Here is a 57,671-nt window from a genome sequence, read left to right as displayed (position 1 = left end):
TGGTCTCGAGCGCCCCACTGCTGGTCAAATCCTCTATCGTGGTGAGGATATTGCTGCGTGCTCGCTGAGCGAGATGCGAAAGTTGCGTCGCAATTTTCAACTCATGTTCCAGGACCCATATGCATCCCTGGATCCTCGAATGAGGATTGGCCCGGCGCTGCTCGAGCCCGTAAAGGTGCAACATATTGGCGATGCAGCGCTACAGGAAGCACGAATGTATACCTTGTTAGACGAGGTAGGGCTGCGGCGCAACGCCGTTGAACGTTATCCACACGAGTTCTCCGGTGGTCAGCGTCAGCGAGTGGGTTTTGCACGGGCGCTGATGCTCGAGCCTGGGTTGGTCGTCGCCGATGAGCCGGTCTCGGCACTCGATGTCTCCATCCGGAGCCAGGTGCTGAATATGATGCGGCGTCTACAGGCGCGGTATGGACTGACCTATGCACTGATATCCCATGACCTCTCGGTGGTCAGTTACTTGGCGGATAGGATTGGCGTGATGTACCTTGGGGAGGTCGTTGAGCTCGCCGCTGCATCGGATATCTTTGCGAGTCCGGCACACCCCTACACACGCGGGCTCCTGCGTTCGGTTCCCATTCCCGATCCAGCGATTGAGCGAGAAAAAGCGAGAGTGGGCCAGATTGTGGGTGAGCTGCCTTCTCCACTCTCTCCACCCAGTGGCTGCCGTTTCCATCCGCGGTGTCCCTATGCAACGCAAGAGTGTTCCATCGATCATCCACAGTTGCGCGTCATAGCTTCAGGCCACACCGTCGCCTGCCACCACGCAGAACGGGTTTTGGAGGATGCTTGGGAACTCGAAGAGCTTGTCAATGCGGTGGATCGGTAGTAGCTCTTTACGGTGACCGAGCGGAGCTGCTACGCGTGAGGTGTTCCTCGCCAACGCGATCCACGTTGCCCATCGGTTGAGCAACAGCTGACGATCCTCGGTCAAAGGGCTCGGCCGAGTGCGCTGATTACGGTCTACGAAGCGGGCTTCTTGAGCGATAGCGATACGATTGCACGGCCCAATGACCATGTCAGTCTCGCGCGGTAGTACCGGCCTCGTAGTACCGCTGGAATCCGAGGTGGATCAATAATACGCGTCAAAAGACGCATGCAGGCCATCAAGAAGACGACGTAGGTCCAGTACTGTTGCCGCGGTGAGCGTTTACGTAGAACTAGACCAACTTTAGGTAGGCCTTGCCATCACGCTGAGCCCGAATGAGCTCTCCTATGGCACTTGGCACTATGGTCACAAACGGGAAGAGTTCATCTTCTCGGATCGACCGTTGGCGTAGAGAGTTGTTGCAGGCAACAAACGAAATACCCCGAGCCGCAAGGTTGTTGAGCTCGATTGAGAGGTGGGTGGTGTCACGTCGAATAAGGTCGGTTCCCCTGCCAGAGCAGACCACCTCGACGGAGGCAGAATCATCTTCAGCTAGCAGGTTCTCTATCTGACGGAGTACCTGTTGCCAGCCTTCCTGATCTGGGGTGTCGAGCTGTATTACTACTTCGAGTTTGGTGTCGCTTGATTGGTTCGTGTTCATGTGTGTGAGCCTACTGGCTGAACCTTGGAAGACTTTGAGAGCCTGATTAAGCCAACGTCACAAGTTCCAAGAGTTCTTCGTTCCAGTAATCCTCAACACCGTCGGGCAACATCAGGACGCGCTCGGGCTGGAGAGCCTCGACGGCTCCAGGGTCGTGGGTCACCAGTATGATAGCGCCTGTGTAGCTACGGAGCGCTGCAAGGACACGATCACGGCTGGCCGGGTCAAGGTTGTTGGTCGGTTCGTCGAGCAGCAGTAGGTTAGCACGTTGCGACACAAGCGTTGCAAGGGCAAGACGAGTTTTCTCGCCACCCGATAGGGTCCCGCTCGGCTGGTTGAACATTTCAGATGTAAACATGAATGAGCCGAGGATCTGCCGTAAGTCGGTGTCGGTCACATCAGCTGGCGCGCTCTTACGGAGGTTTTCAAGCGGAGTAAGGTTAGGGCTGAGCATCTCATGCTCTTGGGCATAGTAACCGATGACGAGACCCTTTCCGGGATGGATTTCACCAGCATCGGGAGTCTCCACGTTTGCCAGCAACCTAAGGAGTGTTGTCTTGCCCGCTCCATTAAGGCCGAGAATGACGACCCGTGACTGCCGATCGATAGCGAGGTCGATACCGCTGATGACCTCCAATGAACCATAGGACTTGGCAAGTCCATTGGCTTGAATTGGGGTCTTGGTGCAGGGCAGAGGTTGGGGAAAGCGGATATTGGCGACCTTGTCGGAGGCGCGAACATCGTCGACGTTATCGAGTATGCGTGTTGCCCGTCGGTCAAGAACTTTGGCTTTGCGAGCACGCTTTGCTGTGGAGCCACGCATCTTATCGGCCTGGCGTTTGAGTTGGGTCGCCTTGGTTGTCTCCACCTCGTAGAGGTGCCGTCGGCGGGCCTCGTCCTCGGCGCGAGCGACGAGATAGGCGCGATAGTGGAGGGTATACAGATCAAGCGTCGAACGTTGCGGGTCAAGGAAGGCAACTCGATTGACGACGGATTCGAGTAACCTCGCGTCGTGGGAGATGACGATCAGCCCGCCACTAAAGTTCTTCAAAAAGTCCGTCAACCAGTTGATGGAGTCAGCATCCAGGTGATTGGTAGGCTCATCCAACAACAAGAGGTCTGCTTCGGAGAAGAGGATACGCGCAAGCTCTATCCGTCGTCGTTGTCCACCGCTGAGTACCCCAATTGGCTGCGATAGAACGTGAGCTTCGATACCGAGGGAGTTCGCGAGCACGGTGGCATCGGATTCAGCGCGGTATCCGTCTCGACTGGCAAAGAGCGTCTCCACGTGACCATACTCCTTGGTAGCGCTTTCTCGGACGGAGGCATCTGTCTCCGTCATAAGCTGCTGGAGCTCGGTGAGTCTGGCGAAAAGATCATCAAGTTGACGTCCCGACAGAATCCGCGAGAGTGCAGTGAGCTTTGGATCGGCGGCGAGAGGGTCCTGTGGTAAATAGCCGACGCTGCCCACTCGCTCAAGGACCCCTTTGGCTTCGAGCTCGCCGGCGAGAATCTTCATCAAGGTGGTCTTGCCAGCGCCGTTGCGACCGACGAGACCGACACGATCTCCCTTGTCGACCAGCAAGTTGAGGTCATCAAAGAGAACTCGGGCACCGTATTCGAACTGTAGTGACTTGGCATGAACAAGCATGGGGCTCATTTCCGAGAGATGGTGACCTCGTTAGAGTCTACTAGGGATGCCTGATAGAGGCTTCTTCCTTCTGGCGTCATGAAATAGTAGAAGGGGAGAAGTGCTGTGGTGACCGTGCCTGTTCAGGCTTGGGAAAGACGGAAACATCAGCATCCTGGGTCGGTACCGGTTAGGATGGTCTGGCGCAAAATTTTCCTCTTTATTCTTCCCACATCATCGGAGTACAACAATATGTCAGATAGATCAGACGGCCCTCAGCAGTTTGGCGAGTCGGGTTCGTCGGATCGACCCGATCGCCCCCGCAGCCAAGACGGTGATCGTCCACGATACTCCCGACCACGAGATAGCGATCGTGACCGCGGAGGTTTCCGTTCTGGTCCACGACCTGATCGCCAGGATCGACCCGATCGTGACCGCGGAGTCGATCAACGGGCAGAGCCTGGTTTGGATTGGGTAGAGGCCGAGGCGGTGGCCTCCGAGTCTGTGCCAAGTGAGCCATCAAGTCTTCCATCGCTTCGTTTTCATGCATCGCGCTGGTTGCAAAAAGAGTCAGGCGATGCGCCCTCGAGGGCGCGGATCCGTGATGCGAGTCAAGAGACTTCCAAGGTACGTTCCCAACGTCCATCAATGCGAGGCAAGAGTCGCTCAGCTATGCAACAGTTGCTTGCACGAGCCACAGAAGCCTATGAGCGTGACCGCTTCGAGGAGACGCTGCGCATTACGCGCCGAATCGATTCGATGGACCCGGATGAACCGGAAGTGTTGGAGCTCATGGGTCTGAGCCTCTATCGCCTCGCTCGCTACGATGCAGCGCTTCGTGTGTTGCGTAAGGTTCATAAGGCGACAGACAATTTCGATCAACTGCCTGTGCTGATGGACTGCGCACGGGCCCTTGGTCGGACGAGCGAGTTGGAGCGATGGTGGTTGCGTCTGCGTGAAGCGTCTCCAGCCAAGGAAGTTGTTGTTGAGGGACGCATTGTCTATGCTGGTGCCTTGGCGGACCAGGGGAAGCTTGCTGAGGCTATCGCGTTGATGGAACAAGGTCTAGCTAAAGAGCGCCGTGGGACCGCATTGACAAATATTCGGCAACGATATCTCCTGGCTCAACTTTTCGAGCGTGCTGGTGATGCCTCTGGAGCTCGAGAGATTTACCTACAGTTGTTTAAAGAAGACAAGAATCTCTATGACGTTGCCGAACGTCTTGCCGTCTTGAGTTAGTGTCAGTTACGGTGAAGGCAGTGGTCTCCGCCGAACTGACAACACTCATGGCTTGTGGTGATTGGCACTTCTGTGAGAGCAAGAGGGTAAGCCGCCGTTAGGCCTGATGGAACAGATGTTCCTGAGCTTGTGTACGCTTCACTGCGCCTTCATGTCATGACTTTTCTGCCAAGCCCCAGCCAAGATCGTTGTCGATGGCGTTAGTGCAACATTGGCAGGAAAGCACAGCGCCCGGTCCCTTGAGGCAGCGATTTCGCGCAGAGCTGCAAAGTTGGGATACCATGTGATCTTTCCCTCTGTTTGAGTCCACGCCATCGAGGGATGCGCTAGAACCGGCTTGTCCATGTCCCGGGGAGACCGGTTTGTCATGCCAAATGTGATCTCTTGTTCTTGGGTGTGGTAGCAGGCAACCCTGTCAGTGATCGCTTGTGCATCCTGACTTGTGGATAGCGAGAGAAGCCAGTTTTTGGCTCTTGCGGTCGCATCTTGACTTGGTTCAACTGTCACTGCTGGTCGCAAGCATGTGGCGGCGACCTCGAGCGATGTGATGAAAACGGGGGCGAGATCGACCGGCGCCCCTCCAGGGCGCTCAAGTATTGTGAGCGCCGGTTGATCAATGAGGATCGCGGCGATCACTCTGTCAAGGGCCGGTCCGTCGTAGTGTTCGAGACGGTGAATGATGCCGTTGTTGTCGGCTACATTGCCAAGGTAGCCACCTTGGTTAGCCAAGATAGCGTCGAGATCGTGCGTATCAATGGCGATCCATAGTGGCGGGTTTGTTCCAAGATGTGGCAAGCCGACGACGAGACCTCGAATACGCAGCCGTTCCTCAGTCCTCGTGGTGGCAATGGTGTAGCGATAGTACGAGGGCACATCTTCATGGATCAGGTTTGGCGATAACCGAGTACCTGGTATCGCATCGTCGAATCCTTCCACACCTGCGGCCTCGGCGTCTAGGTGGATGAGCGAGATTGGCTCCACCCTAGGTACGTTCGTTGGGCATAGCATGGTGGCCGGGTAGCCTGGGGTGGTGTTGAGATTTCTCATTTGAGACGTAAGGTTAATGCGTAGGACGGAGTGAAGTATGCAGTGGTTGCTCGATCTAGACGGGGTGGTGTGGACACTCGATACCCCGATTGGAGGTTCAGTCCAGGCGATCACGCGGCTGAAAGAACTTGGTCACCAAGTTCGCTTTGTGACGAATAATTCCTCCCTCTCACGGACCCAGTACATCGACAAATTAGCGCGGTTCGGGGTGACGGCCAGTCATCAGGAAATTCTCACCTCGGCGATGGCGGCTGCGACGCTGGTGAAGGAAGGGGAACGCGTGCTCGCGATTGGCGAGCTGGGATTGATTGAGGAGCTTGAGAACGTTGGAGCCGATCTTGTAGTGCCAAAGCGACTGGAGGATGCCGAAGGGCTTGACACAGTTGTCTTGGGTTGGTACCGCCAGTTTGGTTATGCTGACATGTCGAATGCTTGTGTGGCGATCCGATCAGGTGCCCGATTCCTTGCGACAAATGCCGATCCGTCGTACCCGCTTGAGCGGCTTGTCGTTCCCGGAACGGGAGCGTTGGTCGCTGCGGTAGTAACCGCCACGGGTGCCCAACCAATTTTTGCTGGCAAACCTGAGGATCCTATGGTGCAGTTGGTCCGACCGCTATTGGCGGATGAGACCATTATGGTTGGGGATCGCTTAAGTACTGACGGTCGTTTCGCAGCGCGCCTTGGTGTTGAGTTTGGGCTAGTGCATTCCGGGGTACGCGAAGAGCATGACCCCGACATCCCGGTGAGTTTGCAAGCTGGCAGTTTGGCGGCAATAGTAGCAATGAAGGTAGGTTGACATGGTGCGGATGTTGGTATTGGCACGGCGACCGGTTGGTGTCCCGACGATGGACGACTTCGATGAAGTGGTGCAAGAAGAACCTCTTCTCGGCGACAACGATGTGCGTATCGAGCCGATGGTGTTCTCCGTCGATCCGTACCTTCGAGGTCGCATGTCGGACGCTCGTTCCTACGTTGCCCCTTTCGAACTAGGAGGAGCGATTCGTTCAGCGGCGATTGGTAAAATCGTGGAGTCCAATGTCGAGGGCTATCGCGTGGGTGAACTAGTCCGGGGAGAGTTTCCCTGGGCCACTTCCGTTGTCGCCAATGCGGCAACGTTATGGAAACTTCCGGCAGAAGAAGGCGTCGCACCGTCGGCATATCTTGGTGTCCTTGGCATGACTGGGTTGACGGCCTATGTGGGTTTGGTCGTATTGGGCAAGGTAACTTCTGAGGATGAAGTTTTGGTGACAGGCGCAGCAGGAGCGGTCGGTTCGGTCGTTGGCCAACTCGGAAAGATACATGGTGCTCGTGTCGTCGGTTCCGCTGGCGGAACGACGAAGGTGGAAGAGCTGGCCAAGCTTGGTTTTAGTGCGGGAATTGATTATCGCGCCAGCGAGGACTTTGGGCAAATGTTGCGTGCCGCGTTGCCTGATGGTATCAGTCTGTTCTTTGACAACGTGGGCGGCTCCCAGTTTGAAGCGGGACTATACCGTATGAAAGATTTTGGACGTATTCTGCTGTGTGGGGCGATATCTCAGTACAATGACACCGAGCCTCCATCTGGCCCGCGAGGTTTCGAGGGGCTGGTGGTGCGTCGACGCCTGCAAGTGCAAGGTTTCATCGTTTCAGATCATTTGCAACTCTATCGCGAGTACCTGTCACTGGCTACCCAATGGGTGCGCTCGGGGCAGTTGCGGTCTCTTGAGACGGTCGTTGATGGCTTTGAAAGTCTTCCAAATGCCTTCTTGTCCCTGTTCACTGGGGTGAATATCGGCAAAATGCTCGTACGGGTCTCGACCGAGTAACCGCTCGCGTACCCACGTTTGCTCAGCAAGATTGAGGATCGCTTCGCGCGACCACAGCGGGGTAGTCCGTCGGGTACGGAGTCTTCCGCGAGGGTTGTCCGAGGCGTATTCTGAAGATTTGAGAAGCTCCCGTAACGAAATGTTCGCAAACTGTTCATATGGCTGTTGCTCCTTGATATAGTTAAGCGGTACACAAGATGGTGCGTTGCAAGACAAGGGGGGTGTCGAGATTGGGGGATCGTCCAACGATCTATGCGGTTGCTGCACGCTGTGGTGTCTCTACAACGACCGTGTCTCGCGTCATGCAGGATGAGACTTTTGGCTCGGAACGCACTCGTCAGCGCGTTCTCGCTACCGCCTTGGAGCTAGGTTGGGTGCCAAACGGCGCCGCACGAGGTCTTGCATCTCGTCGGGCGGGCATTGTCGGGCTCCTGTTCCCCGATCTCGGAGAACCGGACGTGGGCCAGGAGGAATCACCTCTCTATGTCGATCAGGTCATCCGTGGAGCAGAGCGTGTAGCTACGCATGCTGGTCAAGCTGTGCTGATCGCTGCGCTGAAAGCATCTGGCGGGAAGAATCTTGCGTATTCTGTTGCGAGTAAGGTCGATGGGCTTGTCATCATGTCACGAAGCCTTGCTGATAAGGATGTTGCGGCGATCGCCAGAATGGTGCCGGTCGTATTGCTAGCGCATCGACCTGGGCGACGTTCGCTGGACCATGTTGCAGTAGACAACCGTACTGGTGCGCGCGACATCACAGCCCACCTTCTTGCGGCGCACGGATATGAGAATATCGTCTTTGTCGGGGGCCCTGAAGGTTCGCCGGACTCGAGTGAGCGGTTTGCGGGGTTTTGTGAAGCGCTTGCGCAAGCTGGACGAACCTTACCGCTGCATCCAGCCGCCGAGGGTGGATTCACTGAGCTTGGGGGACGTACGGCCATGGAGCGACTACTTGCTGGGGGTCGGCCGCCGAGAGCGATTGTTTTTGGAAACGATGAGATGGCTATTGGGGCCATGAGTGTCTTGCGAACGGCGGGTATCAACGTGCCCGGTGATATAGCGATTACGGGGTTCGATAATATCTCTGTTTCGCGACATGTCACCCCGCCGTTGACCACCGTACGGCAGCCGATGCGTGAGTTGGGTGAGGCAGCGATCGAGCTGTTGCTCGCTCGGATACGCCAGCCGGACGCGACTAGGAAGACACTCTATCTCTCCACTGAGTTGATACTGCGTGAGAGCTGCGGTTGTGTAAGCAGCTTGTCGGCGACTAGTGAACGAGAGGAACTGCGAGATGACCGATAGCATCGACGCCCGTAAGGATTGGGAGGAGCGCATCTATGATCGTTCGGATTCCCAGCGGGCAGACTCCTACCTACCGCCGCCGATGGGCGTGGTGGCGACCTCCGACGTTGGTTGCATTGGACTGAGCTGGGACAAGGTGGATGGAGCAGTCGGTTATGTGATCGAGTGTACCGGAAAGGACGGGGAACCATCTCTGTTGCGGCATGGCGGTAGCGATGTGGCAGCCGTCGCGGGGCCATCTTTTGTGGTGACGGGACTCGATGATGGGATCGATTATCTGTTCAGGATCGCTGCCGTGAGCACTGCGGAAGCGAGGTCAGGCAATTGGTCCCAAGAGGTAAGTGCCGCCACGCTTCCAGGTGCTGCGGTGCCGTTGCGGGTTGCGGTCGGCGCCTCAACGGTGGTAGGTCCACTCCATCCGGTGTGGAACATGGTCGGTTCCGAAAGGCTATCGCAACTGCTTATGGGTCAAGACGCCTACGGGAATGATATCGGGCGTGAGTTTCACGAGGCATTGCGGATCGCCCATGACGAATTGGGAGTGCGATGGGTGAGGGCTCATGCAATCTTTCATGATGATCTACGGGTAGTTCGACGTGGAGCCACTGGGACGCTTGACTTTGATTTTGGGGTTATCGATACTCTTTACGATCAAATCCTTGAGATTGGGCTACGACCGGTTGTCGAACTCTCCTTTATGCCAGAGGCATTGGCAAGTGATCCGTCGAAGACGGTCTTTACCTACCGCGGCATCGTGTCTCCGCCGACTGACTGGTCCGAGTGGAGATTGCTGGTGAGGTCGTTCGCGGAGCATCTGGTAGAACGTTACGGTCTTGAAGAGGTCGCACAGTGGCCGTTTGAAGTGTGGAATGAGCCCAACCTGGAGGTCTTCTGGTCTGGGAGTCGAGAGGATTATTTCCGACTCTATGACGAGTCAGCATTCGCACTCAAGGAGGTCGATCCAAGTTTGCAGGTCGGTGGTCCTTCGAGTGCAGCAAGCGAATGGGTTGAAGCGTTGGCGCGACATACTCGTGAGGTGGATGGACCTCTGGATTTTGTGAGTACGCATACCTACGGTAATCTGCCACTAGATTTTCGCCCAGTTCTCGACAGCATTGGCTATCAAGACCTCCCTATCTATTGGACGGAGTGGGGGGTTGGGAGCACCCATTTCGGCCCAGTACATGATGCGGTGGCAGGTGCACCCTTTATCCTTGCTGGCTATCGAGCGACGGCGGGCCGACTTGACGCCTTGGCCTACTGGGTGGTGAGTGATCACTTTGAAGAGTTGGGTCGGCCGCCGAGGCTCTTCCATGATGGCTTTGGCCTATTGAGCGTTGGTAACCTACGTAAACCTCGGTACTGGGCTGTCTATTTGGCGGCGAATCAAGGACCGCAAGAGGTAGAGAGCAGAATATCTGCCTCACGGGCGACGGTTGATGTGCAGGCATCTCGGCATTCAGATGGGACAATTGACATTCTCTTGTGGAATGGAACCATCAACACTGAGGTAATGCGTGGCGATCCACGACTGGATCGGGAAGTGGATTTGATTGTCGATCAGCTCCCTGCCTCCCAGTACAGCATCGCGATCGCTAGGGTCGATGAGCTTCACTCCAACATCGTGGCGCACCTGTCGGACGACATCGACTGGCCTGATGGGCGCCAGTGGGATGAGCTACGCCGGTGCGACCAGCTTTATCACGAAGATCCCCAGATGATCTCTGCGATCGAGGGGCGGGCCAACCTGCATCTAACGCTGCCACATCCGGGGGTCGCTCGGCTACGCCTTCGACCGATTGAGGAGGCGTTGTGAGGCTTATGTCAGTGACGATGGATCGCGCACATGGCGCAATGTCGTGAGCGGACTGGTACGGCGCGCTGCAAGTAGTGAGATCCGTTTGGGTATGTTGTGAGGAGAAGGGGGTCAACAAGGGAGTGGTAATTGGGGATCAAGAGAGCTAGCGATGTTCTGCGTTGAGGCAGATATACGCAAGGCGAGTTGTGGACGACAAGCCGGACAATGTGCTGGCAGGCATTCGGTTGGTGATGCCCAGAAGCGATCGGGTTCGTAGATGGGCGATTGCAATATGTTGGGAGAAGAATTTATGAATGGGAAGATGAATATGTATCGAAAGAGTTGGTCGAAGAGTGGTCACCAAGGTTCGCGGCTAGCGTTGATGGCCAAATTAGGAGTAATGACCGGAGTTCTGTCACTGACGCTTGCCGCATGTGGTGCTTCGAATTCATCGAGTGCCAGTTCGGCCACGACATCCCCTGCGGGTTCGACGACCAGCCAACTCACAATTGAGGGGACCACTGCACCAGTTACCGTGAACAATTTGAATCCATACAACGGCAACTTTGGTGTTGATTTGATGTACAACTCGCTGATGTTGGTAGACCCTATCAATGGTACGTTGTCTCCAGAGTTGGCGACATCCTTTAAAGCGGTGAATGCAACGACTTTGGAGTTCACGTTACGCAAGGGTGTGAAGTGGAGCAATGGCACGAACTTCACTCCTGCAGACGTGGTTTTCACCTTTGATATGTTAAAGAAGTATCCAGCACTCGACGGTGGCGGCGTCTGGGATCAGCTATCCTCGGTCACCGCTTCTGGCGACACGATTATCTTTAAACTCAGTGTCCCTGATGTGCCATTGAATCTCTCGTTAGCATCGGTACCGATCGTCTCACAAGCCGTGTGGTCGAAGGTCGCCAACCCTGTCACCTACACAGCTACCTCACCGGTGGTCACTGGCCCGTATACCTTCGATAGTTACGCACCAACAAAGTCGGTCTTCAAGAAAAATCCCCTCTCCTTCGAGGCAAGCGACGTGAAGCCGGAGACCGTCGCGTTCCTCGTTGGTTCCTCTAGCCAATCTACGAACGAGCTGTTGGTTGCCAATGATACGTATGACTTCTCGTACAACTATTTCCCCGACGTGCAGACGACGTATGTGGCACGGAATCCGAAATACAACAAGTATTGGTTTCCGGCCGGAGGTGTGGTGGCGCTGTTCATGAACCTGACCGAGGCGCCGTTTAATAACCCTGATTTCCGTCGCGGCATCTCCTACGCTATTAACCGGCAAGCGGTCGAGAACAAAGCGGTCTTTGGTGTGGAGGCGGTCGCTCCGCAAACGGGTCTGATTCTCCCTGGTGAGCAAGCCTGGACGGATCCATCCATTCCTAACGATGGACTTATTACACAAAATGATGCCACCGCGTTAAAGTACTTCAAGTTGGCTGGCTACACCGAGAAGGGCGGGAAGTTGGTCAATGGATCTGGGCAACAAGTGAGTTTCTCGATTATGGAGCCCAATAACTACAGTGACTGGGTGGGAGCCGCTCAACAGATAGCCACCGATTTAGGGAAGGTAGGCATGAATGTCACGTTGAACGAACCGACATCAGCTGTCTATACGACTGATACGGAGGCGGGTCAATTCCAGGCTGCGATGGGAAGTTTTGGTGGTAGCGGTAGTGCCTATAGCACGTTTAACCCCATTCTGAACAGCTCCTTTGCCGCGCCTATCAAGTCAGCTGCAGTGAGTAACTGGGAGCGCTTCAAGAGTACCCAAGTGGATTCCGAGCTAGCAAATCTTGCGGCAGCAACCACTACCTCAGCGATGATCAAGGCAACATATCCACTGCAACGGCTGATGTACACGCAGGCACCGATTGTTGACCTCTATTACGGGGGCATGTGGGGTATGTTCACCACCAAGCATTGGGTTGGTTGGCCATCGGCGAGTAATCCCTACACGTTGCCTGCCACCTGGGATGATGATCTGCTCGCTATTCTGATGCACGTGCGTCCCTCGTAAGTAGTTCCCTAGTGCGTTGGTGAGCCAGCAGAAAGGAGGAATGCGATGCGGTATTTCGCCCGAAAGGGAGCGATGTTTTTGCTCACACTTTGGGCAGCGGTCACGTTGAATTTTGTCATTCCTCGATTGATGCCTGGTTCACCGGTGCAGGCGACACTGGCCCGTTTGGCGGCGGGTGGTCAGACGGTCACTGAAGCCACCAAACGGGCCATCGAGATCCAGTTGGGGTTACCGCATTCCAGCCTATGGGTCCAATATCGCGATTATCTAGTCAACATCTCACAGCTGCGATTCGGGATGACCTACTCGATCACCGACGAGTCGGTAGCTCACGCTATTTTGTCAGCTGCTCCGTGGACGTTGGTGTTGGTTGGAACGAGCACAGTGATCGCGTTTGTTATCGGAACCTTGCTCGGTGTCTATGCAGGTTGGCGACGGCAGTCGCGCGTCGACAGCGTAGTCACCGTAGGCTCCACCTTTTTTTCGGCTTTCCCGCCATTCTTTCTCGGTCTCCTATTGCTTTACTTCCTGGGCTTCAAGTACCATCTCTTTCCTTTGACTGGGGGGTATACACCTGGTGCAGCTCCACAGTTGACCTTCTCTTTCTTGGGAGATGCGGTTTACCATAGTATTCTTCCGGCGGTTACGTTGGTGGTCACATCTCTCGCGGGGTGGGTGCTGGGGATGCGCAATAACATGATCAACACACTTGGTGAGGATTATGTACTTTTCGCTGAGGCGAATGGGTTGCGTGACAGGACGATTGCCTTGCTGTACGTCGCTCGTAATGCGCTGCTTCCCAATGTCACGGGTTTCGGCTTAGCGTTGGGGGCGGTGATTGGGGGATCAGTGCTAGTCGAGAGCATTTTTGGGTATCCGGGGATTGGGAGCCTTCTGCTCCTCGCGGTTGACAACCGTGATTATCCTCTCATGCAGGCCATCTTCCTCCTCATCACCGTGAGCATGTTGGTCACGATTTTCCTGGTGGACCTACTCTATGGATGGCTCGACCCTCGGGTGCGTGAGGTATGAGATGTACCGTGAAGCTACCGGTGCGATGGACGGTCGAAGGGAGCGCTTCATGGCGATAGTTCCTCCAGCTACTCCGATGCAGAACGACGTCGATGAGGGCCCTACAATCGGGGGGCGGCTCCGTGAAACTCCGAGGCGATTGCGGTTTGTCACACGGGCACTTGTCACACTCTGGTCGAACCGTAAGGCTCGAGTGGGTTTGATCATTCTTGGTTTCTTCATTGTTGTGGCAATCCTCGCTCCGTGGCTGGCTCCGCATTCACCGACGGCTACGAACTTTCGACCCTATCAAAACCCGAACGCGGTGAATTGGTTGGGCACTACTGGCAACGGCCAAGATGTGCTCTCGCAGATGATCTATGGCACTCGGGTCTCGTTACTGGTGGGGTTGGGGGCGGGCCTTCTTGCCACGTTCTTGGCGCTGTTGGTTGGATTGATTGCCGGCTTCCGTCCTGGCATTATCGATGAAGTCTTGAGTTTTACCACGAATTTAGCCCTGGTACTACCTGGGTTGCCGCTCATGATAGTGATCGCCGCTTACCTGCGAAGTAACTCAACTTGGATGATACTGCTAGTGATTGGGTTCACTGGATGGGCGACTGGCGCGCGCGTGATGCGGAGTCAGACGGCAACGTTACGTACGCGAGATTTCGTAACTGCTGCGGTGTTCTCGGGTGAGCGGCTTTTTCGTATTGCCTTTCGTGAGATTCTCCCTAATATGATCTCCTTGGCAGCCGCGAGTTTTTTTGGGGCCGCCACCGCTGCGGTGATTGCAGCGGCAAGTCTCGAGTTCCTTGGGCTCGGAAATCCTAATACTGTGAGTTGGGGTTCCATTCTGTATTGGGCTGAGAACGATAACGCGCTGCTCACGGGTCAATGGGTGCTCGTCTTTGTACCCGGGCTTGCGATCGTCTTGTTGGCACTTTCCTTCATTCTTATCAATTTCGGCATTGATGCCCTATCGAATCCACGACTGCGCGAGCGTTAAATGGTACTTCTTGAAGCCAAGGGTGTGAACGTTGTCTATCAACCAGGGCGCGGCGAGCGTATTTGGGCAGTTCGCGACGTGGATATCTCCTTGAATGAAGGCGAGTTTGTCGGCGTGGTGGGGGAGTCCGGGTGTGGAAAGTCTACGTTAGGTTTCGCTCTTACGCAGATGTTACAGCCACCGGCGTTCCTCGAGAGTGGCGTGATCGAGTTTCGCGGAGTCGACATCGCAGGGTTGAGTGGTGAAGAACTGCGACAGCAGCGCCGCAGGGGGTTTGCTGTTGTCCTTCAGAGCGGCATGAATGCGCTCAATCCGGTTCGGACCATTCAGCATCAGATTGGTGACGTGCTGCGAGCGCACAAAAAGGAAGGAGAGGATTGGTCCAAGGGTGTAGTTCACGAAAGAGGGGCGGAGTTGCTCAAGATGGTGGGACTCGATGCGGGGTCGCTCAGTCGCTTTCCTCATGAGCTCTCTGGTGGCATGCGTCAACGGGCTGCGATCGCCTTGGCGTTGGCACTCGAGCCCGAGCTCATCGTTTTTGATGAGCCAACGACGGCACTCGACGTGATTGTTCAAGCTGCGCTGATGGAGACCATCAAAGAGCTGCAGCGCAGTCGAGGATTCACAGCACTCTTAATCAGCCATGATATGTCAGTGGTCCTTGATGCGACCGACCGAGTCATCGTGATGTATGCGGGGAGGATAGTCGAAGATCAAGCATCGCAACAGATGCTTCGCACGGGTTTGCACCATCCTTATACCGAAGCCCTGTTTCACTGTTACGCCGATCCTCGGGCCGACGAAGTTGTCCTGCAGGATATTCCTGGTTCTCCCCCAGATCTTTCAATGCCCGACCTGGCGTGCGCCTTTGCTCCACGATGCACGATAGCCGTGGATGGCTGTTGGCGTGAACGTCCATTGCTAGCCGAGGTTGAGGGCGGTGGAAGGATCGCCTGTCTTCGAAGGAGGTTTGCCGCCGAAGAGAAGGGAGGAGGGTTGCATAAATGATGCGAGATCAGGAGTTGTCGAAGCAGTTATCAGGGTTTGCTGATGGAGTTCCGTCACTCACTGTCGAGCACCTGTCAAAGGGTTATCGCCGGCGGCGTGGCAAGGGGGTTGTCCTCGCCGTTGATGATGTCTCCTTTGTGATCCCATCTGGCGTGGCCGTTGGCTTAGTTGGGGCGAGCGGGAGCGGAAAGTCGACGATAGCGAAGTTGATTACCGGAACTGAACGGCCGGACGCTGGTGATATTCGGTTTGGTCCCTTTTCCATGGCGCACTTGCCGCGTCGGTCTCTACGGGAGCTGCACCGAAGGGTTCAGATGGTGTTTCAGGACCCATATGGAGCGCTCAACCCCGTACATACTGTTGGGTACGCAGTGTCGAGGCCGTGTGTCAACTATCTCAACATGTCTACGGCAGAGGCGGGCAATCGCACAGAGGAGTTGTTAGAGCGGGTCGGATTGGCTCCGTCGAAGCAATTTGTGGAGAAGCTACCGCATCAGCTCTCTGGCGGACAGCGCCAGCGCGTGGTCATTGCCCGAGCACTTGCTTGCGAGCCACTACTGCTCGTCGCCGATGAGCCTGTATCGATGCTCGATGTATCGCTCCGAGCGGGCATTCTCAAGTTGTTAGCCGATCTGCAGCGCGACCGTGGGTTGAGCTTGCTCTACATCACTCATGATCTGTTGAGTGCCAGGGTCCTGACCGATCACATCCTGGTGTTAAACAAGGGCAGAATTGTCGAGGAAGGGGTGACCAAAGAGGTGCTGCAACATCCCAAAGATCCCTACACCAAGGAGCTGCTGGATGCCCTCGCGACACCGGAGGCGATCATTCACCCGGGCACCGCGTAGTGCACTGGCTCGATGTGCGGCCGACACTGGACCAACAGCGGGGCTATGTGCACCACCGCGTAGAGCTGAGCGAAGTCGTCTGTCGCGCAAACTCTTGGCGGGTCTTCTCGGCGACACAACCTCGTGGGTGCGCATGAGTCGATAGAACTGGAGTAGTGAGGCCCCGGTGATCGACCGCTCACGTGGAAAGAATGGCAACTCATTGCGACCAGCGCAATAGTCTGCTGGGACCGGGGGATTTATCAGTGTAGTTCATCACACCAGGCGCCACAGGCGGACTGGCGCCCAACACCGGGCAAGCCATCGCATGACCAACCCGAGGCGCTGGTTGGAGTTGGAGGTCCACAATTGGCCAAGTGGAGAAGGAGCCGAAAGGTCCAACGGCCCCTTTGCTGAGGAACACCGTGACTGAGTCCGTGATCAAGGGGCAAGTCGGAGGGCTGGGCGACCTGGAAGGGTCTTACCGGGTGATGAATTGATCACTATCACCGTGCGCTCACCAGTGAGGCTACCGCGTTCAGTGCACGGCCCCTTCTTGCATAGAATCCGGACTTGCACGCGTTCATCAGTCCGGGTGCGGCGGCTGAAGGGGTGGTCGCTGGGAGAGATCGGGGCGCGGCCGAACAGTACGTTGCAGGGCTTCCCGAGCAAGCGTCACGGCTTGCTCCAACTGGGGATCGTGCCCTTGCCCATAGTCTTCGGGTGTGATCGGTACCTCGTAGTCGGGGTTCACGCCATGGTTCTCAACCCCAAATCCGACATCATCAAACCAGAACGCGGTCTCGGGTTGCGTAGTGACGGTTCCGTCCACCAGTTGAATCGACGGCGAAATGCCGACTACACCGCCCCAGGTTCTGGTCCCAACGACAGGACCAAGCGCGAGCTGTTGAAATGCATGAGCAAATATATCGCCATCAGAGCCAGCCCACTCGTCAGCGATTGCCACCAATGGTCCCGTTGGAGAGGACTCCGGATACCCCTCCGGTGCCTCCCAGCGAGAGATGGCCTCCCCAAGGCGCCGCATCGCCAAGCGTGGAATGAGCAGACCGGATACGTGTCCACCACCATTGTGGCGAATATCGATGACCAGCGCGTCTCGCTCTGCTTCGCGCCCATAGGCTCGGAAGAACTCTGAAAAACCAGGTGCGCCCATATCGGGAACGTGCACATAGCCAACACGCCCACCGCTCGATTCATGTACATACGTGCGATTTCGGCTGACCCACTCTCGATAGCGCGCCCGTCGCTCATCGGCGAGTGGCCGAACCACCACTCGACGCAGTTCGCCTCCTAAACCGAGGATGGTAAGCTCGGTGTCGATCCCGGCGCGGTTCACCAGGCGTTGGGCGGGTGACACTGCTGGACCAACCGCCAGTCCGGCTATCTCGACGATCCCTTCTCCCTCGACAACTCCAACCCCAACCGCCGCAAGCGGACTGCCGTCCTCAGGACTCCACACGTCCCCCTTGACCACATGGCGGACACGCCATACCTTCTCCTCGTCAAGTGCAAGATCTGCACCAAGACGACCAGTGGTCCACATTGGCGGCCTGCGATGGTCACCACCGATCTCGTACGCATGGCTCGTACCAAGTTCGCCTTGGAGTTCCCAAAGTACATCCGATAGGTCAGCCCTACTCGCTATCCTGCCGACAAGCGGTAGGTAGCGGTCGAGGACCGTCTGCCAGTCGACCCCTGAGAGATCTTCGACCCAGAAATGATCCCGCTGGAGTCGCCATGCCTCTTGCATCATTTGGCGCCACTCGGAGGGGGGATCCACTTCGACCCGAACTCTCTTGAGGTCGATCCAGCCGGATGCTCGGCCCGGCTCATCACCTCCACCTTCCGAGGGCTTGGCACCAGCGGCCATCGCGCGCAGTCGTGTGCCAAACTTCGCGACCAGCGTGCTGTGATCTGCCGACACCACGAACGACTTCACACCTTTGGCCAACACTTCGTGCATGCCGGTCGCAAGATCAAATGCCTCTAGGGTACCCTCGGAGGTGTCAGACAGAAGGTTGGCGTTGCGGGCGCCACGGACGGGGCGATTGTGAAGCAAAAGCTTCGTTCCGACTGCGGCTAGCGCGTCATAGCGTCCCTCTGGCACCTCGATGGCAAGGATTCGATCGGTGAGTCCCTCGGCATCGAGTTCCACCGGTGACTGCCCCGGATCGGGTGCCGTGTCGTCGGAGCTAGCCGCACTTCGTTCGGCAGGCTTTGCCTCCCCCATGCCTCGTGGTTCTGGATGCAACGGTGAGGGAGTGCTAGCGGCAAGCGTCAGAAGATACGGCCGTACCGCGAGTGGAAAGCCATAATCAAAAATAGCCATGTCGGGAACGGGGTCAAAGCTTCGACGGGAAAGAAAGGCAAGCCATTTCCCCGAGGGATCAAAGACTGGCCGATTGTCGGCAAATTCGCCCGTTGTCGCTACAATCGGGGGACCACCCGCTACTTTGGAAAGGCGGATTTGCGTCGTATGGGTTCCTACCGGTACCACATAGGCGACCAATGAGGAGTCTGCAGACCAGGCAAGGTCGCGAATCCACCCGTCGGTTGCCTCGTCAACCAAACGCCACTCACCTGAGGCCACTTCAATCAACAGGAGCCGACGATCAAGGGTGGCGACGGCAACCAGGTGCCCGTCTGGTGACGCTGCAAGATCGATCAGGCCAGACATCCCTGGAATCGCCAAGGGGCGGGTGGCACTGCTATCGGTCGGTAAGACAACGAGAGTGTCTTCACCTCCCTCATCACTGAGTGCGACGAGCCCTGAACCGTCCCCAAGCCAAGCGACCAGGCGGTAGCGGACTCCTTGGGGATTGCCATGCTGGCGAGCTGCCCCGTCGAAGAGTGGGAGCGTAAAGGGCTTGCCCCGGACAACTACACCAAGCGTGTGCCCCGCAGGGTGTAGCGCATATTCACCAAGGTTATTAGTTGGGTTGACAAAGCGGGTCTGACGTTGTGCCCGAGCTCCGGGTAACCTGACTGGGATGGGTTCGGGCGCCCCACTCTCGGGTGCAAAGACATAGAGTTCCCCTCCTGCAGCGTAGACGACGACGCGACCATCGCTTTTTGCATCTCTCGCGTAGAAGTCATCATGAGTGCTATGACGGATGAGGTCTTCTCCGTTCGGATCAACCGAATAGAGGTTGCCTATCCCTTCGTGGTCGGAGAGAAAGTAGACGCGATCGCCGATCCACATTGGACAGGCCAGATTGCCACCAAGTTGCTTCAGAATTTGGACAAACCGAGGGGTTCCGCTGTTCGGATTGGTACCGTCGCTCGCCGGAGGTCGTACCCAAAGCTGGCCTGCGGTGCCACCACGATAACGTTTCCACCATGCCGGCTCTCCGGCGTACCTGCCCAGCACTACTCCACCGGTGCTCTTTGTGTCGGGAGACGCAAAGGCAAGACCACTGACTGGCCCAAAGGCAAGTCGCTCTGGCTCCTTGTTGCCCGGATTCTCTACGTCAATCGCGTACGCCCAGGTGTGATCGCCCCCATGGCGGCCCCGCGGGCGATAGAACGGCTCACCGGCGGCGCTTGAGAAGATGAGACGTCTCTCGGCATCGAACCCGAGTAGTGACTCGACCCCCAATGAGGTAAGACGCTCACTTGGACCGCCACTCGTAGGGAGATACCAAGCCTCTGGCTCCCCAGTATCGCGACCGATGTAGGCGAGCCAGCTCCCATCGGGTGCAAGCAGCGGATCACTTGGCTCTCCAGCACTCTGGCTGCGGCGCTCGGCGATTCCACCGGCGAGGTCGGCGACCCAGATGTCATCCTCGGCGACAAAGGCGATCAAATCACCAGCAACCGTGGGTTGACGAAGGTAAGCCCGCTGGTCCTTGGAATCACTAGCTTGGTGACGAGAGTTTGACATGAGTACAGCCTATCCTTCTCCCTCTCGCGCGGCGTCTACAGATGCCGCTGCGAGAGCATCAGACCTAGTCGGCTGGCACGTCCTCCACCGCTCCAACAACCGCTCTCGCACTGACTCTGGAGCCCTGAGGGGCCGACGCTTAGCGTCTGTCGAATGCTCATTCCCGCCAGCTATCAACCTGGACGAGTGTAGGTCGTGATTGGGCCGGACTGTCAATGTTGAAGCCATTCATAGGGCAACTACCGCATCAGTTCTCTGACGGTTCACACCAACGAATGCTCATTATCCAAGCGCTCGCATGTGAGGCACAACTGCTCGTTGCCGATGAGGCTGGCTCGATGCGCGATGGAACACTACGAGCGGGTGTTCGTACATTGTGAGCCGATCTGCAATGCGATCGTGGGCTGGGCCAGTTCGTTAGCCCCGTGATCTATTGAGCGCTAGGGTCCTGACCGATCATATTCTCGTGCTAAACAAGGGCAGGATTGTCGAGGAAGGGGTGCCACGCGATCCCAGGGGTCTCGATATCGAGAAGGTGCTCGATGGTGCTACGATCTCGGAGGCGAGCACTCCTGAGACGCCGACGTAACTCGGCAGCCCTTGCACAGGACTAGTGCATCGTGATGGTGATCGACGGCAGGACGTACGGGATTGGTTGGTCGTACCACACCGCAGTAGATGCGCTGTGTGAGGGTGTTGTGGGATCCTGGGCGCGATGTGCGCGGTCTGGTCTACCGCACCAAAGCACTTGCAAGCGTTGGTGTACGCAGAAGTCGTTCGTTGGCGTGACGTGGCAAAGCTTCTGATGGGTGTGGCGGCCCGTGGGTAGCGGCCCAGCGTACGACCCTCCCTCTCTGCACCTAGTTCGGGATTCTGTTGGCCCATCTGCGGGGCGACTCATATCCACAGAACGTTTCCCGATGGTGCCTCCATCCGGAGTCACTATGTGGCGGGTAGGGCTGGAAGACCAGTGGGATTATCCACCGTCACGGTGCTCAACGTGGTCCAGGAGCTTGCTACTGGCGTGAGGAAGTAGGGAGGGGAGAGATAGGCGAGTCGAGGATCGTAACTGTAGTTCGTCGCGTAGCCGTTGGTGATGGTTGTTCCCTGGAAGGTGCCTTCGATATCGGCATAGTTGCCGGCGAGGGCCCCATGCAGATAGATTGTTCCTTCGAAGGGGAGTTTCCAGAAGTCTTGCACTGCGAACGAGTGCTGGAGCGTCAGGATCGCCGCCATGATAACGGGATCATTCGATGGATAGGAGTAACAAGTATCGGGCGTGGAGTTCGTGCGCGTAAAGTCTTTGCTTACTTGAACGAAGTTGTCGGCGATCAGGCCCAGGAGACTCGAGGTGCCGTTCGCTCCACAACCGGCGTACTCAAGGTTGCCGGTAATCGTGATGTTGTTCTCTGATGCGGCAGTGAGCTGTCCATTGAGGGTGCCCTGGATGTCAAGGTTCCCCTCTTGACATGGGGCGTCCTGCTGATCGATGTTGATGGTTCCAGAGGCACAGGTTTGACTGTTAGCCTCTGCCAGGCTAGCGACGTACATCACGCCATTTGCGGGAAGCGGGATATCGTTGCCGACGCAGTTGGTGTTCTTGGTCTGTGGGGAGACCACCGTCATCGTCGTTCCATTGAGCGTCACCTGCGTGGGTCCATAGTAAAGACAGCCACCGGCGGCGGCGATCTGTTCAAGATCCTGGTCCGACTGCGGCAGGGCGAGCGGGGCATGGTATTGAACGTTGCCCCCCATATTGAAGACGGGGTTGTCGACGTTGTTGCCGTTTAAGTAGGCGTTGATGGGATCAATCCAGTAGGGGTGGGAGCTGTTACCGCTGGTCAGTGCCGAGGCAGAGTAGACGGGACCGTTGAAAACGGGGTCGCCGGCTAAGTAGAACATGTCATTGGAAAAGACCGGACCGTTGAAGGTCTGACCGGTGACGTAGAAGTTCAGGAGTTGCTCGCAGGTGGGGAGGATGGGTCCGTTAGGAGGCTGGCCATTTGTGCCATTGGATTGGGCAAAGGAGAAGTTGCAGTCGCTCTCGGCTTTGTTGTTTGGCAGTCGGGCCGCATGCACGGCGAAGACTGGATCGATCAGCATTTTGTTGTCAAAGATCAGATAGTTGAGGAAGCTTTGGGATCGGAAGGAGGCGTTGAGGGTGACGTACTGGGTGTTTGGGCCACTCGCCGCAGCACCCGTTACCAGGAGTTGCACGATGCCACTGGAGGCGGTCTGGGTGTTGTTGACGGCATAGTGGAAGAACTCGGTGGAGGACCCGGAAACTGGTTCCCACCCAGTCAGTGCGGTGTTGGTGACTGGAGGAAGGTTGTTAGCGTCGTAGCGCCAGTAGTTGCCGAGCTGGTTGATCGAGTACTGATCTAAGAGATTTTCGTAATTGGCTACGCCTGCCTGGGCTGCGGCGAGTGCGGTTTGATTTTCTTGTCGTTGTTTGGTCTGTGGTAGTTGACCGACTGATGCAGCGACCAGACCAGCTGGGATCAGGGTGATCAACATGACTGCGATGATGACCAGGATCAGTGCGTCGCCATGCTCGTTTCGAGCGTGCTCTTTCATGGTGCTTCCTCCTCGTTGATGGTCGGTGTGGGTGAGGTTGATCCGGGAAGCGCCACCAGCGTCTGACTGGTAGTTGTTCCCTGATCGGTTACGTCCTCGGTGATCGTGACGCCGATCAGATGGATTCCGGCCAGGATGGTCGGATTGGTCGTACCTCCGGTCGGGACGGCCACCTCAGCTTGGGTCAGTTGGCTGGGGTTCGATGGCGTCTGGTAATAGGAAAATAGCTGAGGTGATGCAAGCGTGAAGCCGAGGTTTGTGATGGGTGTCGAGGACTGTTGTTGGGTCAGGAATCGCGCATCCACCTGGCAAGGACATTGCGTTGTCGTGACCCAGATATCTTCGATGCCAAGCCTGCCACTCGTGTCGATGGCATCGAAGCTGAGCGAGGATGGTGAGGCAGCCAGGAGTGCCCCATCTCCGGTCGTCGTGGCCTGACTCAAGAGCCTGGTGAGTTCCGTAGAGCCGAGATCTGACGATGCGGTCGCCGCTTGCGAGCTGAGCGTGGCCTGTTGGATAACCTCAAATGAGGTGATGACTTTATAGGTGATCAGACTCAGCACGCCGGTCAATGCTGCTGCAATGACGAGTTCCACGATGCCGAGCCCATCGTCGTTGTTAAGGGAGTGTGATTGGAACATCGAGCATTTCTCCCCCTGGTGTGGCAAGGGCACCGGTCGATGGGTAGACGAGACTAGAGGACCCAGAGGTGATGGTCAAGGTTATTGCACCGATGGGGGCCAGGAAGGACAGCTGCCCACTACTGTTAGTGGTACCAATGTCGGTAAGCGAATTGGTGCAGCCCTGGAGAGGCACCCCCGAGGTGGTCGTTTGGATAATATGGACAGCCGCGTTCGCAACCGGCGACCCGTGACTCGTTACGGTGAGGGTGACTGGTTGTCCAAGAAGGTTGAGCGTGATGCTTCCTCCCGGGGGCGCCACCACGGTCGGTCCCAAACCGACTCCTGAGAAGGAGGTGTACAGCGCACATTGGCCAAGCCAAGCTTGATAACCCGAGATCGCCGGGAAGATATTGGAGATTGGGGTGGTACCGCCTGACGCATAGACCGTTTCGCCTCCGGGAAGTGAAGTCGATCCGAGCGAGATCCCAAATTGCCAAGGGACGGTGATATTCGGTGAGGCGATCGTGATCGTAGCTGCTTGAGCGTAAGTGAAGTCGGCTTGGGAGTTGGCAGAGGCAGTCACAGAGAGGGTCTGGGAAGGGGTTGGGTCTGCCGTAGGACTTATCCAATCTTGACCACTGGGTGCGGCGAGTGTAACCGTATAGTTACCCGGTGCCAGGAAGGGGAAATAGGCGCAGCCTTGTGCGTCAGTCTGTACTGTTTGCGCGCTATCGCTGGCGGCGCCTTGGGCGGTAAGGTGCACGGTGATGTCGCCGTCTGGCGCGGCTGCTTGGTTCTCTACGACCACCAGAACGGAGCCCGTTGTCGGCGAACTATATCCAGCGGGTACGTGGTAGCCAGTGGTGCTGCGTACCGGTGGGAATGGCGCCATATTCGTCCAGGTCACCGTCACCGAGGCTGAGAGGATTGGTTCTAGGACCTGGCTCGATCCACCATTGGCATTACAACCGTCAGGATTGCTGGTGCCTTCGGTCCAGTACAGGTCGTCGGTGATCGTGTAGGTGATTGGGCCAACCGTATCGGTATGGCTCGTGGTCCCGAGCATCGCTGTGAGGTTCGAAAATGATTGATTCGCCTCGGCATTGAGGACCTGTATCTCAGATTGGGCCAGGTCGGAGGCGGTGACTTGTTTGCGCGATGCGACTGACAGCTGCGTAGATTGTTCGATCAAATAAGTCGCGGGTCCGACGACAATGGCCAAGATGGTGAACGCGACAACGACGCTCACCAGTGAGAGCCCCTGTTGATCTCGGTGCAGCGAGAGAAAATATCCGAACACACGGTGAATATCGGCAGAGTACAGGCTAAAACTGAACACCCAGAGTAGTACTAGGACGCGCCAGCCAATCTACTCGGGTAAGATCGAGACTGACGTACAAGGGAACCGGCGCGAAAAGCTCGCCGAGGTATCGCTAGTCATCCCTCGCGTCGCGATCATGCCGTCGATGCGATGCGACGATTACTTGCTGCCAGTCGTCTGCCAACCTGGCGTGCGCGTGCACGGGTATACCTCTGGAATAAGGGGCATACCTCCCAACCGGTAGCAGTGGCGGTGCCAAAGATTGACGGTTCGGTGGTCCCGCCGATGTTGGGGTGAAAGTGGTGTGAGCTCTGCGACTTTTGACGTTCGCCGACCGCAGCATATCTTTATTGCACGGCGCTGGGTGCCAGGGGTACTTGTCTTATGGTGTACGGGGGTAGGAGTTCGGTTAGGCGACATCTCGGTGCGCAAAGCTCACGCTCGAGAGGGTATGCCGAACTTTGGCTACTCCGTGGAGGCCCAACTCACGCCGGTACTCCGATGAGTGAAGCGGCTGCTGTTGTTGTTCAAAGAGTTCGAGTTGTTTCTTGGTCATGTCCTTAGTATGTGTCGAGGTTCTGACAGCTCAACGGTCCGCCCACAAAAGTCGTTTCGTACCACGGATGTGTCGGTGGTGTGCAGCCATCGCCATCGTCGGTGGATCCAGTGATGAGGGCGATAACCGCGAGGATTGCGCAGGAGTACTTCCGAAACCAGATGGGCGTCGACTCCGCTGGGGTATGAGATGGCCGGCTCTGAGACAGTGTCCAAGAGGACCCGTTTATGCCCCGAGTGCGGTACTCGTCATGGTCCACGAGCGATACGGAGGAACATTGGTTGTGATGTTTGGCGGCCTCGTTGGGATGTGGTGCCGCAGCATCCTCCATTGATTAGGCGCAGACCCCTCGAGACTCTTCAGAAGGTGAGTTGCTAACGGTGATCAGGTGGGCTCTCCTACTCTTTGCCATGACTGGTGATGAGGAGTGAGGGTGCCTGCCCTCTCGATCGATGTCGGTGAGTTGATCACCATCGCTGGGAGAGCCGTTAGGACTCGAGAGAGCCGTTAAACCTCGTTCAGGCGATCGATCATCATGCGTAGGCGCCCGAGGGAGTGCTGGTCGAAGTCCAAGGCTAAGCGCTTGAGACGGAGACGATCATTCTCACGAACCTCCCATGCGGTTGGCTCAATAACTTCGATGGTGCCAGAACGTAGGATGTCGGGAAAGTCGTGATTGAGTGCGTTCAGCAACGGTGCTGGCGGTAGCCGTTTGAGTCTGAGGATGAGCCTTTTACCTACGATACGAGCGGAGTCGTAGTTGTGATAGAACGAGGTCACCTCCGTCACGGCCTCGTCGACGCTCCAACATCGGCGATAGAGGTTTAAATCGGCAGCGGAGACTAACCCTTGGGGCTCAAGCACTTCGGTCAGAAAAGCTAATAGTGGACCAAAGTAATCGCCGCCACTGGGTTCAAGGAGGACAAGTGGGGAGAGTTGGGCCTTGCCCGTCTGTAACAAGGTGAGCAATTCGAAGGTTTCATCGAGGGTGCCCAACCCCCCGGGCATGGACACGAACGCCGAAGACTCTTTGATCATGAGGACTTTGCGGGTGAAAAAGTACTTCATCTCGATAAGATGGCCGGACTCATCGAGGCCTGGCGCTGCCTCTTGTTCGTGCGGCAGTCGTATGTTGACACCGAAGGCATGTGCTGGTCCAGCGCCCGAGGTGGCGGCGTCCATGATGCCGGGTCCACCGCCTGTGATCACCAACCAGTCACGCTGGGCAAAGGCGGCACCGAGGTCATGAGCGAGCACATAACGTGGGTCACCAGGTTGGATCCTGGCAGATCCAAAGATTGTCACTTTGCGGTGGTTGCGGTAGGGGGCAAAGGTGGTAAAGGCCTCACGAAGTTCTCTGATCGCCGAGGTGATCATCTTGAGGTCGAGCCGGTCCATATCGGCAACCAACGTCGTCTCCAGCTCGTTGACGAGTGCGAGTTTGAGATCACGGTTCGGATTTTTGAGGTCGACGGCGCGCTGCTGAGGCGGTTGGTACGCCAGATTATCTCGTTCGGTCACCGGGATACCTGTTGAACCTGCCCGATGTCACGACTGGTCTGCATTCGAGTAGGTACCGGTTCGTAAAAGGTGGTGCGCTGGACGAGAGTGCGACCCGCGGCATGCGCGACAGCTTCGAACTCTTCAGGGGTCAGTGAGGTGCCATGCGTTGCACCGGCAGCGTGGGAGATACTCTCTTCCATGAGGGTTCCACCGAGATCATTGGCTCCACAGCCAAGTAGGAATGCGGCTCCTTGTACTCCCAGTTTGACCCAACTGACCTGGATATTGTCGATGACCCCATGGTAGGCAATTCTGCCTAAGGCATGGACGAGCACCGCCTCGCGTAGGGTCGGGCCTCGCCGAGCTTTGCCGAGGCGGTAGATCGGGGTGGCCATGTGGACAAATGGCAGTGGAACAAATTCAGTGAAACCGTGGGTTTGGCGTCCAAGGGTTCGAGTGACGTCGAGATGTTCGATCACCGCACCTATCTCCTCGATACTACCAAACATGATGGTCACATTGGAGCGTAAGCCGACCTCGTGTGCGGTGCGATGTACCTCTAGCCACTCGGCAGTGGTGAGCTTGTCAGGACACAGGGTGGCCCGTACAGGATCGTAGAGAATCTCTGCTGCCGTCCCCGGCAGGCTCTTGAGGCCCGCGTCCTTGAGGGCCCGCAGGTAGTCCCGAAGCTCCACTCCGAGCCTTTGTGCACCGGTGAAGACCTCAAGGGCTGAAAATCCGTGGAGATGGATATTGGGGAAGTGGGTGTGGATAGCGCGGGCAACATTGAGGTAGTATTCGCCATCAAAGGTTGGATGAATGCCGCCTTGCAGACAGACCTCAGTTGCTCCGTGTTCTTGGGCATCCCCAACCTTGGCGAGGATCTCCTCCAGACTCAGCAGATAGGGGTTCCCTCGCAGGTTGAGAGAGAGTGGCCCTTTTGAGAAGGCGCAGAATCGGCACTTGAAGGTGCAGATGTTCGTGTAGTTGATGTTGCGGTTCGCCACGTAGGTCACCGTGTCACCCACGGTCCTTCGTCGTAGGTCATCTGCGAGCTCTATCACCCCCATGACATCGAAACCCTTTGCGGAGCCGGCCATGGTGAGCAGTTCAACTGGTGCTTCATGGCCTGCATCGAGTTCATCCTGTAGCTCCTGGAGCCAACCCGGTGACGTAGTGCCTGTGGGCCGGCCGGGGAAGACCCGGCGTGGCAGGATTGAGGGTTCTCCAGAGAACCAGAGGTGCTCTCGGGCGTAGCCAAGCTGGTCGCGCTGGTAGTTGAGGGTTGGAAGTAGCCCATCATCGATCCAGCGAGCAGGCTCCTGCAGGTAGGCAGGATAGATAGGCAGACGCGGCACTAAAGCAAACCCCCGTCGTTCAAGTGTGGTCGTCAAATCGTCGATGGCGGGCCATGGCTTTTCGGGATTCACGTGATCTGGAGTAACGCGAGAGATGCCACCGAGGTCATTGATGCCTGCGCCAAGGAGTTCACTGGGATCCTCCGAAAGATTGGGCGGCGCCTGCAGATTAACGGTTTCCGGGAGTAACAGTCGAGCCAAGGCGATGGATCGTAGGTATGTTTCACGAGATGGTGGAGGTACATGGGCCATCTGTGTCGCCGGCTTCGGTACAAAGTTTTGAATGATGACCTCTTGAATGTTGCCGTAGTTCTCAGCGATTTTGCGGATTTCGTCGAGTCCTCGAACCCGGTCATCCTCTGTGTCCCCGATCCCGATCAGCAGGCCAGTCGTCATCGCAATACCTAGCGACCCGGCGTCGCGCAGTGTTTGGAGTCTCCGGTTGGGCGCTTTGTCTGGTGCAAGCCGGTGACACACAAGGGTATCGTTGATCGACTCCACCATAATCCCCATTGAAGCCGAGACTGGGCGCAGGCGGGCGAGCTCTTCGGTTGATAACGTACCTGCGTTGATATGAGGCAGGAGTCCTTCCTTGATCGCACGCGCTGCTGCGATGGAGAGGTATTCGACCGTCGACTCGAAGCCGAGGGCAGCGAGTTCCGCCTTTGCACGAGGATAGCGTTCCTCTGGCCGTTCTCCAAGCGTGAAAAGCGCCTCGATTGCCCCGTACTCACGAGCGGTCCGAGCAAGGTCGCTCACCTCGGCGGTGGTCATGTACGCTCGTTGGAGACGAGCTGGAGCCTTCGCGAAGGTGCAGTAGCCGCAGCTGTCGCGGCACAACATGGTGAATGGAAAGAACGCCTTCGGTGAATAGGTGATCAGCGTACCAAAAGTTCGGTTGCGAATGTTGCTCGCTTCTGCGAGTAGCTTCTCGGTTGACCAACGGGTGGGGTTTATCTCCATGACAACCACCTTAGCCCCTGGAGGTGCGAGGCTGGAAGTCGATTCATTGCGAGAGGGACCGACGCCTCGCTCGAGGGTTCATCCCCTGGTGGCCACCTTGTTGGGCACCGATCCGTTAGTGCTAGCCTCTTGGCCCGTTGGACGCAGCGTGGTTAGGTTGTTAACCCACTGGCAGCGGCTGGATCGAGCAGCAAGAGCGTATTGGTGCGATCGAGCGAGTGGATGGGAAGACCGTCTCCATTGATGGTACGTTCAACGATGGCGGCCTTCTCTGGGCCGGTTGCGACGATGATCCGGAAGGCAAACCGATTGAGGGCGGGGAACGTGAGGGTGATCCGTTCGATCGGATTGGTATTCGATGGATCTCGGTTGGCCGTCACGAGTGTGTGGCAGTTGCCAAGGGCCTCAGAGTCGGGAAAGAGTGAGGCGGTGTGCCCGTCGGACCCTAGGCCGAGGTGGACCACTGACCAAGGCTGATACTCGGAGAGTAAAAACTCGTAGCGCTTTGCATACCCTTTCGCCAGTGCCGTTCTCGCATCTCTTGTCGCCGCGTCGGGTGAATCACAGTCGGCGAGGAGCTGTTTTTCGGTCGGGGTATGGCATTGGATCATGGGCAACGTGACATAGTCAAGGCCTTCCAACCCATTTGCTATGTGCAGCCAGTTCGACCGTTCGTCATCGGCAGGGACGAGTCGTTCATCCACTTGACCGATCGCGAGTGGCTCTCCGTTGCGGGAGCTGAGCGACTCCTTTAGCGGTCCAAGGAGCTCCATAATGGTGTGGCCACCCGATAGTAGTAAGAGTCCCTCTTGGGTGAGATGCTCGTTGATGCGGGTACCGAAGAGCCCCGGTACATCCTCGGCGATTTCATAGTGGAATTGTGTCACAGTACTCCTTTCTGTTCGCAGAGCTTGCGACGTTCCTCCTTGCTACTTGATCCTAGCCTGTCCTCCTCGTCCACTGGAGAGAGAGTTTCGAAGGTGAAGATGAGGTCGAGGAGTGGTGGCGCTGCTATTCTGGTGTGGGCCAACAGATTCTTAATGCGATGGGGAGGCTTTTGACGTGAGTCAACGGGATGATTTGAAGTCAGCAGTCTCAACGTCGTTACAGTATGTAAAGCAAGAGACGATTGACCCTGCCAAGCGACTCGGTGGACTTCTCGTCTGGGGTGTGGTTGCCTCGATCCTCACAGCTTTTGGGTTCGTTCTCGTGGCGTTAGGCTTGCTTCGATTGCTCCAGGATGAGACTGGTACGACCTTCCAGGGTCATCTGGACTGGCTCCCTTACCTCATCACTTTGGTGGTCGTTGTCGTTGTGCTTGCACTGACACTGAAGCGAATCGGAAAGCGAGGAAAGTGACGATGGCGGATAAAATTCGTCTGAGCGATGTTGAGGACTCCTTTCGCGGTGTCCAAAAGGCAGCGAATGGTTCCCTGAATGCGTTGCGCCCAGCGTTTCCAGGTTTCGTTGGTATCGCCGCCGGGTTGCTGGTGTTTGTCGCCTTCGTGGTCGGCTATCGTCGGGGCCGAAATAAAACATCGGTCATCGAGATTACGCGCCTGTAAGGAGAAAGACTTGGCAAGACGAGGAGATGTTCTAGCGTCGCTTCGACCCTCGGTTCTGATGGTTAGGGCTTTGCGAAGAGTTTTTGAGTACTCCCACAATCGCTGGTTGGTTGCGGGAGGTTTTGCTGTCTATGTCCTACTGAGCCTTACGAAGGGTCGCCTCAGTCGGCGCTTTCTCGCGCCGCATCAAAAGGCGACCTTGCGTCTTGATGAAGGGGTATCGTACCTGATCAGCGCGAAACAGCGTTCGAGGACGTGAGCTCCCTATCGCAAGTTTTCCAGGAAGGTTCATTTGTGTTGGTCGTCGACCCAAAGGATCGACGACTTTTGTTGCGCTTGGAGGCTGGAGCTAGCGCCAATACCCATCGCGGGCTGCTCACACACGACAGTATCATTGGAGTCACCTCTGGTTCAACGGTGCTGACACGTTCGGGTTCTACCTTCGTGGTGTACGCACCCTCCTTTACCGATATCGTCCTGGAGATGCCGAGGGGTGCGCAGATCATCTACCCCAAGGACATTGCAGCCATGCTTGGCGAGTTGTCACTGCAGCCAGGTCTACGAATACTCGAGGCAGGGTTTGGGTCTGGGGCGTTGACGATGGGCCTGCTGCGCTACGGGGCCAAGGTGGTGACGGTTGAGAAACGAGAGGACTTCGCCAACCGTGGGCGTAAAAATGTGGAAAGCTTCCTCCCGCCAGAACTCAGTTCAAACCTTACCGTGGTGCATGGTGATGTGCTTGAGGTGGCGTTAGATGGTGTCTTTGACCGAGTGGTACTCGACCTTCTCGATCCATGGACGGTGATTCCTCGGGTGCGTCCGTTGCTGAGCAATGATGGCAGGGTCGTCATCTACGTCACGAATATCAATCAGGTGCAAGAGGTGGTACGAGCGGTCCGTTCCAACGCGCTGATCGTCGACTCCGTCAAGGAGATCCTTGAACGGAGTTGGATCGTCAACGGCGATGTAGTACGACCAGAGCAAAAGATGGTGGGGCATACCGGATTCATCATTAGTGCCAAGACCACTCAACCTTCCGTTGCGAAGCCCCGAGACAGCGAAGGCCCAGCTGATGACCCACGCGTGGCGGATTCGTCTCCGTAGTCAAGAGCTGTAGATCCGCTACGAGCTAGCTCTTGTTGGTGTCGCAGCGTGTTGGTGCCGGCACTACAGTTTGCGGCCCACACAGCAGTTTGCGGTAGGCCCGGTCGTTTGGTGTCGTCATGGAACCATAAGAAGTAGGTCCGTGTGAGCCGGGCTTGTCGTACGTACGGTGGTCTCAGGTTCGTGTGAATCCAGAGGATGTCGATCCCGCGACGTGTGTTGTGGAGAGGCCGGCCAAAGAACCTGACGACACAATCCGATCACCAAAGCATCCGATCACCAAAGAGTGTTACACCAACCGCGCTCGTCGTAGGCCTGTTCCGGAAAGGGGTCGACCCACTCGGTGATCCTCACATCGACCGAGGAGAGCCTCACCAGTCTCGGTAATGCTCGCAGAACGTGGTTGACACCCCGTAGCCTTGTACCCTGGAGGAGGCTACTGCACCGAAGAAGGGGCGATCGAACGCTCACAGAAGGGAATCGTGATGAGTAGCTCAGTCGTTTTCGACGAAGATGCACTCCCCAGGACATTCCTCACTTGCTTCCGTGACGGCATCTTCAAGATCAGTAGGCACCGGCGCCATCTGGGCAGCCCCACCAGGATTATTTAAGACCTCTTGGCCTTCTTTCACATAAGCCAAACCGTCATCGAGCAGGGTGAAAACCGGCGGACAGATCTCTTCACAGAGGCCATCACCGGTGCAGAGATCCTGGTCAATCCAGACTTTCATCGAGGTCCTTTCCATTTTGATTGTTTTCTTGGGACTCAGCGCACCGTGGTATGTCTCGGGTTATCTTGCGATGAGGAACCCAAACAAGTGTAGTCGCCGGCGAGGTGTTCTAATTTCGCCATCACTCGGGTAGCGTGAAGAAAGGAAGGAGGCATGATGGTCGATCGCAAGGATTCCCATGATGAGCAGTTGACCGCGCAAGAGCGACAGACGGTTGATGCGCTCCAGGTTGAAGTACAGGAGCTACGACGTCGGGTCAATGATGCACCTTCGCGGGAACGCGCGTTGGAGGAGAAGCTGCTTGAGGTGTCGGGTGCACTAGCGCAGTTGCAGGCCAAGAATGAGAAGTTGACCTTTACCCTGCAACAGGCGAGAGAACACATCGCCAATCTGCGCGAGGAGGTTGAGAAGTTAACCCAACCGCCAGCTGCCTATGGGGTGTTCATCGGCACTAATGATGATGAAACGGTGGACATTATCTCTTCGGGTCGCAAGATGAAGGTTGCCGTCCACCCTGATATTGTCCTAGCGGACCTGCGGCATGGACAGGAGGTGACCCTCAATGAGTCCTTCGCCGTGATTGGTGTTCGTGATCCGGACCGCAGTGGTGAGGTCGCCACGGTGAAGGATGTCTTGGAGGACGGGGAACGGGTCGTCGTCGTTGGCCGCGGTGATGATGAGCGCGTGGCGCTCTTGAGCGGGGTTTTGCGCAACACAAGAGTGCGAGTTGGCGATAGCGTGATGGTCGATCCGCGATCTGCAATGGTGCTTGAGTTGCTACCGAAACCCGAGGTGGAGGAGCTCGCTCTCGAGGAGGTGCCAGACATCAGCTACTCCGATATCGGTGGGCTCGACCATCAAATTGAAGAGATTCAGGATGCCGTTGAGCTACCATTCCTCTATCGCGAGCTGTTCTCGAACTATCGGCTCCCGGCTCCGAAGGGTATCTTGCTGTATGGACCTCCGGGCTGCGGTAAGACGTTGATCGCTAAGGCGGTGGCCAACTCGCTGGCCAAGAAGATCGAGCAAACCTCGGGCCGGAGCGTGAAGAGCTACTTTCTCAATGTCAAAGGTCCCGAGCTATTGAACAAATACGTGGGCGAGACCGAACGCCAAATCCGGTTGATCTTCCAACGTGCCCGCGAGAAGGCGGAAGAGGGCATGCCGGTCATCGTCTTTTTCGACGAAATGGATTCGCTTTTCCGGACGCGAGGGAGTGGAATCAGTTCGGACATGGAGTCCACAGTGGTCCCACAGTTGTTGGCCGAGATCGATGGAGTCGAGACGCTTCGAAATGTGATTGTGATAGGGGCATCGAATCGCGAGGACCTGATCGATCCTGCAATTCTGCGACCTGGTCGCTTGGACGTGAAAATCAAGATTCAGCGACCTGACGTGAAGGCGGCGAATCAGATATTTTCACGTTACCTCACAGCGGATCTGCCACTCGATAAGAGTGAGGTGGATCGTCTTGGCAACGGAGATCGGCAAATAGCCGTGCAGCGGATCATCGAGACCACTGTGGAGACGATGTATGCGGCCGTCGATGCCAACCGGTTCTTAGAGGTCACCTATCAAAACGGAGAGAAAGAGGTCCTGTACTTCAAGGACTTCGCCTCTGGAGCAATGATTGAAAATATCGTGCGACGTGCCAAGAAGCTTGCAATCAAGCGTGAGATCTCTGGTCAGCCCGCTGGTATCAACCAGGAGGATTTGTTGGTTTCGATCGCCAAGGAGTTCAAGGAGCATGAGGATCTTCCGAACACAACGAACCCTGATGATTGGGCCAAGATTTCAGGCAAGAAGGGGGAGCGAATCGTCTTCATGCGTATCCTGCTTTCGCAGGAGGAGGGTGCGGAGGGCGGTCGCGCCATCGAGCGGGTCGCCACTGGGCAGTACCTGTAAGAGTTAACTGTTCAAGCGTCCCGGTGAGTAGTGGAGTCGAAGGAGGAGTGATGTCAATACCAAAAGTGCTCGGCATTGAGACTGAATACGGGATTGTCGTCGCCGGTGCACCGGATGCGAATCCTATTACGACATCCTCGATGTTGATCAACGCCTATGTCTCCGGGTTATCGGAACGGGTCGAGTGGGATTTTGTCGACGAGTCTCCTGGTGTGGATGCTCGTGGTTTTGCTCTTGAAGGGGGATCTGGCATCGAACTAGATACCCATCTAGTGAATGCGGTGTTGACAAACGGAGCGCGACTCTACGTCGACCATGCGCACCCTGAGTACTCCTCCCCGGAGTGTATCTCTCCCTCGCAGGCGTTGCTCTACGATAAGGCTGGGGAGGAGGTCATGATCCGTGCCATGGCGAACGCGAAACGGCTGCTTCCAAAGGGCCAAGAGATCGTGGCCTACAAGAACAACTCCGATCGAAAAGGTAATTCCTATGGTTGTCACGAGAACTATCTCGTCGATCGTAGTATTCCCTTTCAAAAAGTGGTCGCTGAACTCGTTCCCTTCTTCGTGACTCGACAGATCATGATCGGAGCTGGCAAGGTTGGCTCTGAGTTTCCGGGCGCGAGCGCCTCGAAGGTGCCATTCCAACTCTCACAGCGGGCTGACTTCTTTGAGGAGGAGGTTGGTCTTGAGACCACGTTGAAGCGGCCTATTATCAATACCCGCGACGAACCACATTCTGATGGACAACGTTTCCGGCGGCTGCATGTGATATTAGGTGATGCCAACCTGTCAGAGACCTCCACTTGGTTGAAGCTGGGCCTCACTGCCATCGTGTTAGCGATGATCGAGGATGGATTTCTTGAGGATCTCAAGATCGAGATGGCTGATCCGGTTTCGTCGTTACGGGAGATCTCGTGGGACCCGACGCTCAAGCAAAGAGTACTTCTTCGAGACGGGAGGCATCTCCGTGCCCTTGAGATTCAAGAAGCGTACCTTGAGCACGCTATCGCACACGCGGAGCACTATGGTATGGCGTACCTTGGAAATGAGACCGACGGTCCGGCGCTACTGGCCGAGTGGGAGCGTATCCTTTGTGTTCTCGCGGATGATCCAATGGAGTTGGCTGACACCCTCGATTGGGTGGCAAAGTGGCAAGTGGTTCAGGGTTATCAGCAGCGACATGGCGTTGAGAACCAGGACCCTAGGCTCGCAGCGATCGATCTACAGTACCACGACATGCGGCCACAAAAGTCACTGTTTCGGCGGCTGCCGATGCGACGCAGGCTTGAGGATGGTGCGATCGATGCGGCGGTGAGTAACCCACCACCGGATACTCGTGCCTTCTTCCGGGGCACCTGCCTCGCCCGTTTCCCTGGCTCGATCGCGGCGGCCAACTGGGACTCCATCATCTTCGACCTTGGGTCGGACCCACTGCGACGGGTACCCATGATGGACCCATTGCGCGGGACGGAGAGTCATGTTGGTGAACTTCTCCGCCGAGTGAAGAGTGCTGCCGAGTTGGTCGAGGCATTAGGTTCATAACTAGGATAAAGTGCAAAGATGAGGTGGATGCATGGCTGAACGTGAACAAGTGCGAAAATCGTCATCGAATCGAGAGGAGGTCGTCGAGGAGGAGGCTGCTCCTTCGACGGAGCGCTCCGATCAGCTCAAGGCAGAGCTTGACGACATTCTCGATGAGATTGATGAGGTACTAGAGGATAACGCGGAGGAGTTTGTCCGCAACTATGTCCAAAAGGGCGGACAGTAGACACTGCTGGCTGATGGAAAGAGAGAGGCGGTAGGCGTTGGCGCTGCCATTGTTTGATGTAGTTCGTGACCCGGGTCCAGATTTCTGTGGTCTTTTAGGTCGCCTCGATGAGCGCGGTACGCAGGTGACGCGACAGTCGGGTTCACCGGAGATCTCGGGCGTTCCTCATGGGACCACCATCGCTGCGGTGCGATTCCGCGATGGCGTGGTGATCGCTGGTGATCGTCGTGCCACCGAGGGCAATATCATTGCGAATCGGACCATCGAAAAGGTATTTCCTGCAGATCGCTTCTCGGCGGTAGCGATTGCCGGCGCGGCTGGCCCTGCTATCGAGATGGTGCGGCTTTTCCAGGTCCAGCTGGAGCATTATGAGAAGGTTGAAGGGACCGTGCTTTCCCTTGAGGGCAAGGCGAATCAGCTGGCACAGATGATTCGGTCGAATCTTGGCATGGCGATGCAGGGGCTTGCAGTTGTCCCGCTTTTTGCGGGTTGGGATCTCCATCGAAATCAAGGGAGAATCTTTACCTACGATATCGCAGGAGGCAAGTACGAGGAGGAGTCGTTCTATGCGACAGGATCGGGTGGTCGCGATGCTCGTGCCACGCTTCGACTCGGCTTCCGTCCTGGGATGAGTCGTGACGATGTCGTCCGCTTGGCGACGAAGGCGCTCTTTGAGGCGGCTCAAGAGGACTCTGCCACCGGAGGGCCGGACCTTTTGCGAGGTATTTTCCCCGTGATTGGTGTGATCGATGCCTCTGGGTATGCACGGGTTGGTGATGACGAGCTCAGCATGCTCGCCCATGAATTGGAGACGGAGTTGACGACAAGGAGACAGCCAGAATGAGTATGCCCTTTTACGTAGCTCCTGAGCAGATGATGAAGGATCGCGCCGACTATGCCCGAAAGGGCATTGCTCGGGGGCGTGCGCTCATCGGTGCCGTGTACCAAGTCGGCGTTTTGTTATGCGCAGAGAACCCTTCGCGTTCTCTCCACAAGGTCTCGGAGATCTATGACCGGATTGCCTTTGCTGGGGTCGGTAAGTACAACGAATTCGATCAGCTGCGAGTGGCGGGTATTCGCCATGCGGACACGAAGGGATTTGCATACGCTCGCGACGATGTCGACGCGAGAAGTCTGGCAAACCTCTATGCGCAGTATCTCGGCCAAGTCTTCACCCACGAGGTGAAGCCGCTTGAGGTGGAGATTCTGGTGGCTGAACTTGGGACCGCAGGTAAGGACTCGCAGCTGTTCCATATTCTCTACGACGGGACGGTCGTTGACGAGCAACACTTTGCGGTGATCGGGGGCGACTCTGACGCGATCGCGGAGCGTTTTGCGGGATCGTATGCAGATGGTTGGGACCTTCGGGATGCTCTCCATGCCTGTATCGGAGCCTTAAGCGAGGACGAGCACCAGTTGCAGTATGAGGATCTTGAGATTGCAGTCCTCGAGGATCGCGGCGAACGCAGAACCTTTCGTAGGATCGTTGGAGTTGAGTTGCAGAGCTTGGTTGGTGATCCTGGTTGAGCGGGGTGGCGGAGCTCGATCGTAGGATCTTTGGTATTGAGAATGAATACGGGGTCACGTGCACCTTACGGGGACAGCGTCGTTTGAGCCCTGACGAGGTAGCTAGATACCTATTCCGGCGAGTGGTGAGCTGGGGGCGTTCTTCCAATGTCTTCCTTGAAAACGGTGCTCGCCTGTATCTTGATGTTGGCAGTCATCCGGAGTACGCGACCCCGGAATGCGATAGTCTTGAGGACCTGATTAGTCATGACAAAGCTGGTGAGCTCATCCTTGAATCGTTGGCGTACTCTGCGGAGGTGCGGATGCGTGAGGAGGGGATCCGTGGTTCGGTCTATCTCCTGAAGAACAACACCGACTCGGCGGGCAACTCCTATGGTTGTCATGAAAACTTTCTGACGTTGCGCGTGGATGATCTTTCGCGTTTGGTGGAGGTGCTGATCCCCTTCCTCGTGACACGGCAGATCTATGCAGGAGCTGGGAAGGTGCTGCTCACCTCCAGAGGCCCGGTCTATACCCTTTCGCAACGTGCTGAGCACATCTGGGAGGGCGTCTCCTCCGCTACGACCCGTTCTCGCCCGATCATTAATACTCGCGACGAACCCCATGCGGATGCGGAGCGTTTTCGTCGGTTGCACGTGATCGTTGGTGACTCAAACATGTCGCAGTGGGCCACCTTCTTGAAGGTTGGTGCGATGTCGCTGGTGCTGCGACTGCTCGAACATGACATCGTCTTGAGGGATCTCTCTATGGAAAATCCGATTCGAGCGATTCGTGAGATCTCCCATGATCCTTCATTGACCAAGCGTGTGCGACTGGTCAATGGTCGTGAGATGACGGCGCTCGAGATACAGGAGAGTTACTACGAGCGCGCGCAACGCTTCAGTGCCAATCACGCGATTCCACCGGATGAGCAGCGTGCGTTGGTGATGTGGGGTGAGGCGTTGGAGGCGCTGCGTACTGATCCGATGAAGCTCGATGGACGGGTTGACTGGGTAACGAAGTATCGGCTGATTGAAGAGTACCGGGCACGACACGATCTGCCGTTGTCACACCCGCAGGTCTCTCTAGTCGATCTACAGTATCACGATATCAACCGTAACCGCAGTGTCTACTATAAGTTGGTTGAGCATGGTCGCACGGTTGAACTCGTGGATGAGGAGCGTATCAAGCGGGCAGTTGATGTCCCGCCGCAGACCACGCGTGCTCGTCTGCGCGGGGAGTTTATTGCGGCGGCGAAGGCGCATCACCGCGATTACACGGTAGATTGGGTGCACCTTAAGCTCAATGACCAGGCGCAGCGGACGGTGATGTTGAAAGACCCATTTGCGTCCTATGATGACCGGGTGGAGAGGTTGATAGCAGGTTTATGACAGAGCAGACGACCGACGACACAGCTCCGGTAGTTGGGGAGGGTGACGACTCGGCCCATCCACAACGTCACACACTGCGCAACTGGCTAATCGTCATCGTGGTTGCACTAGTGGTCGCCGTTGGGGTGAGAGCCTATGTCTTTGAGTCCTTCTTCGTCCCGTCGGGTTCGATGATACCAACGATTGAAATCGGCGATCATATGATCGTTGACAAGCTGAGTTACCACCTCCACTCCGTGGGCTTTGGCAACATCATCGTCTTTCATAAACCGGCTGATGACCACACTAGCGCCAATATCCACTATCTTGTGAAACGGGTGATTGGCCTGCCAGGGCAGACCATCTGGTTCCATGATGGCCAGGTGTACATCAACGGTAAGCCCATCGCTGAGCCCTTCCTGCCTAAGGGTGTCAAGACCTACCCGTTGAGTGCGGCATCAGAATCGCCGATCCATATCCCAAAGAACGAGTACTACGTCTTGGGCGACAATCGAGGTGACTCTGCAGATTCGCGCGTATTTGGTCCGATCTCAAGGTCACTGATCGTGGGTCGGGTGATCCTGATCTACTGGCCGCTCTCACAGTGGCACTACTTTTAGGCGGATACACACAGACAGAGGGCCCGGATGGTCTTGGTGCGCAGTTGCGCGGGTGTAGCCGTCATGCACTCGTTGGCAACCGTGCGACAGAGACTTCCTTGCTGCCCCAGCTCCCGCGATGGGCCCTGGTGCCAGAGATCGTCTGTGGCTGTCGGACTCCCTCAACAGGGCGATCGTAGCCGGTTCAAGAAACCCAGGAATTATCCCAGATTAGGTTTAGTGTCGAGGCAGAACGTACCGATACTTGGGACACTGGATGAATTTGAGGGGCGAAGGGAGTCGCAATGCCAATCATTAGAGCTTCATGTCCGACGTGTGGGGACGTCGATATCGCGCCGAACGCCATGACGGTGATGCTCTGTTCATCCAATGGAGAGGCGAGTTATGTCTTCCGTTGCCCAAGTTGCATGATGGTCGTCTCCAAGGCTGTCGACAAACGTATCGTTGAGATTCTGGTCTCTTCTGGGGTCAAGATTCACTTCTGGCGACTGCCCGAGGAGTCAGGGGAGGAGGTGGTGGGACCTCCTGTCGACTTCGACGACCTTCTCGCCTTTCATCAGCAGCTCGCAGATCCCACCTGGCTTGAACGACTGATCCGCTATAGCCAAGGCAAATACGAGCAGTAGCGTCTCCGCTCGGGCCCCATGGGCTCGCTTGTGCCGATATCGTTCTCGCTACTCGCCCCGATGACCCGGATGCTATGCACCGACGGGTGAGTCGTCGGTAGCGCGGGTGCTTGCAGGCTCATGCCGTAGTGTTTGCGAAGCCATAGCGCTAGTCTGAGAGGGTGGGTAAATAGGCTCTTTGCTGGCGGCGGGTGGACCGACACCGATGATGTCCGCAGGAATCGGCGGCGCCGATCATGGTCGGCTCTGCACGTGAAGTGCTACCCATTGTGGCGAGTGCTGCCCTTGTGATGTTGGCCATGTGTCAGGTGGCCATGTGTCAGGTGGGTAGAGCGATGCGGATGTGATGTCGATCGGGATTGGAGTGGGGATTGGTTGTGGCCGAGCGTGAACGGGTGCTCTCAGGAGTACAGCCAACAGGGCAGGCGACCCTTGGTAATTTTCTTGGTGCCTTTCGTCAGTGGCGCATCCAACAGGAGGAGTATGAAAGCACCTTCTTGATCGTTGATCAGCATGCGCTCACCGTCGAACACGACCCGGCAGCACTGCGGGAGGGTACCCTCCAGATGGCGGCCCTTCTCTTTGCCGTGGGCATTGATCCGACACGGTCAACGGTGGTTGTCCAGAGTCATGTCGCTGGGCATGCGCAGTTGGCCTGGCTCATGGAGTGCACTGCAACCTATGGGGAGCTCTCAAGGATGATCCAATTCAAGGATAAGTCCAGGGGTTCGGCGATGGTACGCGCTGGTTTGTTCACCTACCCAGCCCTGATGGCGGCAGACATCTTGCTCTACCAAACAGATCTCGTGCCGGTTGGCGAGGATCAGAGCCAACACATCGAGCTCACTCGTACGGTTGCGACGCGGTTTAACCATGCCTATGGAGATATTTTCACGATTCCCCGGGCGGTGATCCCGCCTTTGGCGGCACGGGTGATGGATCTTAGCCATCCTGAGGCGAAGATGAGTAAGTCCTCGGCGGACGGACAGGGGAATATTTACCTGCTCGATAGCGACGATCAGATTCGCAGGAAGATTGCGAAAGCCAAAACCGACCTCTTCAACGAAGTACTCTATGTGGAAGATGATCCGGCGCGGGCAGGCGTGCGAAACTTACTGGAGATCCTGGCGGTTTTGACCGATCGCGAGCCAAAAGACGTGGCGTCCAACTTTGTACGCTATGGCGATCTCAAGGAGGCTACCGCGACGGCGGTCATCGAGCAGTTGAGCCCGATTCGCGAACGCTATCAGGACTACATGGGTGACCGCTCTCAACTTGTGTCCTGGTTAGCGATTGGTCGCGAGCGAGCAAGTGAGGTAGCTTCGCAGACGTTATCACGCGCCTACGACGCGATTGGGTTTCTACCCAGCAAGGAGGTTACGTATGGAGATTGATCCGATCAAGCTGGCCTTTGTGGCTATCGCTGCACTCGTGCTTCTTGGGCCGGAACGACTTCCCCAGCTCGCCAAGAAGGGGGGAGAGTTGCTTGCTACGCTGCGCAGCCATCGAGAGTCGCTCACCAATCAGATCAATTCGGTAAGCAATCTTCCCAATTCGGCGGTGAGTGGTTTTCTAGGTGAGACGCTCAAGACCGCCGGCACGGTGACATCGATGTTCCAACCAGCTGGTATCGTCGGCTCGGTCCTGCAGCCAGCAAGAATGGTCAACTCGGTCCTGCAGCCCGCAACAAGGGCTCCAGAGGTGCAAACGAGGGCCTCGCGAACACTCGATGATTCGTCTGCAGCCACGCCATCGACGACGCGCTCTCTGGCACCGAGTCCTGGGTACACCCTCGGATCCCCGGATCTGAATTAGTCATGGGACTGAGTTTGCACCGACGGCCGGTGACATCGCCGAATGAGATGTCGATGATCGAGCATCTGCGTGAACTGCGCAAACGGCTCATCATCTCCATTATCGCAGTTTCGATCGGAGCCGTGGTCGGTTACATCGTCTATCCCTCGATCTTGACCTTTTTGATGCATCCGCTCTGCGTTACCAATGGTGCGGATAACTGTGGTCTCTATGTCACTGGTCCCTTTGATGGATTTGCGATCCGTCTGAAGGTCGCTGCGATCTCGGGTCTGTTCTTCGCTTCACCGATCGTCTTGTGGCAGTTCTGGCGCTTCATCGCACCGGGGTTGCGCTCCAAGGAACGTCGGTATGGTCTTGCCTTTGTGCTGAGTTCGCTCGTCCTCTTCGGCTTGGGCGCGATGGTGGCCTATCTCGTCTTCCCGCATGCCCTCCACTTTTTCGAATCAGCTGCTGGCGCCCATGTGCATGCAATCTATACGCCGCAGAACTACCTCAACTTTCTCATGCTCTTGATGATCGCCTTTGGGATCTCCTTTCTGTTTCCGCTGGTACTTGTTGTCTTGGAGTTATTGGGTGCGGTCTCACCTACGGCGCTCCGTAAGCGTCGGCGCTATGCCTGGCTAGGCATCATCGTTGTTGTGGCGGTCTTTATCCCGAGCAATGACCCATACTCGCTGACAGCGATGACGGTCCCCCTGCTCGTCTTCTATGAGTTGGCTATCCTGGTGGGACGCATACTGCTTCGTCCTGGGAGCAAGACGGTTCGTCAGGAGGCGTAGTCCGGCGGTGGTAGGCTCAAGAGGGTAGATACTCGTCGCTGATGGTGGAAAGAGTTCCTGCCAGCTCGTAGTGTCGCATAGGGAGCTTCGTGACATTTGTCTCTCATTTTGAGGATCGGGTTGATATCGAGCTTGATCCGTTCCAGGAGGAGGCTATTGTAGCGATCCTTCGGGATGAATCGGTGCTTGTCGCCGCACCTACGGGGTCAGGCAAGACGCTGGTAGGGGTGTTTGGCGCGTGTCGCGCTCTTGACCTTGGACTTCGCACCTTCTACACGACTCCGCTGAAGGCGCTCTCAAACCAGAAATATGCTGAATTTGTGCGTGCCTTCGGAGCCGAGAATGTGGGTCTCCTCACCGGTGATAACTCGATTAACCCTGGTGCGCGCGTGGTGGTCATGACGACCGAGGTATTGCGTAACATGATCTACGCCAGCCTTGAGTCGCTCGACGATCTCGGACTCGTGGTGCTTGATGAGGTGCACTATCTCCAGAATCCTTACCGAGGTGCTGTTTGGGAGGAGGTGATTATTCACCTGCCGCGAAATGTGAATCTGGTATGCCTCTCGGCGACGGTCTCTAACGTCCATGATTTTGCTGCTTGGATGCGAGAGGTTCGGGGCCAGATGACGGTCGTCGAAGCACGTGGTCGGCCCGTACCCCTTGAGCATCGATACCTCTATGCGGATCGTCGTTCTCGTCAAGTCACGGCACTTCCGGTGCTCCAGGGGGGACGACCAAACCCGAAGGGTTCCGAACTTGACCCTCCATGGCTTTCGAGCACTCGACGCTCGTTTGGTCCCAAGGCTCGGGGCGTGGCCCGTCCTGAACTCATTGAATTCCTCGCAGCGAACCGAGAATTGCCGGCGATCATCTTCATCTTCTCGCGAGCTGGCTGTCAGGCTGCCGCCGATGAGACGGTCGCGAGTGGCCTTCGCTTGACGACCCAGATCGAGCGGGAGATGATTCGTGAAGTGGTCGATCGACGTTTGGCGAAACTTGATCCGCGCGATCTCAAGGTATTGGGATATGTGGAGTTCATGGCGGGTTTGGAGGCCGGCTTTGCACCTCACCATGCGGGATTGGTCCCTCCGTTTCGAGAGATCGTGGAGGAGTGTTTTGAACGACTATTGATCAAGGTGGTTTTTGCGACCGAGACCCTGTCGCTGGGGATCAATATGCCTGCGCGCTCTGTCGTGATAGAGAAGATGGTCAAGTTCAATGGCGAGACCCATAAGATACTCTCGCCAGGAGAGTACACGCAGTTCTCAGGACGGGCAGGACGGCGTGGGATTGATCACCGAGGTAGCAGCTATGTCGCTTGGGGTGGCGGAGTCACCTTTGCGGATGTCGCTCGGGTGGTCGAGGGGGAGTTCTATCCCATCACATCGTCGTTTCGACCTACCTACAATATGGCTGCGAATCTTGTCAAACGCTACACACCCGAGGCGGCGAGGGAGCTCCTCAATCTCTCCTTCGCTCAATTCTCACAGGATGCTGAGGTGGTGAGGCTAGAGGCTGAGCTTCGTGGATTGCGCCGTCGACATGGCCCCTTCCGGCCGATTGGAGAGGTTGATGAGGTACGGGTAGTGCCTGGGTCGGTGATCTCGGTCCCTTCGGCTGAAGGGACTCGGCATCGCGCCTCGCTGGTGGTCCTTTCGGTGTCGAATCGCGCTCATGGTCGTATGAAGATTCAGACGGTGTCGCCTTCTGGTCGCGGCTACACCCTCGGCGCAACGCATCTGCGGGAAGCACGTCTGCAAAAGCGGATCGCGCTGCCGCCTGTGGATCGTGGGCGCAAGGAGCTCATGCGGCGAGAGGCTGCCAAGGAACTCAAGCGGAGTCTGAAGGCACGTCACCATCAGGAACCATCGAGGGAGTTTCTTGAGACCGGTGTTGGTCGAGAGCATGAGCTACGAGAAGAGGGTCGGGCAGCGCGACTCGAGGAGCGCATCAACCAACGACGGGCTGCTTTATCCGGCTATTTTGACCGTGTGCTCTCTGTCATGGAGGCGTTTGGTTTTTCGCGAGGCTGGTCGCTCACTCCCACTGGCACCATTTTGTCAAGCCTCTACTCTGAGTCTGACATCCTGTTGGCGCTGGCACTAGATACATTGGAGCTCGAAGCGCTCAACGAACCAGGTTTTGCCTCGGTGCTTTCGTGGATGACCTTCGAACCACGACCGAGTTTCACGGGAACCGGTCTGCGTTCTAGTCACCCCGAGCTCATCGAGCGCTTTCGAGAAGTTCGCCGTCTGTCGAGTGAGCTGCAGCGTCTCGAGGGGGTACGTGAACTGCCACTGACTCGCGTTCCAGATGTTGGCTTTAGCGAATTGATCTACGATTGGGCCGATGGGAAACCGTTGGAGCGAATTTTGCGGTTATCACCGATCCCTCCTGGAGACTTCGTGCGTAACACCAAGCAGATCGCAGATCTTGCCCGTCAGATTGCGGCGGTCTATGTTGACCAGCCTCTCGGCCAGTTGGCTAGGCGTACCGAAGCCGCCGTCGTGCGCGGAATCGTGGCTATCTCCTCGGAGGTGGCAGTGCTCGCCAATGAGGATGCTCAGTTCACCGATGAGAGTGGTTTTGACGTAGTCGGACTGTAGCAACGTGAGGCACCGGTAACCTACTTCCTCTTGGGCGGCGCAGTCAAAGCGCTGGTCTCGATAGGCTAGCGGCGTGGCTAATTACCTTCCCGAAGTCTTCGCGCCGGCGGAGCGGGCTACCCTGGAGAGATACTTCACCAACGTCGACGAACCGGTGTTTTGTCTACAGAATGTTCCCCAGGAGCTCGCTGCTGCCCTTTTCGCACGCTACTCTCGTTCGAGCAAGTCGCTGCGGCGTATCTTTCTTGATGAGTTTGCGCACGATCTCGATCCCGTCTCCACGCACGTGAGTCTCGGCACAGGATCGCGCACCAGGGCGCTGATGGGTCGAGTTATCGGTGACTACGGTGATGATTCGGTTGCTCAGCTGGCCACGACACACGTCGCAGTTGAACAGGTGTCAACGGTGCTGACACGGACGCTAGAACGTCATCGATTGCTGTCATTCCTTGAACAATCGACGCGCTATGTCAACCTGTCCTCTCTGCGAGAAGATGGGAGCCTGCGAGCCGTTATCCCTGAGGAGTTTGCGGGAGAGCTTCGGCGCCATTACCACCAGATCATCGCTCAAGAGTTCGATCTCTACGCGACGGTCTTCGATGCTATGAAGGCTCGGTTCACCCAAGACGTACCTACTGATGATATGGCGAGGGTACGTGCCGCTCGAGCAGCTGCGCTCGATAGCGCACGCGGGTGCCTCCCGATGGCGACGATGACCAACGTCGGAATCGTCGGTAGCGCGCAGGCGCTGGAGTATCTCGTCGTTCGTCTCCGATCCATCGGCTCGTATGAGAGTCTGTATACGGCAGATGCGATCGCTCGTGAAGTCACCAAGGTACTCGGGCTACTGGTCGGTCGGATGGATCGACCCGACCGAGGTGGTCGATGGACCACCTATCTCGCTCAGAGACAGGCGAATATCGAAGCGCTTGTCGATCCATCATGGCCCGAGGAACCCGTGCAACGGTCGCCCACACCTTACTGGGCGCCTAGTGTGCGACTGTTAGGCTACGAGCCCCAGAGTGATGCGGAGCTGATTCCTTGGATGTTGTACGAACAGAGCGGGGTCTCCTTTGCAGAGTGCGAACGCCGGGCACGCGAGCTCTCTGATGCCCAACGTGTCGAGATCTTTCGGGCCTACAGTGGAGATCGAGAAAATCGTCGTCATAAGCCTTCGCGGGCGTGGGAGATGAGTTCCTATACCTTCGAGATCGAGACTGATTATGGGTCCTACCGTGACCTCGCACGTCACCGTCTCCTGACCCTGCTCGAACAGGATCCTGTTGCCATCGCTGGTTACCAAGTCGATCCGGCGCTTGCCGATGAGGGGTTACTCGAAGCGATTGATCCGGTTTTTGATGCCGCTTTCCGCTTTGCTGAGGATCTTCATGATACAGTGGTTGCTCCGACCGCTCGGATGGTGCTCCCCCTGGCTGCTCGCGTTCGCTTTGCTGTCAAGCTGAATGCACGAGAATTGTTGCATCTGGTAGAGTTGCGATCGCAACCGCAGGGACATCCAGTCTATCGGACCATCGCACAAGAGATGTATCGATCATTGGACCGTATCGGTCATCACCACCTCGCTGCTGCGATGCGTTTTGTCGATACCGAGAGCTATTTGCTTGGTCGGCGGGTACAGGAGGAGCGCCTGATTGAAAAACTTGGAAATTAGGCGAGTTTTGCGGAACTAAATGGGTGTGAAAGTGGTTAGCATTGCCGAATTGAAACACGTGCTTGCAAACTGAAAGAGGTAGTGATGGCCGATCGTAAGAAGAAGATAGATCCAAAGGCGGCGACAGCACCGGTAGAGGACGAGATCGATGTTGATGAACTCGACGTTGATGAAGAGGACGAGCTCGATCTCGATGACGAACTGATCGTTGATGAAGAGATCGACGAAGAGCTCGATCTCGATGACGATCTCGATGCAGACGAAGAAGTCGACGATGAGATTGTGCTTGACGAGATGGATGGTGTCGAAATCGAAGAGTTGACACCAGACGCTGATGACGAAGCCGAGGAGTCAGAGGACGCTGAGGAGTCTGATGATGAGGAGGAGGTTGACGACGATGAGGTTGAGTCAGCCCTCGATGATATTCTTCGTGAGCGCTTCGTAGTTACCGAGGTCGACGACGAAGAGGAGGTCGATGAGTCTGGAGACACGGTTGTCCGGGTCAAGCCTCGTCAGCCAGATGAGTTTGTCTGTCAGTCATGTTTCCTTGTTAAGAGCATGATACAACTGGCTGACCAGGAGAAGATGTTCTGCCGTGACTGTGTCTAGTAGGCTATAACTAGTCGGGCCGTTCTCGGCTCCGTCAGAAAGGAGTAACCATGGCTACGCAAGAGACTCCATCGTTCGATTTCGATGACCTCAAACAGGAGGTAGTGAATCGGTTGTTCTATCAGCCGATTGGTCTGCTTGCCGCAGTCGTAAAGACCCTCCCAAACGCCGCTGAAGAGGGTCGGCGTGTGGTGCAAGGTCCGTTACAGACCGCAAAATTCGTCGGCGACATGGCGGCCGGAGTCATGAAAGCTAGATACGGGACGCAGATCAACGATCTCGAGGAGCGAGTATCTGACGTGCGCAGGACCGTTGAGGGTGCTGCCGATCTTGTCTTTAAGACCGCTCAGTCTCGGGTGGGTGGTTTCGGTGGGGAGGGCAACTCGCAAGCAGACCCCACGGCCGCGGAGCCTACTGTCCATGAGGCACAAGGAAGCGAGACCGTTGGCGGAATCGTTGGATATGAGGCGATGACCGCCGCTGAGGTGATCGGTCACCTCCAAGGGTTAACGCTTGATCAGCTCGGCGAGGTAGAGGCGTTTGAACTTGAGCACCGCCGCCGTCGAACGGTCTTAGGTCGCGTGTCTAAGTTGCGCGAGGAACAACAGTAGTCAACTGAGAACCTTGATGGAACCACTCCATCAAGGTTGGTCACCCTTCGCAGTGGACTCCGTTCACTGGGTGAGTTGGCGTAAAACAGTGAAGACGCCGGGGGCGAGGGGTGCGTGAAGGGTGTCCTCAAAGCGCCACCAGCGGAGGTCGAGCGCGTCGGAGCTGGGGGCCAGGGCACTCGGCTCGTTGACGACATCACAGAGAAAGCTAAAGAGTGCATACGAGCGGTCTGTCATGTGGAGCTCGATCTGAGCGAGCAGCCTGAGGGGATGAAGTGTGACGCCGATCTCTTCGTGAGTCTCGCGTTCTAGGGCTTGGACAAGGTGTTCGTGTCGTTCGACCTTGCCCCCGGGCGGGGCCCATACCTCTGGGTTGAGTGGTGAACGCCGAACCAACAGCACCTTGTCGTGGTCGATGGTGACGCCGGAGACGGCCACTTTGGGAGGTTTCTCTAAATGCGTAGGCGTTAGAGTTCCCTCTTCACGCGGATCTGGTCTGATCGGAAGCCTTGTGCTTCATAGGTGAGTTTTGCAATGCGATCTCCTGGAGAGACCCAACCGTAACAGGTTGTGCAACCGGCCCCCTTGGCGAGGGTGAGCGTCTCTTCGAGAAGCTGCTCGCCGATCCCGAGGTTGCGTAGTGCAGATTCAACGTAGTGGAAGTGAATCTTTGCAACGGCTCCGTCTACAGCAAACAGCAAAAGCCCTGCTGGGGTCTGATCCCAATAGGCGACCACGGCCTCACTGTGTTCGAGAACGAGCTCAGCCGGAATCCAGCCAAGAAACTCCTCCGGGGGAGTTCGCACCGTAGCGATGCGCACCGTCATGATCTAGAGGTCGTCAGTAGGTATCGGGGGTTCATCGCTCGGTGCCGACTTAGCAGGGCGGGAGGTCTTTGGCACCATTGCAAGAATCTCCGGACGAGGAGGAGGTGGCACGGAGACACCCGTCAACTGAGCGAGGGCTGGGATGCGTCCGGCGTTCTCCTTGGCGAACTCGATCAGTTCAGGTGTCGCGTCGTTGGGAAGGCTCGTTGGCTGCACCTGACGGCGGATGGGACTCTGGGCAACGGCATCGATGAGTACCATCCAGCGCTCCGAGGGAGTTTCGGCACTCATCTCTGCATTGCAGAGGCCAACCAGACGTTCGGCGAGTTCTGTCGGCAGTTTTGCCGCCGGATCAGGCAGCTTCGCAGCGAGGCGCAAGGCGCGTACGAGGCGGTTCTCGTCCACAGCACTCGCCACCTCCTGCTGCCACTTCTCAGTCTCAGCACTCGAGCGGGTAGCGAGTACCGTCGATAAGGTGTTGAAGAGTTCCGTCACCTGTGGGTTCTTTGCCGAGCGATCGGCCGCCGCTAAGATCGCCCGCAAGTCTTTCAGCGAGATTTCTTGCGCGATCTCGCTCGCAGCTTCTGCTCGGTCGAGCCACGTTGCGACTCGGATGCGAGGAAGGATGCCCTCTGCGATCTTGAGTGTTGCGTCAACCGGCGTCTCGGGATTGCCTGCCGCAAGAGCAAGGGCATTCTGTTCGGCGATAGCCGCTCGCACAGCGGGCAGCCCACCCTTCACTAAGGCCTCACCAATCGGTCGATGCTCGGGGAGGAGAGAGTCAAGGACCTCTCTGCGGTGTGTCTCTTTGGGGTGGAGCCGCTTCGCCTCCGGCCGGTTCGGTCGTCGTCGATCTGTGGCGTTGGGACGGTTGGTCCGGGGCGGTCGGTCTTGGCCGCCAGGTCCGTCACCCGATCGTCGGGGCCGATCGGTATCACCTCGGCCCCCCTTTGCCGGTTGCCCTTGGCGAGCACGCTCGCCACCTCGCCGCGAGCGATCATCGCCTTCACGTGGCCCACGGCTTGGACGATCAGGACGTCCCTTTTTCTTCAGTGAAATATTGACTAAAGGTTCATCGCTGGAGGAACCGATCAGTTCAATTCGGTTCTCCGGCGCCTTCTTGGCGGTCGGTGCAGTGACGGAAAGTATCTCGATGCCATCGAGACCCATTGATACATCAGCTCGCGCTACATCGCCAATTTTTGCTCCGTCATAGAGAAGCTGGCTGGCGACCGTTCCCTTTGGACTACGGGCGCCTGCTGCGCGCCATGTCCAGTTGTCGCTGTCGAGCTGACTGGTCAGCTCAATCTCGAGTTTGGTCGCCATGAACCTCCACCTAGCATGTTGTTCGAATTGCGGTGGTCCTCGGTCGACCACCATCGGGCAATACTAGTCGGACGACGGAGAGGGGTCAGCAGCTAGCCTTGCTCCAATGCGGGTAGGTGCTCATGTCTCGGCGGCTGGAGGATTCGATGGTCTGATAGATCGGGCAGGTGCGCTTGGTGTGCAAGCAGCACAGTTCTTTCTCTCTTCGCCCCGAACCTGGAAGTATCGCCCGCTAGCGGCTCCGGCGAGTGGTCCGGTGAGCCAGGCGGCACGGCTCCGTGGAGTTGACGACCTCGTCGTTCACGCCTCCTACCTCATCAATTTGGGGTCGAATGATCCGCAACTCGTCACCAAATCGAGCGAGTTGCTGGCGGCCGTCATGGCCACGTCGGTTGAGAAGTCGCTCTCTGCCGTGGTTCTCCATCCGGGATCGCATAAGGGTTATGGTTTTTTGGAGAGCCTTGAAAGTTGGCGGCGAGCGGTAGCGCCAACGGTGTCCCTTGCCTCGGAGACGACGCAATTGCTTCTTGAGAACACAGCCGGAGGAGGCGCTTCGATGGGTCGGTCAGTCGCTGAGCTTCGCCAACTCGTTGAACGATGCGAGCGGCCAGAGGTGGTGGGCATCTGCATCGACACTCAACATCTCTTTGCTGCTGGTTATGATCTGCGCGATCGGGCTCTCGCCGATGAGCTGGCTGATGAACTCAAGAGCACATTTGGCAAGGTAGCCGTCGTCCATCTCAATGATTCAGCGTCGGAACTCGGTTCGGCGCATGACCGTCATGCCAATCTTGGTGAGGGTGAGATTGGGTTAGATGCGCTGATCGATTTTGTCCATCACGAGGTCTTTCAATCTGCCGATCTCATTCTTGAGGTACCTGGTTCCGGTGACGGGCCTCGCATCGAAGATGTCGTGCAGCTGCGAGATGCGCTAGCAAACTCTGGAGCGTCAGGCTCCTGAGTGCCAAATGCTTGCGTGTTGGTCCCGTGTGCGCCAGCGTTGAGGGTGTCGATTCGCAGAACTCGCTGGGGTAGTCGTTCTTGGGATCGGCAGCGACTCGTCGGTGTTTCAGATCTCTCCATTGACCTCGAGGCCATTATCCTGTAGATACGACTCCAGTGCGTTCATGCCAACGTATCGGTGGCTGCGGTAGCCGGCGTCGGTCGCGGCCCTCACATTCTCAGCGCGATCATCAATAAAGACTGTCTGCGAAGGCGTGATTGGGAACGTTGTGGAGAGGGTATTGAAGAAGTCTCGAGATGGTTTGGCAACACCGATGAGTCCTGATACGAGAATGCCGCGAAAGGTTGCTAGGAATGCAAACGTCGCCATCGCCCCATCCCAGTACTCGGCGGGCCAGTTCGTTGCCGCATAGGTTGGGTGGCCGGCATCGTTGAGCCGATGCAAGAGCGCGACCATCTGGCGCGAAACGGGCCCCCACATCTCTGGAAAGCGATCGTGATAGGCGCGGATCGGGCCCGCGAGCCCAGGGTTGGCGGTGAGCAGTGCTTGTGATGCGATGGAGAACGGAACGCCGCGATCGAGCTGGGCATGCCAAGTTGGTGTGCAAACCTGCTCGAGGAAGCGTTCCATGTCGCGCTCGTTGGCGAAGATTTTGCGGTAGAGGTGCCGTGGATCCCAATCGATGAAGACCCCACCGAGATCGAAGACAACGGCGGTAGCGGGGGGCGTCCCGGTTGTGGTGCGTATGGATTCCGCTTCGCTCACACCGTCATACCCTACCGGGTGTCAGTCCCTGATCTTGGCTTTGCCGATTGGGACTCTTGCAGCGTGCATTCGATTCGCGAGGCCCCTTCGGCCCGCAGATCCATTACCGTCTGCCAACGGCAGTGCCGGCGAACACCGATACACAACGGGTTTTCGCTCCGGTGTCGCGTCATCGCGCGGTATGGACAGTCATGGTTCCTCATGAGATGTTGGAGCCGATTCGGACCTTCCTCCGCCGCGTCCGCTGATGGGGACGCGGCGCAAGAGATCAGAATGGTTCGCGTGTTTTTGGCTAATGGAGGGCAACTGGTAGCTATGTAGCAGCCTGCATCCACCCAGACTACTGTACGTTCCGGAGTTCGGTCGTGAGTGCAACGACCGGGAGGCTGATAGTGTTTGCGCCAACATCGAGGTTGGGGAGTGACCCGGTGAGGCCTCCAACGCGATAGTCGGCTGACCAATGTTCTATTAAGGAAGCCTCGAGGAGGCCTGATTGCTCCGGACGGTACCAGGTCAGGGCAGCGTTTCCAGTTGGAGGAACTCCGGGCGGGGGCGCGTGGTTGAACTGCCATGAACTCCATGACCAGGCGTGGATCACGAGCAGTCCGTCGTTGGTGGACAGCGTAGTGGTAGCGGTCGGAGTCGTCGAGGTGAGCAGTTGCAAAGGAACGTTGACGATACCGAACGACGGATGAGCCGCGATGCTGGGTCGAGGTAGCCGGTCGTTCACGACTTGGATCCAGAGGGCGAGGAGATCCAGATGACTGATGGGGTTGGTGTCGCATCGTGGGTACACGCTCAGGCGTGCCCACATCGCCTCTGCCCACGACACTTCGGCTTGGTACAGGGATTGAGAAGGGGGAACAACTGTGTGATAGGTCACACAGCTCACTGCTAGCGATGCCCCGGTATGGGTTACGAGTGAAGGAATAAAGACTGGCCCGAGTGAGGGAACACCAGGGTTTGCGGTCTCCGTGCGCGATCCGCGCAGGACGATATGATAGGTTGATCCCGATCCTTCACCCTTGATGATTACAGCGGTGAGTTGCGTCGACGCGCGTGCGCCTGTGGCGATTACCGCGGCGATGATAATAGCGGCCGCGATGCGCAGATTGCGCAACGGTTGCAACATGAGCCCTCCTTGGCAGCTTCTTCAGTCTGGGGTATCGTCTTGACCCGATAGATCGGGGCCTTTTCCAAGGTGTGCTCCACCTATCATCGAGTGGTGACCCCGGTGGCTCTTCCATGAGCCAAGACCTACACTAGCCATCCGATTGCGCGCCGTCAAGGCATCCGTCAAGGATGATGTGGTCAGACGATCTTGGACCAAAACATGTGGCTAACGTCCTGGTTACGCTCCGAAGGCATGATAACCGCCGTCGACGTGAATCAGTTCGCCAGTGGTCATCGGGAAGAAGTCGGACAAGAGAGCTACCACGCTCCGAGCGACAGGCAGGGCATTCTCAGGGTCCCAACCGAGAGGAGAGCGATCCCCCCAATTGTCCTGGAACATTTTGAAGGCCTCAATCGATTTGGCAGCGATGGTGCGAATCGGCCCTGCAGAGATGAGATTGACGCGGATTTGGGAACCTCCAAGTTCTCGAGCCAGATAGCGACTGAGCGACTCGAGACCAGCCTTAGCGACACCCATCCAGTTGTAGCCAGGCCACGCGACGGTTGCGTCGAAGTCAAGGCCCACGATGGATGCCCCCTCGGCGGCTGCCAATAACGGGCGAAAAGCTCTGGCCAGCTCCGAGAGGGAAAATGCCGATACCTGGAGGGCAATGGCGACATCCTCCCATGGGGCTTCCAGCATCGGCTTGTCCAGGCAGGAGGGTGGCGCGTAACCGATGGCATGGACAATTCCGTCAAGATGTGCCCAGCTCTTACCCACTTCGACGGCTGCCTGATCGACTGAGGTGGGGTTGCCAGCGTCGAGTTCGATGACCTGCACATCGGCACCCAACTTCGCTGCGACTCGTCGTGTGATTGAGAGACCCCGACCAAAACCCGTGAGAATGATCTCGGCGCCTTCGTCGCGCGCGACGGAGGCGATATGATACGCGATCGATGAGGTGTTGAGAACACCAGTGATCAGAAGCTGCTTTTCGTCTAGGATGCCCATTCCATCTCCCTGGCCGTAAACTCTACTCAGAGTAATAGCAGCTTAGATTGGTATGAGCACACTACGAAACGACATCGAGTGAGGAGTTGGGTTTGCAGATCGGAATATTGGGAGGGACAGGCCCTCTGGGCAGTGCGCTGGGTGCAAGACTTGCGGCGAGCCATCTGTCAGTGGGGTTGGGTTCGAGGGACAGGACCAAGGCCGTCGAGGTTGCCAAGGGCATGATGGGCCGGTGGCCGGAGGTGGATGGATACCTGGTTGGCGCCGACAACGAAGAGGTCGCCAGAGCGCAAATGGTTTTTGTAGCGGTTCCCTGGGAAGCCACGATCCGGTTGGTGGAACCACTCGAACACGTTTTGGAGGGTAAGATCGTCGTCTCCATGGCGAACGCGCTGGTGAAGGTGGGTGACGAGTTCGCCGCTCTTACCGTCCCACGAGGCTCGGCGGCCCAACTCCTACAGGCGAGACTGCCCGCAGCCATGGTGGTGGCAGCCCTGCATCATGTACCCGCACGATCGCTTGCCAACCTTTCCCGACCTGTCGAGGTCGATACGCTTGTCTGTGCTGACTCCTCCAGTGCGAGGAGTCAGGTGGCGGTCATCCTGTCAAGGATCCCGGGACTGCGGGTCTTGGAGGCTGGATCACTGGCCCAGGCACCCGCTATCGAGGCGATGACGGCGGTGCTGTTAAACATCAATTTGCGGTACAAGGCGACGGCGTCAATCCGCCTGACTGGCGTGGAGGTTGCGTAGGTGAAGATCTTTGATACCGCCCGCGAGGCGCTCGTTGAGCTTGATGTCCACCAAGTCGCCCGTATCTACACCTGCGGCATTACTCCCTATGATGCTGCCCACATGGGTCATGCAGCGGTCTATGTGACCTTTGATCTCTTGCAGCGCAATCTCGCGAGGCATAACGTGATCTCTACGTGTGTCCGGAATGTGACCGACGTCGATGATGATATCCTGCGCAAGGCTCGAACGATTGGCGCGAACTATCTGGATCTCGCTGCGCGAGAGATGGCTAAGTTCGATCGTGATATGGCTGGCCTTGGCCTTGCTCGACCGCATGCAGAGCCGAGGGCGACCTCGGCGATTCCAGAGATTTTGACGATGGTCGGTGATCTCATGGATGGTGGCTTTGCCTACCAAGTCGATGGCTGGGTCTACTTTGAGGTGGCGAAGGCGCCTCATTTTGGGAAGGTGTCCCACCTTCCGCGTGACATGATGATGGAGCTTGCCGCCGAACGAGGTGGCAATCCAGGTGATCTGCGAAAGCGTGATCCGCTCGACTTTGTGTTGTGGCAACCGTCGCTTCCGGACGAACCTTCATGGGAGTCACGCTTTGGACCCGGACGTCCTGGATGGCATATCGAATGTTCGGCACTGGCCATGCGAGAATTGGGTCCGGTTGTCGATATCCATGGAGGCGGTTCAGATCTGATCTTCCCTCACCATGAGTGTGAAGCGGCACAGACGGAGGCGATCACCGGCGGTGAGTTCGTGAAACACTGGATGCACGTTGGGATGGTCTGCCTTGACGGAGTCAAGATGTCCAAGTCGCTTGGGAACCTTGTGTTTGTCGGTGACTTACTTAAAGATTCCACTGGCGAGGAGATTCGCTTGGCCATTTTGAGCCATCACTATCGATCGACCTGGGACTGGTCCGATGCCGTGTTGGCGAGCGCAAAGGAGCGTATTGCCAGGTGGCGTGCGAGCGGACCTGGTAGAGGCGCTTTTGATGAAGTAGCGGCGGCTCTCGATAATGACCTCGATACGCCAACGGCTATTGCGGCAATCGAACGTGCCGTCGCTGAGGGTCAGGGCGTCAGGGATACGGTTACATTATTGGGAATCGATTTGGAGGTTTCGTGAAGCTAGACGGTCAGAGCTATGAGGAGTCCGTGAGCAGTGGTACCGATCTTCTCGCTCGGCTGCCCAAGGCAACCGCTAAGGATGTGGTCGCCTTACGGGTTAACGGTGTACTGGTTGATATCAGGCACTCGCTTGATCCTGATGATGAGGTAGTGCTCATCCATGCCGATAGTCATGATGGGCTCGACATCGTGCGACACTCGTCGGCCCACGTGCTTGCCCAGGCTGTGGTGCGACTGTTTCCGGGAGCGCAGTACGCGATTGGTCCAACGACTGAAGACGGTTTCTTTTACGACTTTCTCCTACCAAATGATGGGCGTTTCGAGGAATCTGACCTCGCGAAGGTCGAGGGGGAGATGCGCCGTATCGTGGCCGAAGATCAACCGTTTATACGGGCTGAGGTCACGATTGAGGAGGCTGAAGAGCTCTTTGCTTCGCAGCTCTTCAAGCGAGAGATCTTGGCCGCTATCCGTGATGTTGATGCGGCGCAGATCGTCTCAGTCTACCGTAATCGCCCCGATTTTGTTGACCTGTGCCGGGGGCCACATGTTCCCTCAACTCGTTACCTCAAGAGCTTCCGACTACAACGGGTGTCAGGCGCCTATTGGCGTGGAGACGAAAAGCGCCCGCAGCTGCAGCGTATCTACGGCATCGCCTTCGCCTCTGAGAAGGCTACTACGGACTATCTCACCTTCCTGGAGGAGTCAGAAAAACGAGATCACCGTCGCATAGGCCAGGAGTTGGATTGGTTCCACTTTCCGCCGGAGATCGGTTCTGGACTTGTGGTGTTTCACCCAAAGGGAGCCTATATCCGTTATCGCATGGAGGAGTTCTCACGAACCAAGCACCTCGACGCGGGTTATGAGCTCGTGTGGACCCCGCATCTCGCGAAATCGACGCTCTACGAAACCTCGGGTCACTTGGAGTGGTACAAGGAGGGGATGTACCCACCCATGGAGCTTGATGAGGGGGATCTCTACTACCCGAAGCCTATGAACTGTCCTGGTCACATGCTCATCTATCGCTCACAGCCACGTTCGTATCGTGACCTGCCACTACGACTTTTCGAGTTCGGAACGGTCTACCGCTACGAACGTTCAGGAACCCTTCACGGTTTGCTCAGGGTGCGCGGTCTTACCCAAGATGACTCTCATATCTTTTGCACTCCTTCCCAACTCAAGGATGAGTTAGGACGGCTTCTGCGGTTTGTCATCGCAATCTTACGCGCATTTGGACTCGAGGATTTTGATGCAGAGCTTTCGACGCGACCGGAGAAGTCCGTAGGTAACGATGCTGAGTGGGAGTTCGCTACCGAGGCCGCCCGGCTTGCTCTTGACACCTCTGGCATCGAGTACTCGATAGCCGAGGGGGAGGGAGCCTTCTATGCGCCCAAGATCGACATCCATCTTACGGATGCGATCGGCCGACGATGGCAGCTC

General features: G+C 56.8%; 53 protein-coding genes (2 of these 53 only partly in view). 35 read left to right on the top strand and 18 right to left on the bottom strand.

Going from position 1 to position 57,671, the window contains the following annotated elements:
- Positions 1 to 844, top strand: partial view of an ABC transporter ATP-binding protein gene (locus tag M7439_RS05835; RefSeq protein WP_308464409.1) — the final stretch only. It extends 1,208 nt beyond the left edge of the window; only the last 844 of its 2,052 coding nucleotides appear in the window; the start codon falls outside the window, past its left edge; the stop codon is at positions 842 to 844.
- 331 nt (positions 845 to 1,175) lie between these two features.
- Here M7439_RS05835 and M7439_RS05830 read toward each other — a convergent pair whose 3' ends face one another.
- Both M7439_RS05830 and M7439_RS05825 read right to left on the bottom strand, forming a co-directional pair.
- Positions 1,176 to 1,544 carry a DsrE family protein gene (locus tag M7439_RS05830; protein ID WP_298346581.1) on the bottom strand — a complete coding sequence of 123 codons (369 nt, stop codon included), beginning with the start codon at positions 1,542 to 1,544 and terminating at the stop codon, positions 1,176 to 1,178.
- A 46-nt stretch (positions 1,545 to 1,590) separates the two neighbouring features.
- Positions 1,591 to 3,195 carry an ABC-F family ATP-binding cassette domain-containing protein gene (locus M7439_RS05825; RefSeq protein ID WP_298346579.1) on the bottom strand — a complete coding sequence of 535 codons (1,605 nt, stop codon included), beginning with the start codon at positions 3,193 to 3,195 and terminating at the stop codon, positions 1,591 to 1,593.
- Positions 3,196 to 3,426: 231 nt separating this feature from the next.
- Here M7439_RS05825 and M7439_RS05820 point away from each other — a divergent pair, with 231 nt between their 5' ends.
- Complete coding sequence (locus M7439_RS05820) at positions 3,427 to 4,413, top strand: lipopolysaccharide assembly protein LapB (RefSeq protein ID WP_298348833.1); 987 nt, start codon at positions 3,427 to 3,429, stop codon at positions 4,411 to 4,413.
- Positions 4,414 to 4,551: 138 nt separating this feature from the next.
- On the opposite strand, the gene M7439_RS05815 is transcribed toward M7439_RS05820, so the two are convergent.
- The gene (locus tag M7439_RS05815; protein ID WP_298348836.1) at positions 4,552 to 5,394 is read right to left on the bottom strand and encodes a hypothetical protein; all 843 of its coding nucleotides are present in this window, start codon (positions 5,392 to 5,394) and stop codon (positions 4,552 to 4,554) included.
- Between the two features lie 103 nt (positions 5,395 to 5,497).
- On the opposite strand from M7439_RS05815, the gene M7439_RS05810 reads away from it, so the two are divergent.
- From M7439_RS05810 to M7439_RS05770, 9 genes are all read left to right on the top strand, one after another.
- Entirely contained in the window at positions 5,498 to 6,256 is a 759-nt protein-coding gene (locus M7439_RS05810) for an HAD-IIA family hydrolase (RefSeq protein WP_298346571.1), read from the top strand.
- A 1-nt stretch (position 6,257) separates the two neighbouring features.
- Positions 6,258 to 7,265, top strand: coding sequence for an NADP-dependent oxidoreductase (locus tag M7439_RS05805; RefSeq protein ID WP_298346569.1), 1,008 nt, complete (start codon positions 6,258 to 6,260; stop codon positions 7,263 to 7,265).
- 230 nt (positions 7,266 to 7,495) lie between these two features.
- Entirely contained in the window at positions 7,496 to 8,569 is a 1,074-nt protein-coding gene (locus M7439_RS05800) for a LacI family DNA-binding transcriptional regulator (RefSeq protein ID WP_298346567.1), read from the top strand.
- Positions 8,559 to 10,385: a hypothetical protein gene (locus M7439_RS05795; RefSeq protein ID WP_298346565.1), complete on the top strand. Its 1,827-nt coding sequence runs from the start codon at positions 8,559 to 8,561 to the stop codon at positions 10,383 to 10,385. The genes M7439_RS05800 and M7439_RS05795 overlap by 11 nt, the downstream gene beginning before the upstream one ends.
- 382 nt (positions 10,386 to 10,767) lie before the next feature.
- Positions 10,768 to 12,399 (top strand): ABC transporter substrate-binding protein, encoded by a 1,632-nt coding sequence (locus tag M7439_RS05790; protein ID WP_308464408.1) that lies wholly within the window; start codon positions 10,768 to 10,770, stop codon positions 12,397 to 12,399.
- A gap of 45 nt (positions 12,400 to 12,444) precedes the next feature.
- Complete coding sequence (locus M7439_RS05785) at positions 12,445 to 13,431, top strand: ABC transporter permease (protein ID WP_298346560.1); 987 nt, start codon at positions 12,445 to 12,447, stop codon at positions 13,429 to 13,431.
- A 49-nt stretch (positions 13,432 to 13,480) separates the two neighbouring features.
- Positions 13,481 to 14,419, top strand: a complete 939-nt coding sequence (locus M7439_RS05780) for an ABC transporter permease (RefSeq protein ID WP_298346558.1) — start codon at positions 13,481 to 13,483, stop codon at positions 14,417 to 14,419.
- Positions 14,420 to 15,427: an ABC transporter ATP-binding protein gene (locus M7439_RS05775; RefSeq protein ID WP_298346556.1), complete on the top strand. Its 1,008-nt coding sequence runs from the start codon at positions 14,420 to 14,422 to the stop codon at positions 15,425 to 15,427.
- Positions 15,424 to 16,275, top strand: coding sequence for an ABC transporter ATP-binding protein (locus tag M7439_RS05770; RefSeq protein WP_298346554.1), 852 nt, complete (start codon positions 15,424 to 15,426; stop codon positions 16,273 to 16,275). Before M7439_RS05775 ends, M7439_RS05770 begins: the two co-directional genes overlap by 4 nt.
- 565 nt (positions 16,276 to 16,840) lie before the next feature.
- On the opposite strand, the gene M7439_RS05765 is transcribed toward M7439_RS05770, so the two are convergent.
- The gene (locus M7439_RS05765) at positions 16,841 to 20,158 is read right to left on the bottom strand and encodes a S41 family peptidase (protein ID WP_298346552.1); all 3,318 of its coding nucleotides are present in this window, start codon (positions 20,156 to 20,158) and stop codon (positions 16,841 to 16,843) included.
- Between the two features lie 215 nt (positions 20,159 to 20,373).
- Between M7439_RS05765 and M7439_RS13035 the strand changes: the two genes are divergently transcribed.
- Complete coding sequence (locus M7439_RS13035) at positions 20,374 to 20,538, top strand: ATP-binding cassette domain-containing protein (RefSeq protein WP_366525179.1); 165 nt, start codon at positions 20,374 to 20,376, stop codon at positions 20,536 to 20,538.
- Positions 20,539 to 21,100: 562 nt separating this feature from the next.
- On the opposite strand, the gene M7439_RS05760 is transcribed toward M7439_RS13035, so the two are convergent.
- From M7439_RS05760 to M7439_RS05730, 7 genes are all read right to left on the bottom strand, one after another.
- The gene (locus M7439_RS05760; RefSeq protein WP_298346550.1) at positions 21,101 to 22,735 is read right to left on the bottom strand and encodes a hypothetical protein; all 1,635 of its coding nucleotides are present in this window, start codon (positions 22,733 to 22,735) and stop codon (positions 21,101 to 21,103) included.
- Positions 22,732 to 23,376, bottom strand: coding sequence for a hypothetical protein (locus tag M7439_RS05755; protein ID WP_298346548.1), 645 nt, complete (start codon positions 23,374 to 23,376; stop codon positions 22,732 to 22,734). The genes M7439_RS05760 and M7439_RS05755 overlap by 4 nt, the downstream gene beginning before the upstream one ends.
- Positions 23,354 to 24,697: a hypothetical protein gene (locus M7439_RS05750; protein ID WP_298348845.1), complete on the bottom strand. Its 1,344-nt coding sequence runs from the start codon at positions 24,695 to 24,697 to the stop codon at positions 23,354 to 23,356. Before M7439_RS05750 ends, M7439_RS05755 begins: the two co-directional genes overlap by 23 nt.
- Positions 24,698 to 25,088: 391 nt before the next feature.
- A complete protein-coding gene (locus M7439_RS05745) occupies positions 25,089 to 25,235 on the bottom strand; it encodes a hypothetical protein (protein WP_298339864.1) in 147 nt (48 codons plus the stop codon).
- 507 nt (positions 25,236 to 25,742) lie between these two features.
- Positions 25,743 to 26,756 carry a TIGR00730 family Rossman fold protein gene (locus M7439_RS05740; protein ID WP_298346544.1) on the bottom strand — a complete coding sequence of 338 codons (1,014 nt, stop codon included), beginning with the start codon at positions 26,754 to 26,756 and terminating at the stop codon, positions 25,743 to 25,745.
- On the bottom strand, positions 26,753 to 29,059 hold the full coding sequence (cofH, locus tag M7439_RS05735; RefSeq protein ID WP_298346541.1) for a 5-amino-6-(D-ribitylamino)uracil--L-tyrosine 4-hydroxyphenyl transferase CofH: 2,307 nt from the start codon (positions 29,057 to 29,059) through the stop codon (positions 26,753 to 26,755). The genes M7439_RS05740 and cofH overlap by 4 nt, the downstream gene beginning before the upstream one ends.
- A gap of 152 nt (positions 29,060 to 29,211) precedes the next feature.
- Positions 29,212 to 29,946, bottom strand: coding sequence for a 6-phosphogluconolactonase (locus M7439_RS05730; RefSeq protein WP_298346539.1), 735 nt, complete (start codon positions 29,944 to 29,946; stop codon positions 29,212 to 29,214).
- A gap of 175 nt (positions 29,947 to 30,121) precedes the next feature.
- Between M7439_RS05730 and M7439_RS05725 the strand changes: the two genes are divergently transcribed.
- Genes M7439_RS05725 through M7439_RS05710 form a run of 4 tightly spaced genes read left to right on the top strand, consistent with a single transcriptional unit; the run spans position 30,122 to position 31,728 of the window.
- Complete coding sequence (locus tag M7439_RS05725; RefSeq protein ID WP_298346537.1) at positions 30,122 to 30,418, top strand: phage holin family protein; 297 nt, start codon at positions 30,122 to 30,124, stop codon at positions 30,416 to 30,418.
- A 2-nt stretch (positions 30,419 to 30,420) separates the two neighbouring features.
- Entirely contained in the window at positions 30,421 to 30,624 is a 204-nt protein-coding gene (locus M7439_RS05720) for a hypothetical protein (RefSeq protein ID WP_298335360.1), read from the top strand.
- Between the two features lie 10 nt (positions 30,625 to 30,634).
- Positions 30,635 to 30,883 (top strand): hypothetical protein, encoded by a 249-nt coding sequence (locus M7439_RS05715; RefSeq protein WP_298346536.1) that lies wholly within the window; start codon positions 30,635 to 30,637, stop codon positions 30,881 to 30,883.
- Positions 30,880 to 31,728, top strand: a complete 849-nt coding sequence (locus M7439_RS05710; protein ID WP_298346534.1) for a tRNA (adenine-N1)-methyltransferase — start codon at positions 30,880 to 30,882, stop codon at positions 31,726 to 31,728. The genes M7439_RS05715 and M7439_RS05710 overlap by 4 nt, the downstream gene beginning before the upstream one ends.
- Before the next feature lie 494 nt (positions 31,729 to 32,222).
- Here the strand turns inward: M7439_RS05710 and M7439_RS05705 are convergent, their stop codons facing one another.
- Positions 32,223 to 32,459 carry a ferredoxin gene (locus tag M7439_RS05705; protein ID WP_298442628.1) on the bottom strand — a complete coding sequence of 79 codons (237 nt, stop codon included), beginning with the start codon at positions 32,457 to 32,459 and terminating at the stop codon, positions 32,223 to 32,225.
- Positions 32,460 to 32,615: 156 nt separating this feature from the next.
- On the opposite strand from M7439_RS05705, the gene arc reads away from it, so the two are divergent.
- The 15 genes from arc to M7439_RS05630 all read left to right on the top strand — a co-directional run bounded on the left by arc (position 32,616) and on the right by M7439_RS05630 (position 48,351).
- Positions 32,616 to 34,364, top strand: coding sequence for a proteasome ATPase (gene arc / locus M7439_RS05700; RefSeq protein ID WP_298348847.1), 1,749 nt, complete (start codon positions 32,616 to 32,618; stop codon positions 34,362 to 34,364).
- Between the two features lie 50 nt (positions 34,365 to 34,414).
- Positions 34,415 to 35,908 (top strand): depupylase/deamidase Dop, encoded by a 1,494-nt coding sequence (dop, locus tag M7439_RS05695; protein ID WP_298346528.1) that lies wholly within the window; start codon positions 34,415 to 34,417, stop codon positions 35,906 to 35,908.
- A gap of 31 nt (positions 35,909 to 35,939) precedes the next feature.
- Complete coding sequence (locus M7439_RS05690) at positions 35,940 to 36,134, top strand: ubiquitin-like protein Pup (protein WP_298335348.1); 195 nt, start codon at positions 35,940 to 35,942, stop codon at positions 36,132 to 36,134.
- Positions 36,135 to 36,171: 37 nt separating this feature from the next.
- Positions 36,172 to 36,978 carry a proteasome subunit beta gene (gene prcB, locus M7439_RS05685; protein ID WP_298346527.1) on the top strand — a complete coding sequence of 269 codons (807 nt, stop codon included), beginning with the start codon at positions 36,172 to 36,174 and terminating at the stop codon, positions 36,976 to 36,978.
- Positions 36,975 to 37,661 (top strand): proteasome subunit alpha, encoded by a 687-nt coding sequence (gene prcA / locus M7439_RS05680; RefSeq protein ID WP_298346525.1) that lies wholly within the window; start codon positions 36,975 to 36,977, stop codon positions 37,659 to 37,661. The genes prcB and prcA overlap by 4 nt, the downstream gene beginning before the upstream one ends.
- 5 nt (positions 37,662 to 37,666) lie before the next feature.
- Entirely contained in the window at positions 37,667 to 39,031 is a 1,365-nt protein-coding gene (gene pafA / locus M7439_RS05675) for a Pup--protein ligase (RefSeq protein WP_298346523.1), read from the top strand.
- Complete coding sequence (gene lepB, locus M7439_RS05670; protein ID WP_298346521.1) at positions 39,028 to 39,630, top strand: signal peptidase I; 603 nt, start codon at positions 39,028 to 39,030, stop codon at positions 39,628 to 39,630. The genes pafA and lepB overlap by 4 nt, the downstream gene beginning before the upstream one ends.
- A 284-nt stretch (positions 39,631 to 39,914) precedes the next feature.
- A complete protein-coding gene (locus tag M7439_RS05665; protein ID WP_298346519.1) occupies positions 39,915 to 40,256 on the top strand; it encodes a hypothetical protein in 342 nt (113 codons plus the stop codon).
- Between the two features lie 377 nt (positions 40,257 to 40,633).
- Complete coding sequence (gene trpS, locus M7439_RS05660; RefSeq protein ID WP_298346517.1) at positions 40,634 to 41,650, top strand: tryptophan--tRNA ligase; 1,017 nt, start codon at positions 40,634 to 40,636, stop codon at positions 41,648 to 41,650.
- Positions 41,640 to 42,071 (top strand): hypothetical protein, encoded by a 432-nt coding sequence (locus tag M7439_RS05655; RefSeq protein ID WP_298346514.1) that lies wholly within the window; start codon positions 41,640 to 41,642, stop codon positions 42,069 to 42,071. The genes trpS and M7439_RS05655 overlap by 11 nt, the downstream gene beginning before the upstream one ends.
- 53 nt (positions 42,072 to 42,124) lie before the next feature.
- On the top strand, positions 42,125 to 42,850 hold the full coding sequence (gene tatC, locus M7439_RS05650) for a twin-arginine translocase subunit TatC (RefSeq protein WP_298346512.1): 726 nt from the start codon (positions 42,125 to 42,127) through the stop codon (positions 42,848 to 42,850).
- A gap of 89 nt (positions 42,851 to 42,939) precedes the next feature.
- Complete coding sequence (locus M7439_RS05645) at positions 42,940 to 45,459, top strand: RNA helicase (RefSeq protein ID WP_298346510.1); 2,520 nt, start codon at positions 42,940 to 42,942, stop codon at positions 45,457 to 45,459.
- A gap of 73 nt (positions 45,460 to 45,532) precedes the next feature.
- Positions 45,533 to 47,131, top strand: coding sequence for an FAD-dependent thymidylate synthase (locus M7439_RS05640; protein WP_298346508.1), 1,599 nt, complete (start codon positions 45,533 to 45,535; stop codon positions 47,129 to 47,131).
- 84 nt (positions 47,132 to 47,215) lie between these two features.
- Positions 47,216 to 47,740, top strand: a complete 525-nt coding sequence (locus M7439_RS05635; protein WP_298346506.1) for a hypothetical protein — start codon at positions 47,216 to 47,218, stop codon at positions 47,738 to 47,740.
- Between the two features lie 50 nt (positions 47,741 to 47,790).
- Positions 47,791 to 48,351: a hypothetical protein gene (locus M7439_RS05630; protein ID WP_298346505.1), complete on the top strand. Its 561-nt coding sequence runs from the start codon at positions 47,791 to 47,793 to the stop codon at positions 48,349 to 48,351.
- A gap of 63 nt (positions 48,352 to 48,414) precedes the next feature.
- On the opposite strand, the gene M7439_RS05625 is transcribed toward M7439_RS05630, so the two are convergent.
- The 3 genes from M7439_RS05625 to M7439_RS05615 are packed head-to-tail and all read right to left on the bottom strand — an operon-like array spanning position 48,415 to position 50,504.
- On the bottom strand, positions 48,415 to 48,789 hold the full coding sequence (locus tag M7439_RS05625; RefSeq protein WP_298346503.1) for an NUDIX domain-containing protein: 375 nt from the start codon (positions 48,787 to 48,789) through the stop codon (positions 48,415 to 48,417).
- Between the two features lie 29 nt (positions 48,790 to 48,818).
- Positions 48,819 to 49,178, bottom strand: coding sequence for an N-acetyltransferase (locus M7439_RS05620; RefSeq protein WP_298346501.1), 360 nt, complete (start codon positions 49,176 to 49,178; stop codon positions 48,819 to 48,821).
- 3 nt (positions 49,179 to 49,181) lie between these two features.
- Positions 49,182 to 50,504 (bottom strand): hypothetical protein, encoded by a 1,323-nt coding sequence (locus tag M7439_RS05615; protein ID WP_298346500.1) that lies wholly within the window; start codon positions 50,502 to 50,504, stop codon positions 49,182 to 49,184.
- 106 nt (positions 50,505 to 50,610) lie between these two features.
- Between M7439_RS05615 and M7439_RS05610 the strand changes: the two genes are divergently transcribed.
- Complete coding sequence (locus M7439_RS05610) at positions 50,611 to 51,465, top strand: deoxyribonuclease IV (protein ID WP_298346498.1); 855 nt, start codon at positions 50,611 to 50,613, stop codon at positions 51,463 to 51,465.
- A gap of 108 nt (positions 51,466 to 51,573) precedes the next feature.
- Here the strand turns inward: M7439_RS05610 and M7439_RS05605 are convergent, their stop codons facing one another.
- From M7439_RS05605 to fabI, 3 genes are all read right to left on the bottom strand, one after another.
- On the bottom strand, positions 51,574 to 52,233 hold the full coding sequence (locus M7439_RS05605) for an HAD family phosphatase (protein ID WP_298346496.1): 660 nt from the start codon (positions 52,231 to 52,233) through the stop codon (positions 51,574 to 51,576).
- Between the two features lie 340 nt (positions 52,234 to 52,573).
- Positions 52,574 to 53,365: a hypothetical protein gene (locus M7439_RS05600; RefSeq protein ID WP_298346494.1), complete on the bottom strand. Its 792-nt coding sequence runs from the start codon at positions 53,363 to 53,365 to the stop codon at positions 52,574 to 52,576.
- Between the two features lie 219 nt (positions 53,366 to 53,584).
- Positions 53,585 to 54,358, bottom strand: a complete 774-nt coding sequence (fabI, locus tag M7439_RS05595; protein ID WP_298346492.1) for an enoyl-ACP reductase FabI — start codon at positions 54,356 to 54,358, stop codon at positions 53,585 to 53,587.
- Between the two features lie 92 nt (positions 54,359 to 54,450).
- Here fabI and npdG point away from each other — a divergent pair, with 92 nt between their 5' ends.
- The 3 genes in view from npdG to thrS are tightly spaced (each overlapping or abutting the next) and all read left to right on the top strand, a layout consistent with a single transcriptional unit that may run on beyond the window.
- Positions 54,451 to 55,110: an NADPH-dependent F420 reductase gene (gene npdG, locus M7439_RS05590; protein ID WP_298346490.1), complete on the top strand. Its 660-nt coding sequence runs from the start codon at positions 54,451 to 54,453 to the stop codon at positions 55,108 to 55,110.
- Positions 55,111 to 56,232: a cysteine--tRNA ligase gene (locus tag M7439_RS05585; RefSeq protein WP_298346488.1), complete on the top strand. Its 1,122-nt coding sequence runs from the start codon at positions 55,111 to 55,113 to the stop codon at positions 56,230 to 56,232.
- A protein-coding gene (gene thrS, locus M7439_RS05580; protein ID WP_298346486.1) for a threonine--tRNA ligase crosses the window boundary here: on the top strand, positions 56,229 to 57,671 show its 5' portion. Its footprint extends 486 nt past the window's final position; the window shows 1,443 of its 1,929 coding nt (coding positions 1-1,443); its start codon is at positions 56,229 to 56,231; the stop codon falls past the right edge of the window. The genes M7439_RS05585 and thrS overlap by 4 nt, the downstream gene beginning before the upstream one ends.

The sequence above is a fragment of the Ferrimicrobium sp. genome, from assembly GCF_027319265.1.
GTDB lineage: Bacteria > Actinomycetota > Acidimicrobiia > Acidimicrobiales > Acidimicrobiaceae > Ferrimicrobium.
This window is presented reverse-complemented; position numbering and strand designations above follow the sequence as displayed.

Bases quoted from the DNA above. Each gene is read 5' to 3' on its own strand.
- M7439_RS05830 (WP_298346581.1), bottom strand. From the start codon at position 1,544: ATGAACACGAACCAATCAAGCGACACCAAACTCGAAGTAGTAATACAG.
- M7439_RS05825 (WP_298346579.1), bottom strand. From the start codon at position 3,195: ATGCTTGTTCATGCCAAGTCACTACAGTTCGAATACGGTGCCCGAGTT.
- M7439_RS05820 (WP_298348833.1), top strand. From the start codon at position 3,427: ATGTCAGATAGATCAGACGGCCCTCAGCAGTTTGGCGAGTCGGGTTCG.
- M7439_RS05810 (WP_298346571.1), top strand. From the start codon at position 5,498: ATGCAGTGGTTGCTCGATCTAGACGGGGTGGTGTGGACACTCGATACC.
- M7439_RS05805 (WP_298346569.1), top strand. From the start codon at position 6,258: ATGGTGCGGATGTTGGTATTGGCACGGCGACCGGTTGGTGTCCCGACG.
- M7439_RS05795 (WP_298346565.1), top strand. From the start codon at position 8,559: ATGACCGATAGCATCGACGCCCGTAAGGATTGGGAGGAGCGCATCTAT.
- M7439_RS05790 (WP_308464408.1), top strand. From the start codon at position 10,768: ATGACCGGAGTTCTGTCACTGACGCTTGCCGCATGTGGTGCTTCGAAT.
- M7439_RS05785 (WP_298346560.1), top strand. From the start codon at position 12,445: ATGCGGTATTTCGCCCGAAAGGGAGCGATGTTTTTGCTCACACTTTGG.
- M7439_RS05780 (WP_298346558.1), top strand. From the start codon at position 13,481: ATGGCGATAGTTCCTCCAGCTACTCCGATGCAGAACGACGTCGATGAG.
- M7439_RS05775 (WP_298346556.1), top strand. From the start codon at position 14,420: ATGGTACTTCTTGAAGCCAAGGGTGTGAACGTTGTCTATCAACCAGGG.
- M7439_RS05770 (WP_298346554.1), top strand. From the start codon at position 15,424: ATGATGCGAGATCAGGAGTTGTCGAAGCAGTTATCAGGGTTTGCTGAT.
- M7439_RS05765 (WP_298346552.1), bottom strand. From the start codon at position 20,158: ATGTCAAACTCTCGTCACCAAGCTAGTGATTCCAAGGACCAGCGGGCT.
- M7439_RS13035 (WP_366525179.1), top strand. From the start codon at position 20,374: ATGTTGAAGCCATTCATAGGGCAACTACCGCATCAGTTCTCTGACGGT.
- M7439_RS05760 (WP_298346550.1), bottom strand. From the start codon at position 22,735: ATGAAAGAGCACGCTCGAAACGAGCATGGCGACGCACTGATCCTGGTC.
- M7439_RS05755 (WP_298346548.1), bottom strand. From the start codon at position 23,376: ATGTTCCAATCACACTCCCTTAACAACGACGATGGGCTCGGCATCGTG.
- M7439_RS05745 (WP_298339864.1), bottom strand. From the start codon at position 25,235: ATGACCAAGAAACAACTCGAACTCTTTGAACAACAACAGCAGCCGCTT.
- cofH (WP_298346541.1), bottom strand. From the start codon at position 29,059: ATGGAGATAAACCCCACCCGTTGGTCAACCGAGAAGCTACTCGCAGAA.
- M7439_RS05720 (WP_298335360.1), top strand. From the start codon at position 30,421: ATGGCGGATAAAATTCGTCTGAGCGATGTTGAGGACTCCTTTCGCGGT.
- M7439_RS05705 (WP_298442628.1), bottom strand. From the start codon at position 32,459: ATGAAAGTCTGGATTGACCAGGATCTCTGCACCGGTGATGGCCTCTGT.
- arc (WP_298348847.1), top strand. From the start codon at position 32,616: ATGGTCGATCGCAAGGATTCCCATGATGAGCAGTTGACCGCGCAAGAG.
- dop (WP_298346528.1), top strand. From the start codon at position 34,415: ATGTCAATACCAAAAGTGCTCGGCATTGAGACTGAATACGGGATTGTC.
- M7439_RS05690 (WP_298335348.1), top strand. From the start codon at position 35,940: ATGGCTGAACGTGAACAAGTGCGAAAATCGTCATCGAATCGAGAGGAG.
- prcA (WP_298346525.1), top strand. From the start codon at position 36,975: ATGAGTATGCCCTTTTACGTAGCTCCTGAGCAGATGATGAAGGATCGC.
- lepB (WP_298346521.1), top strand. From the start codon at position 39,028: ATGACAGAGCAGACGACCGACGACACAGCTCCGGTAGTTGGGGAGGGT.
- M7439_RS05665 (WP_298346519.1), top strand. From the start codon at position 39,915: ATGCCAATCATTAGAGCTTCATGTCCGACGTGTGGGGACGTCGATATC.
- M7439_RS05655 (WP_298346514.1), top strand. From the start codon at position 41,640: ATGGAGATTGATCCGATCAAGCTGGCCTTTGTGGCTATCGCTGCACTC.
- tatC (WP_298346512.1), top strand. From the start codon at position 42,125: ATGATCGAGCATCTGCGTGAACTGCGCAAACGGCTCATCATCTCCATT.
- M7439_RS05635 (WP_298346506.1), top strand. From the start codon at position 47,216: ATGGCCGATCGTAAGAAGAAGATAGATCCAAAGGCGGCGACAGCACCG.
- M7439_RS05630 (WP_298346505.1), top strand. From the start codon at position 47,791: ATGGCTACGCAAGAGACTCCATCGTTCGATTTCGATGACCTCAAACAG.
- M7439_RS05620 (WP_298346501.1), bottom strand. From the start codon at position 49,178: ATGACGGTGCGCATCGCTACGGTGCGAACTCCCCCGGAGGAGTTTCTT.
- M7439_RS05615 (WP_298346500.1), bottom strand. From the start codon at position 50,504: ATGGCGACCAAACTCGAGATTGAGCTGACCAGTCAGCTCGACAGCGAC.
- M7439_RS05610 (WP_298346498.1), top strand. From the start codon at position 50,611: ATGCGGGTAGGTGCTCATGTCTCGGCGGCTGGAGGATTCGATGGTCTG.
- M7439_RS05600 (WP_298346494.1), bottom strand. From the start codon at position 53,365: ATGTTGCAACCGTTGCGCAATCTGCGCATCGCGGCCGCTATTATCATC.
- fabI (WP_298346492.1), bottom strand. From the start codon at position 54,358: ATGGGCATCCTAGACGAAAAGCAGCTTCTGATCACTGGTGTTCTCAAC.